This is a genomic window from Streptomyces sp. NBC_00576 (assembly GCF_036345175.1).
Classification (GTDB): Bacteria; Actinomycetota; Actinomycetes; order Streptomycetales; family Streptomycetaceae; genus Streptomyces.
In genome coordinates this window covers 8,275,656-8,333,326 of record NZ_CP107780.1, presented here as the reverse complement: position 1 = coordinate 8,333,326, position 57,671 = coordinate 8,275,656, and the positions used below count along the sequence as shown (strand labels likewise).

The 57,671-nt window shown below is 69.4% G+C and carries 47 protein-coding genes and 2 pseudogenes (1 of these 49 only partly in view); 23 read left to right on the top strand and 26 right to left on the bottom strand.

The genetic code is table 11. From position 1 onward, the window contains the following. Positions 1–135: 135 nt before the first annotated feature. From qcrB to ctaE, 4 genes are all read right to left on the bottom strand, one after another. Complete coding sequence (qcrB, locus tag OG734_RS36225; RefSeq protein WP_330291644.1) at positions 136–1,776, bottom strand: cytochrome bc1 complex cytochrome b subunit; 1,641 nt, start codon at positions 1,774–1,776, stop codon at positions 136–138. Further along, positions 1,773–2,831 carry a cytochrome bc1 complex Rieske iron-sulfur subunit gene (qcrA, locus tag OG734_RS36220; protein WP_330291643.1) on the bottom strand — a complete coding sequence of 353 codons (1,059 nt, stop codon included), beginning with the start codon at positions 2,829–2,831 and terminating at the stop codon, positions 1,773–1,775. Before qcrA ends, qcrB begins: the two co-directional genes overlap by 4 nt. Beyond that, a complete protein-coding gene (gene qcrC, locus OG734_RS36215) occupies positions 2,828–3,640 on the bottom strand; it encodes a cytochrome bc1 complex diheme cytochrome c subunit (RefSeq protein ID WP_330291642.1) in 813 nt (270 codons plus the stop codon). Before qcrC ends, qcrA begins: the two co-directional genes overlap by 4 nt. Before the next feature lie 83 nt (positions 3,641–3,723). Then, positions 3,724–4,344, bottom strand: a complete 621-nt coding sequence (gene ctaE / locus OG734_RS36210; RefSeq protein WP_330291641.1) for an aa3-type cytochrome oxidase subunit III — start codon at positions 4,342–4,344, stop codon at positions 3,724–3,726. Positions 4,345–4,567: 223 nt separating this feature from the next. Between ctaE and OG734_RS36205 the strand changes: the two genes are divergently transcribed. Continuing rightward, a complete protein-coding gene (locus OG734_RS36205; protein WP_330291640.1) occupies positions 4,568–4,969 on the top strand; it encodes a hypothetical protein in 402 nt (133 codons plus the stop codon). 103 nt (positions 4,970–5,072) lie between these two features. On the opposite strand, the gene OG734_RS36200 is transcribed toward OG734_RS36205, so the two are convergent. The 4 genes from OG734_RS36200 to ctaC form a co-directional block, all read right to left on the bottom strand. After that, on the bottom strand, positions 5,073–6,335 hold the full coding sequence (locus tag OG734_RS36200; RefSeq protein ID WP_330291639.1) for a L,D-transpeptidase: 1,263 nt from the start codon (positions 6,333–6,335) through the stop codon (positions 5,073–5,075). A 130-nt stretch (positions 6,336–6,465) separates the two neighbouring features. Beyond that, on the bottom strand, positions 6,466–6,864 hold the full coding sequence (locus tag OG734_RS36195; protein ID WP_330291638.1) for a cytochrome c oxidase subunit 4: 399 nt from the start codon (positions 6,862–6,864) through the stop codon (positions 6,466–6,468). Next, a complete protein-coding gene (gene ctaD, locus OG734_RS36190) occupies positions 6,861–8,597 on the bottom strand; it encodes an aa3-type cytochrome oxidase subunit I (protein WP_006373820.1) in 1,737 nt (578 codons plus the stop codon). Before ctaD ends, OG734_RS36195 begins: the two co-directional genes overlap by 4 nt. Further along, the gene (gene ctaC, locus OG734_RS36185; RefSeq protein WP_330291637.1) at positions 8,594–9,586 is read right to left on the bottom strand and encodes an aa3-type cytochrome oxidase subunit II; all 993 of its coding nucleotides are present in this window, start codon (positions 9,584–9,586) and stop codon (positions 8,594–8,596) included. The genes ctaD and ctaC overlap by 4 nt, the downstream gene beginning before the upstream one ends. Positions 9,587–9,915: 329 nt before the next feature. Between ctaC and OG734_RS36180 the strand changes: the two genes are divergently transcribed. Beyond that, positions 9,916–11,301 (top strand): cysteine desulfurase/sulfurtransferase TusA family protein, encoded by a 1,386-nt coding sequence (locus OG734_RS36180; protein ID WP_330291636.1) that lies wholly within the window; start codon positions 9,916–9,918, stop codon positions 11,299–11,301. A 1-nt stretch (position 11,302) separates the two neighbouring features. On the opposite strand, the gene OG734_RS36175 is transcribed toward OG734_RS36180, so the two are convergent. After that, positions 11,303–12,277: a carbohydrate kinase family protein gene (locus OG734_RS36175; protein WP_330291635.1), complete on the bottom strand. Its 975-nt coding sequence runs from the start codon at positions 12,275–12,277 to the stop codon at positions 11,303–11,305. 134 nt (positions 12,278–12,411) lie between these two features. On the opposite strand from OG734_RS36175, the gene OG734_RS36170 reads away from it, so the two are divergent. Both OG734_RS36170 and OG734_RS36165 read left to right on the top strand, forming a co-directional pair. Then, positions 12,412–12,657, top strand: a complete 246-nt coding sequence (locus tag OG734_RS36170) for a hypothetical protein (protein ID WP_330291634.1) — start codon at positions 12,412–12,414, stop codon at positions 12,655–12,657. 194 nt (positions 12,658–12,851) lie between these two features. Continuing rightward, positions 12,852–14,447, top strand: coding sequence for a hypothetical protein (locus OG734_RS36165; protein WP_330291633.1), 1,596 nt, complete (start codon positions 12,852–12,854; stop codon positions 14,445–14,447). Between the two features lie 101 nt (positions 14,448–14,548). On the opposite strand, the gene OG734_RS36160 is transcribed toward OG734_RS36165, so the two are convergent. Further along, positions 14,549–14,905, bottom strand: a complete 357-nt coding sequence (locus OG734_RS36160; protein WP_006380335.1) for an iron-sulfur cluster assembly accessory protein — start codon at positions 14,903–14,905, stop codon at positions 14,549–14,551. A 429-nt stretch (positions 14,906–15,334) separates the two neighbouring features. Between OG734_RS36160 and OG734_RS36155 the strand changes: the two are divergent. Further along, a pseudogene (locus OG734_RS36155) lies at positions 15,335–15,871 on the top strand (transposase); the annotation flags it as partial. A 76-nt stretch (positions 15,872–15,947) separates the two neighbouring features. On the opposite strand, the gene OG734_RS36150 reads toward OG734_RS36155, so the two are convergent. Further along, entirely contained in the window at positions 15,948–16,895 is a 948-nt protein-coding gene (locus OG734_RS36150) for a helix-turn-helix transcriptional regulator (RefSeq protein ID WP_330291632.1), read from the bottom strand. Between the two features lie 145 nt (positions 16,896–17,040). Between OG734_RS36150 and OG734_RS36145 the strand changes: the two genes are divergently transcribed. Beyond that, positions 17,041–17,985 carry an alpha/beta fold hydrolase gene (locus tag OG734_RS36145; protein ID WP_330291631.1) on the top strand — a complete coding sequence of 315 codons (945 nt, stop codon included), beginning with the start codon at positions 17,041–17,043 and terminating at the stop codon, positions 17,983–17,985. A gap of 781 nt (positions 17,986–18,766) precedes the next feature. Here the strand turns inward: OG734_RS36145 and OG734_RS36140 are convergent. Then, positions 18,767–19,159, bottom strand: coding sequence for an ester cyclase (locus OG734_RS36140; protein ID WP_330291630.1), 393 nt, complete (start codon positions 19,157–19,159; stop codon positions 18,767–18,769). Between the two features lie 126 nt (positions 19,160–19,285). On the opposite strand from OG734_RS36140, the gene OG734_RS36135 reads away from it, so the two are divergent. Next, positions 19,286–19,864, top strand: a complete 579-nt coding sequence (locus OG734_RS36135) for a PadR family transcriptional regulator (RefSeq protein WP_330291629.1) — start codon at positions 19,286–19,288, stop codon at positions 19,862–19,864. A 20-nt stretch (positions 19,865–19,884) separates the two neighbouring features. Further along, the gene (locus OG734_RS36130) at positions 19,885–20,868 is read left to right on the top strand and encodes an NADPH:quinone reductase (RefSeq protein ID WP_330291628.1); all 984 of its coding nucleotides are present in this window, start codon (positions 19,885–19,887) and stop codon (positions 20,866–20,868) included. Between the two features lie 32 nt (positions 20,869–20,900). Here OG734_RS36130 and OG734_RS36125 read toward each other — a convergent pair whose 3' ends face one another. Beyond that, positions 20,901–21,047: a hypothetical protein gene (locus OG734_RS36125; RefSeq protein ID WP_330291627.1), complete on the bottom strand. Its 147-nt coding sequence runs from the start codon at positions 21,045–21,047 to the stop codon at positions 20,901–20,903. 298 nt (positions 21,048–21,345) lie between these two features. Next, positions 21,346–23,349, bottom strand: a complete 2,004-nt coding sequence (locus OG734_RS36120) for a PE-PGRS family protein (RefSeq protein ID WP_330291626.1) — start codon at positions 23,347–23,349, stop codon at positions 21,346–21,348. Between the two features lie 105 nt (positions 23,350–23,454). Between OG734_RS36120 and OG734_RS36115 the strand changes: the two are divergent. Together OG734_RS36115 and nadA are read left to right on the top strand one after the other, a co-directional pair. Next, positions 23,455–23,556 (top strand): annotated as a pseudogene (locus tag OG734_RS36115) (RDD family protein); the annotation flags it as partial. 325 nt (positions 23,557–23,881) lie between these two features. After that, positions 23,882–25,066, top strand: coding sequence for a quinolinate synthase NadA (gene nadA, locus OG734_RS36110; protein ID WP_330291625.1), 1,185 nt, complete (start codon positions 23,882–23,884; stop codon positions 25,064–25,066). Between the two features lie 118 nt (positions 25,067–25,184). Here nadA and OG734_RS36105 read toward each other — a convergent pair whose 3' ends face one another. From OG734_RS36105 to OG734_RS36085, 5 genes are all read right to left on the bottom strand, one after another. Continuing rightward, entirely contained in the window at positions 25,185–28,322 is a 3,138-nt protein-coding gene (locus tag OG734_RS36105) for an efflux RND transporter permease subunit (protein WP_330291624.1), read from the bottom strand. Positions 28,323–28,502: 180 nt separating this feature from the next. Next, entirely contained in the window at positions 28,503–29,186 is a 684-nt protein-coding gene (locus tag OG734_RS36100; protein ID WP_330291623.1) for a response regulator transcription factor, read from the bottom strand. Positions 29,187–29,243: 57 nt separating this feature from the next. Further along, positions 29,244–30,494, bottom strand: a complete 1,251-nt coding sequence (locus OG734_RS36095; RefSeq protein WP_330291622.1) for a sensor histidine kinase — start codon at positions 30,492–30,494, stop codon at positions 29,244–29,246. 128 nt (positions 30,495–30,622) lie between these two features. Then, on the bottom strand, positions 30,623–30,901 hold the full coding sequence (pspAA, locus tag OG734_RS36090) for a PspA-associated protein PspAA (RefSeq protein WP_330291621.1): 279 nt from the start codon (positions 30,899–30,901) through the stop codon (positions 30,623–30,625). A gap of 42 nt (positions 30,902–30,943) precedes the next feature. Beyond that, complete coding sequence (locus tag OG734_RS36085) at positions 30,944–31,741, bottom strand: PspA/IM30 family protein (RefSeq protein ID WP_330291620.1); 798 nt, start codon at positions 31,739–31,741, stop codon at positions 30,944–30,946. A 225-nt stretch (positions 31,742–31,966) separates the two neighbouring features. Here OG734_RS36085 and OG734_RS36080 point away from each other — a divergent pair, with 225 nt between their 5' ends. Continuing rightward, complete coding sequence (locus OG734_RS36080) at positions 31,967–32,593, top strand: DUF3043 domain-containing protein (RefSeq protein WP_330291619.1); 627 nt, start codon at positions 31,967–31,969, stop codon at positions 32,591–32,593. Positions 32,594–32,676: 83 nt separating this feature from the next. Further along, complete coding sequence (locus tag OG734_RS36075; RefSeq protein ID WP_330291618.1) at positions 32,677–33,378, top strand: class I SAM-dependent methyltransferase; 702 nt, start codon at positions 32,677–32,679, stop codon at positions 33,376–33,378. Between the two features lie 138 nt (positions 33,379–33,516). On the opposite strand, the gene OG734_RS36070 is transcribed toward OG734_RS36075, so the two are convergent. After that, complete coding sequence (locus OG734_RS36070; RefSeq protein ID WP_189152012.1) at positions 33,517–33,732, bottom strand: hypothetical protein; 216 nt, start codon at positions 33,730–33,732, stop codon at positions 33,517–33,519. A gap of 115 nt (positions 33,733–33,847) precedes the next feature. Between OG734_RS36070 and OG734_RS36065 the strand changes: the two genes are divergently transcribed. Beyond that, the gene (locus OG734_RS36065) at positions 33,848–35,050 is read left to right on the top strand and encodes a bifunctional adenosylcobinamide kinase/adenosylcobinamide-phosphate guanylyltransferase (RefSeq protein WP_330291617.1); all 1,203 of its coding nucleotides are present in this window, start codon (positions 33,848–33,850) and stop codon (positions 35,048–35,050) included. A 106-nt stretch (positions 35,051–35,156) separates the two neighbouring features. Here OG734_RS36065 and OG734_RS36060 read toward each other — a convergent pair whose 3' ends face one another. Beyond that, entirely contained in the window at positions 35,157–36,128 is a 972-nt protein-coding gene (locus tag OG734_RS36060; protein WP_330291616.1) for a class I SAM-dependent methyltransferase, read from the bottom strand. A gap of 171 nt (positions 36,129–36,299) precedes the next feature. Here OG734_RS36060 and cobT point away from each other — a divergent pair, with 171 nt between their 5' ends. The 3 genes from cobT (at position 36,300) to OG734_RS36045 (ending at position 40,108) form a co-directional block, all read left to right on the top strand. Beyond that, a complete protein-coding gene (cobT, locus tag OG734_RS36055) occupies positions 36,300–37,448 on the top strand; it encodes a nicotinate-nucleotide--dimethylbenzimidazole phosphoribosyltransferase (RefSeq protein ID WP_330291615.1) in 1,149 nt (382 codons plus the stop codon). Positions 37,449–37,515: 67 nt separating this feature from the next. Further along, positions 37,516–39,285: a phosphatidylglycerol lysyltransferase domain-containing protein gene (locus tag OG734_RS36050; RefSeq protein ID WP_330291614.1), complete on the top strand. Its 1,770-nt coding sequence runs from the start codon at positions 37,516–37,518 to the stop codon at positions 39,283–39,285. A gap of 43 nt (positions 39,286–39,328) precedes the next feature. Further along, positions 39,329–40,108 (top strand): hypothetical protein, encoded by a 780-nt coding sequence (locus OG734_RS36045; RefSeq protein WP_330291613.1) that lies wholly within the window; start codon positions 39,329–39,331, stop codon positions 40,106–40,108. On the opposite strand, the gene OG734_RS36040 is transcribed toward OG734_RS36045, so the two are convergent. Next, complete coding sequence (locus OG734_RS36040) at positions 40,006–40,770, bottom strand: hypothetical protein (RefSeq protein ID WP_330291612.1); 765 nt, start codon at positions 40,768–40,770, stop codon at positions 40,006–40,008. The two genes, OG734_RS36045 and OG734_RS36040, sit on opposite strands and share 103 nt — an antisense overlap. Positions 40,771–40,860: 90 nt before the next feature. Between OG734_RS36040 and OG734_RS36035 the strand changes: the two genes are divergently transcribed. Then, entirely contained in the window at positions 40,861–41,682 is an 822-nt protein-coding gene (locus tag OG734_RS36035) for an adenosylcobinamide-GDP ribazoletransferase (protein WP_330291611.1), read from the top strand. A 7-nt stretch (positions 41,683–41,689) separates the two neighbouring features. On the opposite strand, the gene OG734_RS36030 is transcribed toward OG734_RS36035, so the two are convergent. From OG734_RS36030 to OG734_RS36015, 4 genes are all read right to left on the bottom strand, one after another. Further along, entirely contained in the window at positions 41,690–42,340 is a 651-nt protein-coding gene (locus OG734_RS36030; RefSeq protein ID WP_330291610.1) for a spherulation-specific family 4 protein, read from the bottom strand. Between the two features lie 29 nt (positions 42,341–42,369). Further along, entirely contained in the window at positions 42,370–43,860 is a 1,491-nt protein-coding gene (locus tag OG734_RS36025; RefSeq protein ID WP_330291609.1) for a hypothetical protein, read from the bottom strand. Beyond that, the gene (gene pelF, locus OG734_RS36020; protein WP_330291608.1) at positions 43,857–45,380 is read right to left on the bottom strand and encodes a GT4 family glycosyltransferase PelF; all 1,524 of its coding nucleotides are present in this window, start codon (positions 45,378–45,380) and stop codon (positions 43,857–43,859) included. Before pelF ends, OG734_RS36025 begins: the two co-directional genes overlap by 4 nt. Positions 45,381–45,511: 131 nt before the next feature. Then, positions 45,512–47,548, bottom strand: a complete 2,037-nt coding sequence (locus OG734_RS36015; RefSeq protein WP_330291607.1) for a hypothetical protein — start codon at positions 47,546–47,548, stop codon at positions 45,512–45,514. 332 nt (positions 47,549–47,880) lie between these two features. Here OG734_RS36015 and OG734_RS36010 point away from each other — a divergent pair, with 332 nt between their 5' ends. From OG734_RS36010 to OG734_RS35985, 6 genes are all read left to right on the top strand, one after another. Next, positions 47,881–49,410, top strand: a complete 1,530-nt coding sequence (locus OG734_RS36010) for a leucyl aminopeptidase (RefSeq protein ID WP_330291606.1) — start codon at positions 47,881–47,883, stop codon at positions 49,408–49,410. A gap of 383 nt (positions 49,411–49,793) precedes the next feature. After that, positions 49,794–51,182 carry a dihydrolipoyl dehydrogenase gene (gene lpdA, locus OG734_RS36005; RefSeq protein WP_330291605.1) on the top strand — a complete coding sequence of 463 codons (1,389 nt, stop codon included), beginning with the start codon at positions 49,794–49,796 and terminating at the stop codon, positions 51,180–51,182. A gap of 58 nt (positions 51,183–51,240) precedes the next feature. Continuing rightward, positions 51,241–53,055 (top strand): 2-oxoglutarate dehydrogenase, E2 component, dihydrolipoamide succinyltransferase, encoded by a 1,815-nt coding sequence (sucB, locus tag OG734_RS36000; RefSeq protein ID WP_330291604.1) that lies wholly within the window; start codon positions 51,241–51,243, stop codon positions 53,053–53,055. Positions 53,056–53,383: 328 nt separating this feature from the next. Continuing rightward, entirely contained in the window at positions 53,384–54,007 is a 624-nt protein-coding gene (locus OG734_RS35995; RefSeq protein WP_330291603.1) for a GntR family transcriptional regulator, read from the top strand. A gap of 258 nt (positions 54,008–54,265) precedes the next feature. Then, positions 54,266–56,968: a pyruvate dehydrogenase (acetyl-transferring), homodimeric type gene (aceE, locus tag OG734_RS35990; RefSeq protein WP_330291602.1), complete on the top strand. Its 2,703-nt coding sequence runs from the start codon at positions 54,266–54,268 to the stop codon at positions 56,966–56,968. Positions 56,969–57,282: 314 nt separating this feature from the next. Beyond that, a protein-coding gene (locus tag OG734_RS35985) for a helix-turn-helix transcriptional regulator (protein WP_330291601.1) crosses the window boundary here: on the top strand, positions 57,283–57,671 show its beginning. Its footprint extends 670 nt past the window's final position; 389 of the gene's 1,059 nt are visible here — the first part of the coding sequence; the start codon lies at positions 57,283–57,285; its stop codon lies beyond the right edge, outside the window.

Here is a 57,671-nt window from a genome sequence, read left to right as displayed (position 1 = left end):
CTGGGGTAAGTCCCTGCGGAACTCCGCGGGACTCCTAGTGGAATGGGAACACCCTATCCAGCCCGGCGGCACGGCGAAGGGCCCCGTCCGGTGTACGGACGGGGCCCTTCTGCCGTGTGTGGCGAAGCGGGGTGATCAGTGGTGGCCGTGGCCGCTCGTGATCTCCTTGTACTCCTCGGCGGTGGGCTTGGCGATCTGGCTGTCCTCGCCGTAGTACGACTTGCTGAGCTTGGCGCGCAGCTTCTCCGTGCCCTTCACCTTGCGCTCGACACCGTTCTCATCGACGGTCACGCCGATCGCGGCCGGCGCGTACTGCTCGTGCGCGGTGAGGGTGTGCAGGGCCTCCTGGCTGAGCGGCTCGTGCACCTCGATGAACTCACCGTGCGGCAGACGCTTGATGATGCCGGACTCGCGGCCGTGCAGCACCTTGTCCTTGTCGCGGCGCTGGAGGCCGAGGCAGATCCGCTTGGTGGCGATGAACGCGAGGACCGGGGCGACGAAGAACGCGATCCGTACGAACCAGGTGATCGCGTTGATCGACAGGTGGAAGTGCGTGGCCCAGAGGTCGTTTCCACCACCGATCAGCAGCACCATGTACCAGGTGATCCACGCGACACCGAAGCCCGTACGGGTCGGCGCGTTGCGCGGGCGGTCCAGGATGTGGTGCTCGCTCTTGTCGCCGGTGACCCAGGACTCGATGAACGGGTAGACCGCGATCGCGACCAGGACCAGCGGGAAGATGATCAGCGGGATGAACACACCCAGGACGAGCGTGTGACCCCAGAAGTTGATCTCCCAGCCCGGCATGACACGGATCAGGCCCTCGGAGAAGCCCATGTACCAGTCGGGCTGCGCACCGGTCGACACCTGGTCCGGCCGGTAGGGGCCCATGGTCCAGATCGGGTTGATCGAGGCGATGGCAGCGATGACCGCGATGACACCGAAGACCAGGAAGAAGAAGCCTCCGGCCTTGGCCATGTAGACCGGCAGCAGCGGCATGCCGACGACGTTGTTGTTCGTCTTTCCGGGGCCCGCGAACTGCGTGTGCTTGTGGTAGAAGACCAGGATCAGATGGCCGACCACCAGGCCGAGCATGATGCCCGGCAGCAGCAGTACGTGGATCGAGTAGAACCGGGACACGAAGTCGCCGCCGGGGAACTCGCCGCCGAACAGGAAGAACGACAGGTACGTGCCCACGACCGGCACGGACAGGACCGCGCCCTCCATGAAGCGCACACCGGTACCGGAGAGCAGGTCGTCAGGGAGCGAGTAGCCGGTGAACCCGGTGAACATGCCCAGGACGAACAGCAGGAACCCGAACAGCCAGTTGACCTCGCGGGGCTTGCGGAACGCACCCGTGAAGAACACGCGCATCATGTGCACGAACATGCCGGCGAGGAAGATCAGCGCCGCCCAGTGGTGGATCTGCCGGATCAGCAGACCACCGCGCACATCGAAGGAGATGTGCATGGTCGAGTTGAAGGCCTCGGACATCAGCTGGCCCTGCAGCGGGATGTAGCTGCCGTGGTACTCCACCTCGTTCATCGACGGGTGGAAGAACAGCGTCAGATACACACCCGTGAGGATGATGATGATGAAGCTGTAGAGGCAGACCTCGCCCAGCATGAACGACCAGTGGTCGGGGAAGATCTTGCGCATGTTGGCCTTGGCCAGGGAGTAGATCCCCAGCCGGCCGTCGGCCCAGTCGGCGACACGCTCACCGGCGGGTGCCTTCTCACGCGACGAACGCGCGTCTGTGTTTGCCGTAGTGCTCATCCGCGCTCCCAGAAGGCAGGACCGACGGGCTCGGAGAAGTCGCCGAGCGCCTCAAGGTAGCCCTCGTCGTTCACGCCGATGCGCAGCTGCGGCAGGGCGTGACCGGCGGGGCCGAAGATCACCCGGGCGCCGTCGGAGAGGTCGAAGGTGGACTGGTGGCAGGGGCAGAGCACGTGGTGCGTCTGCTGCTCGTACAGGGAGATCGGGCAACCGACGTGGGTGCAGATCTTCGAGTACGCCACGATGCCCTGGTAGGACCAGTCGAGCTCGCGCTTGTCCTTGATGTTGTCCGGCTGGATGCGGACGATCATCAGGGCGGCCTTGGCGATCTCGGTCTGGAACTCGTGGTCGTCCTCCTCCAGGCCCTCGGGCTTGGCGAAGGTGAGCGAACCGACCGCGATGTCCGAGGGACGCAGCGGCTCGTTCGTGTTCATGTTGACGAGCTGCTTGCCCTTGGACCACATGGTGTGGCGGAGCTTCGTGCCGGGCAGCGGGCCGAGGTCGCGCAGCAGCATGACGCCGGAGAGCGGGAACAGGGCCAGCGCACCGAACATCGTGTTGCGGACCAGCTTGCGCCGGCCGATCGCGGACTCTTTGGCGCCCTGCTTGAAGTCGGCCAGGACCTTCGCCTTGACCTCGGGCGGCGCGGAGATCGCGTGCCGCTCGTCGACGAGTTCCTCGTCGGACATCAGGGTGCGGGCCCAGTGGACCGCGCCCGCGCCGATCAGGAAGAGCGCCAGGCCGAGGGAGATCCCCAGCGCGAAGTTCAGCGCGCTGAGGTGCCCGATCGGGAAGACGTAGATCGCCTTGTCGGCCGGGATCGCCACGTATGAGGCGATGAAGGCGACGGTGGCCAGCATCGACAGCGTGAACAGGAAGGCGACCGCACGCTCGGACCGCTTGGCGGCCTGCTCGTCGATGTCCTGGACGCGGTGTTCGTGGGGCGGCAGCCCCGGGTCCGCGAACGGGTTCTTCTCGTCCGCGACGCCCACGGCGCCGTGTTCGGTTTCCTGCGCAGCGGGCAGGTTCTCTTCTGGAATGTCTTGGCTACTCATGACTTCTTGGCCTTTGCGGTCCGAGCGGCGACCCAAACGGCGACCGCGATCAGCGCACCGAGGCCGAAGATCCAGCTGAACAGGCCCTCACTGACCGGTCCGAGACCGCCCAGACCGAGGCCGCCGGGCTCAACGGTGTCCTCACTGTTGACCGCGTCGAGGTACGCGATGATGTCCTTCTTGTTCTTCTCCGACAGCGTCGTGTCGGGGAAGGACGGCATGTTCTGCGGGCCGGTCTGCATGGCCTCGTAGATGTGCTTCGGGTCGACACCCTCAAGGTCCGGGGCGAACTTGCCGTGCGTGAGCGCACCGCCCTTGCCGGTGAAGTTGTGGCACTGGGCGCAGTTGGTGCGGAAGAGCTCGCCACCCTTGGCGATGTCCGCGCCGTTGGGGCCGTACTGCTCGTCGGTCGGCACGGACGGACCGGCACCCAGCGACGCGATGTACGTCGCGAGCTGGTCGATCTGCGCCTGCGAGTAGATGTTCTTCTTCTTCGGGATCTGCGCGCCCTGCGAGGTCGCGGCCGGCATGCGGCCGGTCGCCACCTGGAAGTCGACCGCCGCGGCGCCGACACCCACGAGGCTCGGACCGTCGGAGGACCCCTTACCGCCGGTGCCGTGGCAGCTGGCGCAGCCCACGGAGTACAGCCGCTGGCCCTCGGTGATGGTGAGGGACTGGGCGGTCTCATCGGCGTTTGCCTTGCCCGCGGGTGCGAGCGTGCCGTACAGCCCCCCGATGGCCGCCAGCGCGATGAGTAGGACGACGACCGCCGCCATCGGATGGCGTCGTCGTGCGGAGAGCTTTTTCACGGATTACCCCGGTGTCAGGATCTTCAGCGTCGAGTCTTCTGGAGGTATCGGGCGGACCCGATGTGAGGATCGGGCGGGCCCGGCTACTTGATCATGTAGATCGTGGCGAAGAGCCCGATCCAGACGACGTCGACGAAGTGCCAGTAGTAGGACACGACGATCGCGGCGGTCGCCTGCTCATGAGTGAACCTTCGCGCCGCGTACGTCCTGCCGAGGACGAACAGGAAGGCGATGAGACCACCCGTCACGTGCAGCCCGTGGAAGCCGGTGGTCAGGTAGAACACCGAGCCGTACGGGTCGGAGGAGAGCGAGAGCCCGTCCTTCTTGACCAGCTCGGTGTACTCGAAGATCTGACCGCCGACGAAGATCGCACCCATCACGAAGGTGACGATGAACCACATCCGGAGCTTCTTCACATCACCGCGCTCGGCGGCGAACACGCCGAGCTGGCAGGTGAGGGAGGAGAGCACCAGGATCGTGGTGTTCGTCAAGGAGAACGGGAAGTTCAGGCTTGACGCCATCTCCTTCCAGTGATCCGGACCGGTCACCGATCGCAGGGTGAAGTACATCGCGAAGAGGGCCGCGAAGAACATCAGCTCGGAACTCAGCCAGATGATGGTTCCGACGCTGGTGAGGTTCGGCCGGTTGACCGACGGGTGCGCGTGCCCGGTTTCTACTGTCGTTGCTGTCGCCACGACCGACATTATGTCGGTCGCTTATCCCGCCCTCACCCCGGGGGGTGCCGTTCGGAGTGTCTGCGGGGTGTGTCCAGCCCGTATGGCCCATCGGACGGCCCTCGAAGCGGTGTTCCAGCCAGTGATCCAGCCGGTGTTGACGAGGTGTTCAGCCAGAGTGTTCAAGGGAGTAGCATCCGGCCCAACGGACCCGGTCCGTCTGTCCGTACGACGCTGATGTCTCGGAGGAACAATGCAGCCGACCGCCACGGTGCTGGTCTACAGCGACGACTCCAACACCCGCGAGCAGGTGCGGTTGGCGACGGGGCGGCGGCCCGCTCCCGACGTTCCCGCGGTCGAGTTCCTCGAGTGCGCGACGCCTGCGGCTGTGCTCAAGGAGTTGGACAAGGGCGGGATCGATGTCTGTGTGCTGGACGGTGAGGCCGTGCCCATGGGGGGCATGGGGATGTGCCGGCAGATCAAGGACGAGGTTTTCGAGTGTCCGCCGGTGCTGTTGCTGATCGGGCGGCCGCAGGACGCGTGGCTGGCGACGTGGAGTCGGGCCGACGCGGCGGTCACCTTGCCGGTGGATCCGGTGGAGTTCGCGTCGGCGTTGGCTTCTCTGCTGCGGTCGAAGAGGGCTTTGAGCGCCTAGTGGGGTGAGGGCGCGGTTCGGTTGGCGGGTGCGGGTGCGCTGTGGCTTGTCACACCCCGCGGCGGAGCCACGAATGTCACAGCCCCGCGCCCCTGAAAGCCCCTCATGCCGATGCCGGTCGTAGCCTTGCCGTTTGTTCTGGAGTCGTACCTGCTGCTGTGCCGCTGATGAGAGCGCTGCCGCCCTGCCACTTCTTCCAGTCCAGGTTCCAGTCGCCGAAGCCGTTGCCGAAGGTTTCCATGGTGTTGCCGTCGGAGTTGACGACCTTGACGACGTCGCCCTCGCGGACGTTGTCGAAGAACCACTCGGCATTGCCGGTGCTCATGCCCGTGCAGCCGTGGCTGACGTTGGCGGAGCCCTGGGAGCCCTCGGACCAGGGGGCGGCGTGGACGTACTCGCCGCTCCAGGTCACCCTGGTGGCGTAGTAGACGGGCAGGTCGTACGAGTCGGCGCTGCCCTCGGCTATGCCGATGCTGGTGCCGCGCATCCGTACGAAGTACTCCTTGCCGAGTACGACCTTGACGCCGTTGCGGGTGTCGAAGCCGGGCTTGCCCGTGGTGACGGGGATGGTGTTGATCACCTTGTCGTTCTTGTAGACGGTCATCTCGTGGGACGACGCGTCCGTGATCGCGACGACCCGGTCGCCGATGGTGAGCTTCAGGGGCTTGGCCTTGCCGCCCCAGAGACGGTCACCGATCTTGATGCCGGGCAGGTTGCTGTGCACCTGGACGGTTGCCCGGGCGGGCCAGTACTCCTTGGGACGGTAGTGGAGTTCCTTGTCGTCCACCCAGTGCCACGCGCCCTCTGCGCTGGGGAACGAGTCCACCTTGAGGGCGCGCTCGACTATCGCGCGCTGTGCCTTTCCCCGCACGGGTTCGCTGAGTTCGGCCGTCACCGGCTGGCCCACGCCGTACGTGCCCTTCTTCGGGCCGAAGGTGACGTTCAGGCGCTTCTTGGTGGTGGGCCTGCTGGTCTGGAAGGTACGGGTCTCGCGGCCGGGGGCGCCGTCCTCGTCCTCCGTGCTCACCCGGACCGTGTAGTGGGCGCCTGCGGCCAGGGGGGAGGTGCTGTGCCAGCGGCTGCCGTCGGCGGAGAGTTCGCCCGCCACGTAGCGTCCCGCCGCGTCGACGGCGGTGACGTCCGTGATGCGGTCGTCGGAGTCCTCGGAGGTGACCTCCAGGGGCTTGTCGGGGTCGGCCTTCTTGCCGTCGCCGACAGAGTCGCCGAAGGAGATCTGCTCAGCCGCGTCGTACGGCTTCGCCGAGAGGGGATGGCCGTCGGAGCCGCAGGCGCTGGCGGACGTGCCCAGGGCGGCCACCAGGAGGGTGCAGCTGACGACCGTACGGTTACGCGGTGAATGCCTCATGCCCTCACGCTATGAACGTGTGGCGGCCTCGGCGCGGCGGGTGATCCGTGCGAGGGAACGAGGGCGTGGCAAAAGAGGGAGCCCGGATCCTCCTGACGGAGTGTCCGGGCTCCCCTGAGCACTGTGCGTGTTACTGGGTGCGGTTCTCACCGCGGTAGTACTCGAAGACCCAGCCCCACAGACCGATCAGGAGGATCGGGGCCGCGAAGTACGCCAGCCACCAGCCGATCGCGACGCTCAGGAAGAGGAGCGCGCCACCGATGCCCAACGAGAGCGGCTGCCAGCTGTGCGGGCTGAAGAACCCGACCTCGCCGGCGTCGTCCGCGATGTCCGCTTCCTTGTTGTCCTGGGCGCCCGCGTCGACCCGCCGGGCCGTGAAGGCCAGGTAGAAGCCGACCATGATGCACAGGCCGAAGGCCAGGAAGAGCGCCGTGGTGCCCGCCGGCTCCTTCGACCACACGCCGTAGACGATCGCCATGGCGAGGACGAAGACGGCGAGCCAGATGAACATCTTGCCCTGGACCTTCACTTGCCCGCCTCCTTGCCGCCGGCGAGAGCCTTCTCGCCGTGCCCGGCGTTCTCCAGCTGGTCCAGCGCTGCGATCTCAGGGTGGTGCAGGTCGAACGCCGGGGATTCGCTGCGGATCCGCGGCAGGGTGAGGAAGTTGTGACGCGGGGGCGGGCAGGATGTCGCCCACTCCAGCGAGCGGCCGTAGCCCCACGGGTCGTCGACCTCGACCTTCTTGCCGTACTTCGCGGTCTTCCACACGTTGTAGAGGAACGGGAGCACGGACAGACCGAGCAGGAACGAACTGATCGTCGAGATCGTGTTCAGCGCGGTGAACCCGTCCGCCGCGAGATAGTCCGCGTACCGGCGCGGCATGCCCTCGGCGCCCAGCCAGTGCTGGACGAGGAAGGTGCCGTGGAAGCCGATGAACAGCGTCCAGAACGTGATCTTGCCGAGGCGCTCGTCGAGCATCTTGCCGGTCATCTTCGGCCACCAGAAGTGGAAGCCGGAGAACATCGCGAACACGACCGTCCCGAAGACGACGTAGTGGAAGTGCGCCACCACGAAGTAGGAGTCCGAGACGTGGAAGTCCATCGGCGGCGAAGCCAGGATGACACCGGTGAGACCACCGAAGGTGAAGGTGATCAGGAAGCCGGTGGCCCACAGCATCGGGGTCTCGAACGACAAGGACCCCTTCCACATGGTGCCGATCCAGTTGAAGAACTTCACGCCTGTCGGTACGGCGATGAGGAACGTCATGAAGGAGAAGAACGGCAGGAGGACTCCGCCGGTGACGTACATGTGGTGGGCCCACACCGTCACGGACAGGCCCGCGATGGCGATGGTCGCGCCGATCAGGCCCATGTAGCCGAACATCGGCTTGCGGGAGAAGACCGGGATGACCTCGCTGATGATGCCGAAGAACGGCAGCGCGATGATGTACACCTCTGGATGCCCGAAGAACCAGAACAGGTGCTGCCACAACAGGGCACCACCATTGGCGGCATCGAAGATGTGTGCGCCGAATTTCCGATCCGCCTCCAGCGCGAACAGCGCGGCGGCGAGGACGGGGAAGGCCAGCAGGACGAGGACCGCGGTCAGCAGCACGTTCCACACGAAGATCGGCATGCGGAACATGGTCATGCCCGGTGCGCGCATGCAGATGATCGTGGTGATGAAGTTGACCGCGCCGAGGATGGTGCCGAAGCCGGAGAAGGCCAGACCCATGATCCACAGGTCGGCGCCGATGCCCGGGGAGCGGACCGCGTCGGAGAGCGGGGAGTAGGCGAACCAGCCGAAGTCGGCCGCACCCGAGGGGGTGAGGAAGCCGCCGACCGCGATCGTCGAGCCGAACAGGTACAGCCAGTAGGCGAACATGTTCAGCCGCGGGAACGCGACGTCGGGGGCGCCGATCTGCAGCGGCATGATCCAGTTGGTGAAACCGGCGAACAGCGGCGTCGCGAACATCAGCAGCATGATCGTGCCGTGCATCGTGAACGCCTGGTTGAACTGCTCGTTCGACATGATCTGCAGACCCGGCCGGGCCAGCTCGGCGCGCATGAACAGCGCCATCACGCCACCGATGCAGAAGAACGCGAACGACGTCACCAGATACAGCGTGCCGATCGTCTTGTGGTCCGTGGTGGTGAGCCACTTGATGACCACGTTGCCGGGCTGCTTGCGCCGTACCGGCAGCTCGTTCTCGTACGAGTCCTCAGCTGCGGCGGCACCCTGGGGTTCGTTGGTGATGCTCACAGGTTCGTCGTCTCCCGGTTCTTCTCGTGGCTCGTCTGCGCGATGCCGGCGGGAATGTAACCGGTCTGCCCCTTCGTCGCGAGATCCTTGAGGTGCTTCTCGTAGGCCTCGGGGGAGACGACCTTCACGTTGAACAGCATCCGGGAGTGGTCGACACCGCAAAGCTCTGCGCACTTGCCCATGAAGGTGCCCTCCTTGTTGGGGGTCACCTGGAAGGCGTTGGTGTGGCCGGGGATGACGTCCTGCTTCATCAGGAACGGCACCACCCAGAAGGAGTGGATGACGTCACGTGAGGTGAGGACGAAGCGGACCGTCTTGCCCTTGGGGAGCCAGAGGGTCGGGCCGGGGTTGTGGGTGTCCGGGTTCTCCGTACCGGGCGTGCCGACGTCGTAGACACCGCCGGCGTTGGCCGGGAAGTCCTTCTTGAACCGGTCCGGAATGGCGGCCAGGTTCTCATCGGTGTCCGCGTTCCCGTTGGAACCCGGGACGTTCTCGATGTAGTTGAAGCCCCAGCTCCATTGGAAGCCCACGACGTTGACCGTGAGGTCGGGCTTCTTGGAGACATCGAGGAGCTTCGACTCGTCACGTGCCGTGAAGTAGAAGAGCACCGAGACGATGATCAGCGGAACCACGGTGTACAGCGCCTCGATGGGCATGTTGTACCGGGTCTGCGGAGGTACTTCGACCTTGGTGCGGCTGCGCCGGTGGAACATGGCGCTCCACAGGATCAGGCCCCAGACCAGCACGCCGGTGGCGAGCGCGGCTGCCCAGGATCCCTGCCACAGGGAGAGGATCCGCGGAGCCTCTTCCGTGGTCGGGGTGGGCATACCAAGGCGGGGGAAGTCCTTGTATGTGCAACCGGTCGCGGTCGCCAGGACCAGGCCCGCAGTCAATGCCTGCAGCAGCTTCCGCCGCAACGGGCGCCGCGGCGTGGGGGTACCGCCCGCGCCCCCCAGGGCGTGGGGGAGGTCGGAGCCGTTGGGACTCACGTAGCGCCTTCCCGAGAGTCTCGCCCGCGCGGGTTGGCTGCGGCCTGACTTCTCGGTGGTCGGTCGCCGCCCTGCGTCGGGCAGGGGTTTGGATGTTTATGCGGACCAAACCCTACTGGACGCTTTTTGGGGTCGCGCGGGGAGGGTCCCCAACGCGCCGTGGGTCACCCCGAAGGGGTGGGATGGGGTGTTCTGACGGGGGGTTGGGCGCCCAGTGGGTGGGAGGCATCGGCGGTACGGCGGGTGCGGGCCGTCTGTGGTGGGTCGCGCAGTTCCCCGCGCCCCTGGGGTGGGACCGCTGCCCCTTGTCGAGGACTTAGCGTTGGGGTGTGTCCTACTTTGATGCCGCCTCCTCAGCTCCCCTCCATCCCGTTGCCCGGCAGGCTCTGCTGGCCTCGCTCGATGAGGGGTGGGCGGATCCCGCACGTTTGTACAGGGAGGGGCGGCGGGCCCGGATGTTGCTGGATGCCGCTCGGGAGGCTGCCGCCGAGGCGGTCGGGTGCCGTTCCGATGAGCTGACGTTCGTGTCGTCCGGTACTCGGGCCGTGCATGTCGGTGTCGCGGGCGCTCTCGCGGGGCGGCGCCGCGTTGGACGTCACCTGATCGTGTCGGCGGTCGAACACTCGTCGGTGCTCCATTCGGCTGAGGAATGGGAGGCGGCAGGCGGTGAGGTGACGACTGTCGCCGTGGATCGCGCCGGTGCCGTGACCGCCGAGGCGTACGAGGCTGCCGTACGGCCCGACACCGCGCTGGCCTGTCTCCAGTCGGCCAACCACGAGGTGGGGACTGAGCAGCCGGTGGCCGAGGTGGCCGAGATGTGCCGGGCGGCCGGGGTGCCGTTGCTGGTGGACGCGGCGCAGTCGTTGGGGTGGGCGGCGGTCGCGGGGCCCTGGTCGCTGTTGGCCGCCAGTGCCCATAAATGGGGTGGGCCTTCCGGGGTGGGACTGCTTGCCGTGCGCAAGGGGGTGCGGTTCGCGGTTCAAGGGCCCGTGGACGAACGGGAGTCGGGTCGGGCGGCCGGGTTCGAGAACCTTCCGGCGATCGTCGCGGCGGCGGCCTCGCTCCGCGCGGTGCGGGCCGAGGCGGCCCAGGAGGCGGTGCGACTGCGGGAGCTGACGGAGCGGATCCGGGCGCGGGTGCCGCAACTGGTTCCGGACGTCGAGGTGGTCGGCGATCCGGTGCGGCGGCTGCCCGGAGTCGTCACCTTCTCCTGTCTCTATGTCGACGGGGAGACACTGCTGCATGAGCTGGACCGCGCCGGTTTCTCCGTTTCCTCCGGATCGTCCTGTACGAGCAGCACGTTGACGCCGAGCCATGTGCTGAAGGCGATGGGGGTGCTGAGTGAGGGCAATGTGAGGGTGTCGTTGCCGGTCGGGACCCCGGCCGAGGAGGTCGACCGGTTCCTGTCCGTCCTGCCGGGCGCGGTGGCGGTCGTACGGGAGAAACTGGGCGCGCCGGTTCCGGTGACGGTCGCTGTCGTCGGCGAGGGGGACTCGCTCGTTGTCGATGCCCTCGGCAGGCGCTGTCCGATCCCGGTGATCGAGCTGGCGAAGCGGATCGGCGATGTGCCGGTGGGCGGCACGGTCCGGGTCCTCTCGGACGACGAGGCGGCGCGGCTGGACATTCCGGCATGGTGCGAGATGCGGGGGCAGGAGTACGTCGGTGAGGAGCCGGCGGACCGGGGCGCGGCCTATCTGGTCCGCCGGCTCTCCTGACTCACTTCAGGTGCTGCTGGACCTCGGTCGCCGCGTCGTCGCCGTACGCCTTGCGGAAGCGGTCCATGAAGTGGCCGCGGCGGAGCTGGTACTCCTGGGTGCCGACCGTCTCGATGACCAGGGTGGCGAGCATGCAGCCGATCTGTGCGGCACGCTCCAGGGAGACGTCCCACGCCAGGCCGGACAGGAAGCCGGCGCGGAAGGCGTCGCCGACGCCCGTGGGCTCGACCTTGGCCTCCTCGTCCGGGCAGCCGACCTCGATCGGCTCCTGACCGTCGCGTTCGATGCGTACGCCCCGGGAGCCGAGGGTGGTCACCCGGGTGCCGACCTTGGCGAGGATCTCGGCGTCGGACCAGCCGGTCTTCGACTCGATGAGGCCCTTCTCGTACTCGTTCGAGAAGAGGTACGCGGCGCCCTCCAGCAGGACCTTGATGTCGTCGCCGCCCATGCGGGCGATCTGCTGGGAGAAGTCGGCGGCGAACGGGATGGACCGGGTGCGGCACTCCTCGGTGTGGCGGAGCATCGCCTCCGGGTCGTCCGCGCCGATCGAGACCAGGTCCAGGCCGCCCACGCGGTCGGCGACGGTCTTCAGCTCGATCAGCCGGGCCTCGCTCATGGCGCCGGTGTAGAAGGAGCCGATCTGGTTGTGGTCGGCGTCGGTGGTGCACACGAAACGGGCGGTGTGCAGCGTCTCGGAGATACGCACCGAGTCGGTGTCCACGCCGTGGCGGTCCAGCCAGGCGCGGTACTCGTCGAAGTCGGCGCCGGCGGCCCCGACCAGGATCGGCCTGGTGCCGAGCTGGCCCATGCCGAAGGCGATGTTCGCGCCCACGCCACCCCGGCGTACGTCGAGGTTGTCGACCAGGAACGAGAGCGAGACCGTGTGCAGCTGATCCGCTACGAGCTGGTCGGCGAAACGGCCGGGGAAGGTCATGAGGTGGTCGGTGGCGATGGAGCCGGTGACTGCGATACGCACGGCGAGGACACTCTCCTGCGAGGGGAGGCGGGTTGACAGTTCACGCTACCCGGTCCGCCCGTGCTCGCTGTAGCGGCAAAACTACCCGATAGTAGATCTTTCTCGGCCGGGTATCCGGTGCATACGGTTCCGGTATGACGAACTTCAAGGTCCACCAGGCCCTTCAGGTCCAGCAGCTGCGCTCAGGACCGGGCGCCGCCCCGCACGACCTCGAAGGGGATCTGGCCTCCCTGCGCGGCGACTGCGCTCGGATGGCGCCGCACTGGGCGGCCCCGGACAGGATCACCGCCCTGCCCGTCTCCCCGTCCCGTATCCACGGGGTGACCGTCCCGCTCGCCTCGGCCCGGCTGGTGGACGCGATGCCCTATTACGGCGACTGACGGGTACGGCGAGGCGGCAGCAGCACCCCGACCAGCACTCGACCAGCGCTCGACGGGAACCGTGCGCTCCCCCGCTGCGTCCCATCGCTGTCCCCCGTAAAGAGGACGCGGTGTACGACCCCTCGGTGCCTGTCGGTGACAGGGCCGGGCCGGTCGGGACAGCCGGGACAGCTGGGAGCCGAAGGAGCGATGCGGTGAACACCGAGCGACCCGATCACGACGACGCCGACGAGAAGGCCGGCAAGGCCGAAGCGGACGGCACCACCGAGGCCGCGCCGGAGGAGAACGGCGCCGAGCGCCCGTCCCGGCGCCGGTCCCCGGTGCTCGTCGCCTCGGTCGCCGCCGCGGTCCTGCTCGTCGGGGGCGGCGGGGCGTACCTCGCCACCAGCCTGACCGGCGGCTCGGGCGACGACGACCGTACGGACACGTCCGCGCCCGGCGGCGACGGCACCACTCCCCCGCCGCTGGCCCTCGACGGCTACACCGACGGTGGTACGGGTGACACGGGCGGTACGAACGGCATCGCGCCTGGTGAGCCCGACCCGAACGGCGTGACCTACCGGGCGGACGGCGCGCTGCCCGCCGGGCCCGCTTCGGCGCCGGTGTACACAACGGCGAAGAGCTCCGAGGAAACGATCACGGCCGCCGACGTGACCCGGCTGGCCAAGGCGCTCGGCGTCGAGGGGAAGCCGGTGACGGAGGCCGACGGCTGGCTGGTCGGCACGGCGAAGGACGGCACGGGTCCGATCCTGCGGGTGAGCAAGCTGGCGCCGGGGACCTGGTCCTTCAGCCGGTATCTGGCTGGGGGCTCCGACAACTGCAAGGGCACGACCGTGTGCGTGCAGGGCTCAGGCGCCGCCGCCGGGAAGACCGTGGATCCGGTGAGCGAGGCGGCAGCCAAGAAGGCCGCGGCGCCGATCCTGAAGGCGGTCGGCCAGGACGACGCGAAGCTGGACGCGAGCCAGCTCATGGGCACCCAGCGGGTGGTGAACGCAGACCCGGTGGTCGGCGGACTGCCCACGTACGGCTGGACGACCGGCATCCAGGTCAGCGCGCAGGGCGAAGTGGTGGGCGGCAGCGGCCAGTTGGCGACACCGGTGAAGAGCGACACGTATCCGGTGCTCGGCGCCAAGGCGACGCTGGCCCTGCTCAACGAGCCGGGGGCCGGGGCGACTCCCGAGCACCGCATGGGCATCGGCGGCTGCGCCAGTCCCGTACCGCTGAAGGACCGCCTGGAGGCGCCGTGCGGTACGACGACGCGGCAGAAGGAGTCGCTCACCGTCGACAAGGCGGTGTTCGGGCTGGCCTCGCACTCCGTGGCCGGGCAGCCGGCGCTGGTGCCGTCGTGGCTGTTCGAGGTACGGGCCCAGGGTGCCGCCGAGGGCTTCACAGTGACGTATCCGGCGATCGACCCCCGGTATCTGGCCGGGGCCGGTTCCGGGACGAGCGCGGAGCCGTCCCCGACGGCAACGCCGACCGCGCCGGGCGACGAGCCGACGTCCGGGACGACGACGCGTGACATGAAGCTTGAGGGCTACACGGTCTCCGGCGACGGCAAGGAGCTGACCGTGGGCTTCTGGGGCGGGGTGTGCAGCAAGTACTCGGCGTCGGCGAAGGAGGACGGCGAGGTGACGGTGACCGTGACCTCGACGACCGAGAAGGGCAAGGTCTGCATCATGCTTGCCAAGGCGACGTACGAGACCGTGCAGCTGGACGAGCCGCTGGGTGATCGGAAGGTCGTGGGGGCGGACGGGCAGGCGATCCCCGAGGGCGATTTCGCCAAGAAGTAGTCCGGGAGTAGTCCGCAGGCCTTACCCCGTACGCGTGAAGGCGGCGCCCCCGTCAAAGGGGGCGCCGCCTTCACGCGAATGACGTGCGTACGACTCTGGGCCTAGCTGAAGGAGTCGCCGCAGGCGCAGGAGCCCGTCGCGTTCGGGTTGTCGATCGTGAAGCCCTGCTTCTCGATCGTGTCGACGAAGTCGATCGAGGCGCCGCCGAGGTAGGGAGCGCTCATACGGTCGGTGACGACCTTCACACCGTCGAAGTCCTTGAGGACATCACCGTCGAGGGAACGCTCGTCGAAGAACAGCTGGTAGCGCAGACCCGAGCAACCGCCGGGCTGGACCGCGACACGCAGGGCGAGGTCCTCGCGGCCTTCCTGGTCGAGCAGGGCCTTGACCTTCGCCGCAGCGGCGTCGGACAGGATGATGCCGTCGGTGACGGTGCTGGTCTCGTCCGATACGGACATCTACATCTCTCCCGGGTTGTACGGAGACTGCTTGCCGACGAGTGCAACCGGCGGGGCCGCGGATTCATTCCGGGCCGAGAGTCTGTCTTTCCGTTCTCCCCTCCATGCTCGCACACCCGCCAGAACGCGAACAGCGACCTGTGGACAACCTCGGACGACGGCTACCTCGACACTCTGGCAACGCCCGGATCGCGTACTCCCTGCTCACCAAGATCCAGCCCGGGGAGTTGCTCCACGTCTCCGGGATCCTCACCCGGTCCGGCAACCCGGCGGAGCCCGCCCGGCTCACCGTCGACGCCCTGGACGGTCCTCGCCCCCGCACCGGTGCGAGCACTGCAGGAGACGGTCCTCGACCGGCATGGCGGAGAGCCCCGACGCCATCGGCACGCTGATCGAGATCCACGAGCGTGTGAACGGCGGTGACGAGTGATGGACACGGACACTGTGCAGTCCCGCAGCGTCCTGGAGCGGTTCCCCGCCGGAGTCCCCCGCGGGCCGGCGGAAGAGTTCGCCGCCGCCCAGCGCGCCCAGGGCAGGGACGTCCAAGTCGTGATGGACCTCGGCAGCGACCGGTTCCTCGTGGTCAGGACGGCTCCCCCGCCCCGCCCGCCGCCGACCGGATCGAGGACGAACGAGATCACGTGCTTCGCCACCCTGTTGGACCCCTATGAACTGCAAGGAGTCACGGTGACCGGGGACTCATTGCGCACTCAGCACGACGCCTTCACGGTGAAACGGAACCAGAAGAACCTCTTCGAACAGATGCGGACCCTGCCCTGGGGCGAGGTGACGGCGAAGTTCTACGCCGCCCAGGTCGTCAAGGTCGTACGCCACCGCACCGACACCAAGACCGGCAAGCAGAGCCGCGAGACCGTCTACGTGATCACCGATCTGACCAGTCGGCATCGGCAGGCGTCCCCGGAACGCATCGCGACGATCTCGAGGGCGCGCTGGGTGATCGAAAACAGGCTCCACTTCGTCCGGGACACCGCTTTCCGCGAGGACGCCTCCACGATCCGCACTTCGACACGGTGGGACGGTCTCAGCCGTATCGCTCAACGAGCGCGTTGCCGATCGAGGCCATGTGGTCTCGCACACCCCGAGGGCCAGTCACCTCGATCCATTCGACCAGCCCGGCAAGCTCGCCGGCGAGCATGTACTCGTTGTGGCCGCGGATCACGACCTCGATGCGGCCGTCGGTCATGGAACCTCCCACCTCGAGCCGACCGCCGAGCGCCATCCGGAGCAGGCCTATCCCGTGGGGCGCGCATACCGCCTGGATTTCGAGGGGCGTTCGCTTGCGGTCGACCTCGTCGGCGATCTCGTGCCAGCTCTCGGCAAGGTCGAAGTCCTCGGGGCGGTGCACGGGATCGTCGGTCGGGTCGGCGGACGACACGCGGTCGATCCGGAAGGTCCGCCGGCCTGCCTCGGTGTTGGAGACGAGGTACCACGACGGGCCTTTGGCGACGATGCCCAGGGGGTGGACGGTTCTCTCGGTTTCGGTGCCTTTGCGGTCGATGTAGCCGAGCCGTACCTGGACGCCGCGGATCACCGCGTCCTGGAGTTCGTCGAGGAAGCGGGGCGGTCGGTGCTCGATCCGGCTCGACCCCCATCGTTGCGGGTCCATGACCAGCGACGACGCTGCTGCCTCGGCCTGGACCCGGAAGGGTTCCGGCAGGGCATGGACGAGCTTGCGCAGTGCTGCTTTCACGGCCGGTGTCGCGGCCGAGGCCGGGCCGGCGACCAGGAACAGGGCGCGGGCCTCGCTGGCGGTCAGCCCGGACAGGTCGGTGCGGGCGCCGCCCACGAGGCGCCAGCCGCCGCTTCGGCCCTGCAGGGAGTACACGGGCACCCCCGCCATGGCCAGGGCGTCGAGGTCGCGGCGGGCGGTGCGCTCGGAGACCTCCAGCTCTCGGGCGACCTCTGCTGCTGTCACCTGCTCGCGCCGTTGCAGCAGGAGGAGGACGGCCACCAGCCGGTCGGTTCGCATGCCGACGACACTTCCACAAAAACCGGTCATGGGATGACCGGTTTCAGTCGGCAGGATGGCGACATGGCCTCACCGGCGGGTCCCACTGCCCACGGCCGTATCGGCCCCCGGCCCGTCGGGGGTGCGAAAAGAGAGAGGAAATGCAATGTTCGATCCAGCCGATTTCCCCAAGCCCACCCTTATTTCGGTCAACGGTGTGGAGCTTGAAGTCTTTGAAGCAGGCCGGCAGAATGCCGGAAAGCCCATTGTGCTCTGTCATGGCTGGCCGGAGCACGCCTTTTCCTGGCGCCATCAGATGCCCGCCCTCGCCGCAGCGGGCTACCATGTCATCGTCCCGAACCAGCGGGGTTATGGGAACTCATCCCGTCCGACCGAAGTGACGGACTACGACATTGAACACCTGTCGGGTGATCTCGTCGCACTTCTCGATCACTACGGATACGAAGATGCCACCTTTGTCGGTCATGACTGGGGTGCAATGGTCGTCTGGGGACTGACCCTGCTGCATCCGAACCGTGTAAACAAAGTGATCAACCTGAGCTTGCCTTACCAGGAGCGCGGAGAAAAGCCCTGGATCGAGTTCATGGAAGATGTGCTTGGCAGCGACTTCTATTTCGTCCACTTCAATCGGCAGCCAGGCGTCGCGGACGCCGTGTTCGAGGAGAACACCTTCCAGTTCCTTCGCAACATGTACCGGAAGAACGAGCCCCCCAGGGAGCCTCAGCCGGGTATGGCGCTGATCGATCTCGCCAGAGCGGAAACGCCACTCGGTGATCCCGTCATGAGCGACAGCGAACTGGCCGTTTTCGTCTCCGCCTTCGAATCGACAGGGTTCACGGGGAGTGTGAATTGGTACAGGAACCTTGACCGCAACTGGCGCTTGCTGGCGGACGTGGACCCGATCATCCAGCAGCCCACACTCATGATCTACGGCGACCGGGATGCGGTCCAGAGATCTGAAAAGCTGGCAGAGTTCGTCCCCCATGTGGAAGTGGTCAATCTGGATTGCGGTCATTGGATCCAGCAAGAGAAGCCGGAAGAAACGAACCAGGCGATTACGAAATGGCTGGAACAGCAGGATGCCATTTAGTGGCTCGTGATCCGGTTCGTGTCGCCTGAAGCTCTTCGAGCCGTCAGGCAGTGTGTGAATCTCTCTTCGGCCGAGGCCCGAGCAGCAGCCGCCACCGTCCGATCAGCCACGGCCACCGGCCGTCCGGCAAGCCGGGGGCAGGCTCACGGGGGAACAGCGGCACAGCGAGGCAGCGGCCGGGCCTCACCTCCCCCGGTGCCCCGCCTGAGCATCTGACAGCGGTACGGAAAACCCGAACGGGCCGGAGGGAAAACCCTCCGGCCCGTTCGGCGCATGTACAAGCTGAAAACGTGGCTACGACGGCTCCGGAATCGAATTGACCTGCGGGACCGGCAACACCACATGGGATCGCTGCCACTCGGCGAGGGAGGCAGCTGTGATCGAGGCCAGCTCAGGCCCTACGAGTTCGACCTGCCGCCTCACCCAGTAACCGGTCCATGATGACGCTGCTGGCTGCTGCCATGACGGTCTCGCCGAAGGGGGATCAGTTTGGGCCAGGTCGGTGTTGAGGCGGTCGGCGTCGTGGCCGCCAGCGCCGCCGCAGCGTTCGCGGTGCTGCTACAGGACCAACTTCGCCTACTGGGACCAGACCATGCGGACACCCCCTCGCCACCGGTCAGAACCTCGCCCGCCCCCGGGTCCGCTCGATCACGCGGGGGGAGTCGAAGCCCTCCCGCACGATGCTGGATGCCGCCGGTGTTGAGGGTGTCGAGCAGGCCGTGGGAGCGGGCTGCCCTGATGTCGTGGGCCGCGGCAGAAGGCTCACCCGGCGCTACGAGGTTCACGGCGCCGGTACGGCACCGATCTGCTGCATCACCCCGAGGAGATCGGGCTGGCCCCGTTCGCCGACGATCCGGCCGTCGGCCAGGTAGTAGAAGTTCATGGCCTGCACCGAGATCTTGTTGCCGCTCGCCGGGATCCCGAAGAATTCACCGTCGTGGGTTCCCCGCATGGTGAACCGCGCGGCCACAGTGTCGCCTTCGGTGACTGTCTCCTCCAGTGTCCACTGGACGTCGGGGAAGGCGCTGCGCATCATCCCGATGACTTCCAGGTACCCATCGGGCCCCCGCAGTGGTTCCGGGTGGCTTGGCGCGTGGAACACCGCGTCTGGAGAAATGACCTCGCGGGCGAGATCCTCGTTGCCCGCGTTGATGAACTCGACGAAACGGTTCATCACTGACTCGGTGGACTGCGATGGCATCTTGCTGTGCCTCTCCAGAGACGTTTGGGCTGGTACCTGCGAGCGTAACATCGAATCGATGTTTGCATCGATTCGATGTTCGCGTGCGAAGATGGACTCATGCTGGAACTCGCGATACTCGGCTTCCTCGCCGAGGGACCCCTGCCTGGACACGAGCTGCGCCGCCGCGTCTCACAGCTGACCGGCTATACGCGGCCGGTCAGTGACGGCAGCCTGTATCCGGCGATCAATCGCCTGACCAGGGCGGGCTTGATCGAGCGGCGCGCCGACCCAGCCGCGGGGGCGGCCCGATACGTGCTCAGCCTGACCGCGGCCGGACGGGCCGAAATGCTTCAGCGGCTGCGCAAGCCCGCCGACCACGAGATCACCGACTTCACCCGGTTCTACATCGTCCTGGCCTTCCTCTCCCACCTGCCCGACGCGGCCGAACAGCACGCGGTGCTGCGCAGACGGCTGGAGTTCCTGGAAGAACCGGCGAGCTTCTTCTACGACAACGAGCGGCCCCTGCGTGCCGAGGAGATCGCCGACCCCTACCGGCGGGGCATGCTGCTCACCGCCCGCGCCACCAGCCGCGCCGAACGGACCTGGCTGCGCGAGACCCTCGGGGAGAAGCCGCCCGCATTCGACACCGCATGCACCGACAGCGATCCACATGCGCCCGCCGCTCCCGCGAGCTGACCGCCCACGGAGGTACCCCCATGCTTGCTTCCTGGTACGACGACCAGGGCCCCGCCGCCGATGTCCTGCACGTCGGTGAACTCCCTGATCCCGTCCCCGGCCCCGGCGAGGTCCGCGTCCGCGTCACCGTCTCGGGCGTCAACCCCGGCGACACCAAGAAACGGCGCGGCTGGCTCGGCTCGTCCATGCCCTACCCGCGAGTGATCCCGCACAGCGACGCCGCCGGAGTCATCGACGCCGTGGGCGCCCAGGTCGACGCCCGCCGCATCGGACAACGGGTCTGGGTATACGGCGCCCAGTCCTACCGCCCCTTCGGCACCGCCGCCCAGTACACCGTCGTACCCGACCACCAGGCCGCACCCCTGCCCGACCACCTCAGTGACGAGCTGGGCGCGAGCCTCGGCATCCCCGGCATCACCGCCCACCGCACCGTCTTCGCCGACGGCCCGGTCGACGGCCAACTGGTCCTGGTCCACGGAGTTCTCGGCGGCGTCGGTTCCCTGGCCACCCAGCTCGCCCACTGGGCCGGCGCCACTGTGATCGCCACCGTCCGCCGAACCGCGGACCTCGACCGCGTCGACCCGGCCGTCGTCTCCCACGCCGTCGCCCTGGACACCGGCGACCCCGCCGCGGCCATCCGCTCGTACGCGCCACGGGGCGTCGACCGGATCATCGAGGTCGCGCTGTCCGACAACGCCGATCTCGACAACGCCGTCGCCGCCAACAACGCCGTCATCGCCGCCTACGCCACCCGCTCGGACCGCACCGAAATCCCTTTCTGGCCTCTGCTGTTCAACAACGTCACCCTGCGGCTGCTCGGCAGCGACGACTTCCCCGCCGAGGCCAAGCGCCAGGCCGCCCGCGACCTCACCTCCGCAGCCGCCGTCGGCGCCCTCACCGTCGCCGTCGGTGACCGTCACCCGTTGGACGACATCGCCAAGGCCCACGACCACGTCGACGCCGGCGGTGGCCACGGCCGAATCCTGCTCACCGTCCCCCAATAGCGCAGACTCGGAACACTGCCCTGCTCAACTGCCTAGCCCCACGGGTCGGCCCGTCGCGCTGCCAAGTAATCGGACCAGTTCCCGCCGGCGAGGGTGGCCCAGCGTTCGGCTGTCTTGGGGTGGATGCCGAGCAGGTCGGCGATGACCATGGACGGCAGGTCTACGAGGGCGTCCATCATGGCGGTTTTCCGTGCAGCGCGGGCAGGCAGACCGTGATGTCTCAAGGTGTCGGCGAGGCCGAGGGGTTGCGCGGGCGTCCAGGGCTGTGACCGGGCAAGAGGTATCTGCATCCGGCCGCGTTGCTGTGCCAGACCCGCAGGGGTCGCCACCGGGCTGAGAGTCCTCTGTGTTCGTCGGGAGTTCCGCTGTCCTGGGGCACTCTGATTGTGGTGTAGCCGTCGGGGCGCTTCTCCGGCTTGGCCGCATAGGGGTTGAGTGGCCCGTCCACGTCGAGGAACAGCAGTGGCCGGACTCGGTTCATGGCCTCGGGGCGGCGCCGGCGGTTGGCTGGAGTCGCTGGAGCAGTAGTTCCATGACGGGGACAGGCAGCGCTGGATGCCGGGCGGCTGCCTCTGCGGTGTCGGTGTCCCGCAGCAGCCGGGTCAGTACCCATGCGGGTAGCCGGAGGTGCGTGGCAGCCGCGTGGCGTACCCGCTCGTACGGGTCGTCGAGCAGTCGCACCGCCGATGAGGGCGTCAGCCGTGGGTCGGCTGCGGCACGGTGCCGTACTTCTTCGCTGCTGTCCCGGCTGAATCGCTCCACCAGTTCGACCGTCGACTCCGGGTCGTCCAAAGCCAGTTGACGCATGCGCGGGTTCGGGTCGTCGGCGTAACGGAGCAGGTCGCGACGGGGGAAGTTCGGGTGTCCGTGAGGGCGATCGGGGGCACTGAGACTGCCGGTCCACCACTGCCACACCCGCAGCAGCATGTCAGCGGGCGCGTCGTCGCAGGATTCCGCGAGGAAGAGCTGAACGACACGGTCTTCGTCGTGGGCGAGCAGTTCGATGACGTCCGGCGGGAGACGGCGGGCCCGTGCGACGCTTCGCCGCACGAGGGGATGGGCGGAGGCGGCGAGCCGACGCATGGCGTCGGGATCCTCGTGCAGCGCCGTGACCCAGCCGAGCGGGTTGTAGTGGACGCGCGGGTCGAAAGTGGTGCGGATGTCCGCCCGCTGTTCCTCAGTGAGGTCGGGACGTGTCGCCACCACGGAACGAACGCTTTCGTCGAGGTCCTGGGCCAGCAGGATGATCAGGTCCGGGTCCAGGCGGGGGTTGCCCGCGAGAGAACAGCGCAGAGCTGCATCGCTGTGACGGGCCAAGTGCTCGGCGAGGTCGCGTTCCAGGCGGCAGGCCACCACCGCACGGTCCTTGAGGTCTGCGGTGTCGAAAACCGATCGGGGCATCGGATGTTCTCGGTGGCGCTGGAGCAGTGCTTCAGCACGAACCTTTCCGGAAGGGTCGTCAAGAAGCTTCTGCCGGGCCCGAGTTCCCAGCTGAGGCCAGGCAATGCGGCAGGCCAAGGCCCGTACGGACGGATCAGTGTCGGCGACCAGGGCAGTCAGTATCCGTAGGGGCAGCCCGGGAAGACGAGCGGCCTCTTTGCGGACCTGAGGAGAAGGGTCGGCGGCGAGCTTTTCACACATGGCGTCGGTGAGCTCGGCGCGCCGGTCCGCCGCGATCATGACGAGGATCCAGCGGCGCCGAGGGTCCTGCTCGCCCAGGATCAGGCGAGCCCACTGCTCAGCCGTGATGTCCGGCTGAGCCTCGGCCAGCAACTGCCGCACCTTCCACTCCGGGTGGACGATGGCCGCCTCAACGACCGCTGTCGGCAGGCGGCGCCACAGGAGGAAATGCGACAGGCCCAGAAGCCGGGCGAGCAAGTCATCGGGCGTGGCCGGATTGCGCGCCAGCCCGTGGGCCCACATCTCACGCAGCCTCTGTGTAGGCCCCGGCCCCTGAAACAGGGATACCCAAGCGGCTGCCCGCTCCTGCGGGCTCTCCAGGGCCGCGGCCTGGGCAGCTGTCTCCTGCCGCTCGCGGATGCGGTCCACAGCGATGAGCCAGACCTCGTCCTCCTCGGCTGTCGCCCCCACCAACGTCTCCCCGTCCACCGAGAGGGTGACGAACTCCGGCTGGCCAGGCCGCTCGCCCAGCACGCCGGCGAGGTCCCAGTCGCTGGTGAGCCGCACCCGCGTCCAGAACCTGGGCGCGCCCCCTGTCCAGTTGCCGGCGACGTCGATGAGGAAGACGCCGTCGTCCCCGAGGATCCCGTTCTCATCCGCGAGCCGGTGCCACTGCGCATTCAGCTCGGCGACCAGAGCAGGATGGTCTCCCCGCACGCTTACGGTTGGCGTGGCGTCACCCGCGACGATCGGACGCCAGGCGACCCGGGGCGGCACCACATCCTCGGTCCGCCACTCCCCCACGATCTCCAGCCCGGCACGCTGCAGCAGCCCCAAGAGCTCGTCTCTCCCACATGTCACGAGAGCTCATCCTGCCCGAGTGCTTTCCCCGAACGTGGCGCCATCGCGATGATGACGTGCCTGTTCGGCAGACGGGCTGCGGAGCGGGCGCCGACTCAGCTCACGCTGAATCTGCTCACCATCGGAGTGATTGGTCTACTTTGGTGCATTCCGGACAGGCCGTGGAGGCAGTGCTGGCATGACAAGGCGGCCGGGACGTTCGTGTCCGACGACAAGAGGCGCCGACTCGCACACGCACCGTTCGGGGTGGGCGACCGATCGCGTCAGGACAGCGGGTCTCCCCAGGCCGCCGGACCGCGAACCCGCTGAACTTTCCACCGGGGCGACGAACCGGGCGAACGCACACCGGTACCGCCCGTTCACCGAGAGCGTGAGCCTGGCGGTGAGGACAATCCGGCTCAGGGAACCGACCCTGGAACCGGTCCGGGATTCATGTCACATCGACGCTATGAACCTCGTCAAAGTGACGTGAAGGGGTTACGATAGATAACGTCAATTCGACGAAAAGGCTTGAACAGAAAGGGTGCGTGTCGTGACCACCGCCCAGACCCAGGACCTCGACGTACAGCCGACGCCCCTCGCCCTGCTGCTTCTCGGCCGTGAGGCCGACCCGCGGAGCGAGCGTGGCGTGGAGTGCCCCGGCGACCTGCCCTCCCCCTCCGATCCGGACCTGGTGGCACGTGCCCGTGCGGCCAAGGAGAAGCTCGGCGACAAGGTCTTCGTCCTCGGCCACCACTACCAGCGCGACGAGGTCATCCAGTTCGCGGACGTCACGGGTGACTCCTTCAAGCTGGCCCGGGACGCGGCGGCGCGTCCGGAGGCGGAGTACATCGTGTTCTGCGGTGTGCACTTCATGGCGGAGTCGGCGGACATCCTGACCGGCGACGACCAGAAGGTGGTCCTGCCCGACCTGGCCGCCGGCTGCTCGATGGCGGACATGGCGACGGCCGAGCAGGTCGCCGAGTGCTGGGACGTCCTGACGGAGGCCGGGGTGGCCGACCAGGTCGTCCCCGTCTCCTACATGAACTCCTCGGCCGACATCAAGGCGTTCACAGGCAAGCACGGCGGCACGATCTGTACGTCGTCGAATGCCGAACGCGCCCTTGAGTGGGCCTTCGAGCAGGGCGAGAAGGTCCTGTTCCTGCCGGACCAGCACCTGGGCCGCAACACGGCGGTACGGGACATGGGGCTGTCGCTCGACGACTGCGTCCTCTACAACCCGCACAAGCCGAACGGCGGCCTGACCACGGAGCAGCTGCGCGCCGCGAAGATGATCCTCTGGCGGGGCCACTGCTCGGTGCACGGACGCTTCAGCGTCGACTCGGTGAACGACGTCCGGGAACGGATTCCGGGCGTGAACGTCCTGGTCCACCCGGAGTGCAAGCACGAGGTGGTGGAGGCGGCGGACTACGTCGGCTCGACCGAGTACATCATCAAGGCGCTGGAGGCGGCCCCGGCCGGCTCCAAGTGGGCCATCGGGACGGAACTCAACCTGGTACGCCGCCTGGCGAACCGTTTCGCACCCGAGGGCAAGGAGGTCGTCTTCCTCGACAAGACGGTCTGCTTCTGCTCGACGATGAACCGCATCGACCTGCCGCACCTGGTCTGGACCCTGGAGTCCCTGGCCGAGGGCAAGCTGGTCAACCAGATACGGGTGGACCGGGAGACAGAGGCGTTCGCAAAGCTCGCGCTGGAGCGGATGCTGGCGCTGCCGTAGGGCAGGCCGATATTCAGCCCCTCCGGCGTTTGAGGAGCGGAGGTTCGGGGGCGGAGCCCCCGAGGTTGGGACGGGTAGGGGCGGCGGGGGCGAAGAACTCCGCTCCCGCCGCTACCGGCTAGACCCCTGCGGGTTCCGGCGCGTCCGAGTCGGCCGGCGCCGACCCCTCGGCATCCCCGCTCCGCTTCTCCCGCTTCGCCGCCTTCTTCTTCGCGCGCCGTTCCTTTCGCAGCTCCACCACCGCGTACAGCGTCGGAACGAGCAGCAGGGTCAAGGCAGTTGACGTGATCAGGCCGCCGATGACGACCACTGCCAGCGGCTGGGCGATGAAGCCGCCCTCGCCCGTCACGCCCAGCGCCATCGGGAGGAGGGCGAAGATCGTCGCCAGGGCTGTCATCAGGATCGGGCGGAGGCGGTGGCGGCCGCCCTCCACCACCGCTTCCACGACTCCGTAGCCCTGGCCGCGATACTGGTTGATCAGGTCGATCAGGACGATCGCGTTCGTCACCACGATGCCGATCAGCATCAGCATGCCGATCATCGCCGGGACGCCCATCGGGGTGCCCGTGGCGACCAGCAGGCCGATCGCGCCCGTTGCCGCGAACGGGATCGACACCAGGAGGATCAGTGGCTGGACCAGGGAACGGAACGTCGCCACCAGCAGCATGAAGACGATCGCGATCGCCGCCAGCATCGCCAGCGCCAGGTTCTTGAACGCGTCGTCCTGGTCCGACGACACCCCGCCGATCTCGGCCGTCGCGCCCGCGGGGAGCTTGAGGGCGTCCAGCTTCGAGGTGAGGTCCGCGCTGACCGCGCCCGTGTTGTCGCCGGTCGGGCGAGCAGTGATCGTCGCGGCCCGCTGGCCGTCGATCCGGGTCATCGACACCGGGCCGTCCACCAGCTTCACGTCCGCGATGTCGCCCAGCTTGACCGGGCCCAACGCCAAAGCCTTCAGCTCGTCCAGCGTCTTCGCCGGCTTCGCCGACTTGATGACGATGTCGCGCTCGGTGTCGTCGAGGGTCGCCTTGGCGGCCGTCGTGCCCTTCACCGCCTCGGCCACCGCCGCGCCCAGCGTCTGCTGGTTGTAGCCGGCCGCCGCCGCCTGGGAGTTGGCCCGCACCGAGATGCGCGGCACGCTCTGCGCCAGGTTGCTGGTGACGTCGGTGACGTCGTCCAGGCCCGCCACCGTGTCGCGGACCTCGTCCGCCGCCTTGCGCAGGACGTCCCCGTCGGCCGCCTTCACGACCACGCTCAGGTCCTGGCTGCCGAAGCCGTCACCGGCCGCGATCGTGGTCGTACCGATGCCGGAGAGCTTGGCCAGGCCCTCCTCGATCCTGTCCTGGACGTCGTCCGCCGACGCCGAGTCCTCCAGCATGACCTGGTAGGAGGCCTGGTTGGTGTCCGTGCCGCCGCCGAAGGCCGCCAGGAAGCCGGACGAGCCGATCGTCACCTGGTAGTCCTTGACGCCCTTCACGTCGGCGAGCAGTTGCTCGACCTTCTTGGTCTGGGCGTCCGTCGCCGCCAGGCTCGTGCCCGGCTTCAACTGCTGCTTGACGGTGAGGACTTCCTGTTCGCCCTGGTCGAAGAAGTTCGTCTTCAGGAGCGGTGCCATACCGAAGGTGCCGATCAGGACCACCGCCGCGATCGCCACGCTCGTCAGACGGCGCCGGGTCGCGAAGCGCAGGACAGGGACGTACACCCGCTGGAGCCTGCTCTTCGCCTCCTTCTCCTCCGCCAGCCTGCGGGCCTCGTCCGCGTCCTCCGGGGTGCCCTTCGGGGCGCGCAGGAACCAGTAGGAGAGGACCGGTACGACCGTCAGGGAGACCAGGAGCGACGCCAGCAGGGCCGCCGTCACCGTCAGGCTGAACGCGCCGAACAGCTGGCCGACCATGCCGCCGACGAGACCGATCGGCAGGAAGACGGCGACGGTGGTGAGCGTGGACGAGGTGACCGCGCCCGCTACTTCCCTGACCGCCTTGAGGATCGCCTCCTGGCGCTCCTCGCCGTAGCCGAGATGGCGCTTGATGTTCTCCAGGACCACGATCGAGTCGTCGACGACCCGGCCGATCGCGATCGTCAGCGCGCCCAGCGTCAGCATGTTCAGGGACAGGTCCCTGGTCCACAGGACGATCAGGGCCAGGACCACCGACAGCGGGATCGAGACCGCCGTGACGAGGGTCGAGCGGATCGACGCCAGGAAGACCAGGATGACGATCACCGCGAAGAGCAGGCCGAGGCCGCCCTCCGTCGTCAGGCCCTTGATGGACTTCGCCACCGCCGGACCCTGGTCACTGACCACCGTGATCGTCGCACCGGTGCCCAAGTCCCCCCGCATGTCGGCGAGTTTGCCCTCGACCGCGTCCGAGATAGATACCGCGCTGCCGTCGTTGTCCATCGTGACGGTGACGGCGAGGCTCGGCTTGCCGTCCGTTCGCGTGATCGAGTCGGCCTTCGCCGACTCCTGCTTGACGGCCGCCACGTCGGCCAGGCGCGCCGGCTTGGTCCGAGAGCCGGGCGCACCCGTGACCATCAGGTCCGCGATCTGCTCCACCGAGGTGAAGCCGCCGCCGACCTGGACCGTGCGGTTGCTGCCGGCCTCGTCGAACGAGCCCGCCGGGACGGTCGCGCCGCCCGCCTGCAGTGCCTGGGCGAGGGCGGCCGAGTCGAGGCCCGCCGCCGTCAGCTTCTTGTCGTCGGGCGTGACGGTGACCTGGACGTCCCGGACACCGTCCACCGTGACCTGGCCGACGCCGTCGATGGCCCGCAGGTCGGGGACCACCGTGCGGTCGAGCTGGTCGGCGAGCGCCTGCTGGTCCTGGTCGGACGTGACGGCCAGGACGACCGTCGGGATGTCGTCCGTCGAACCGGCGACGACCTGCGGGTCCACGTCGTCCGGGAGCAGCACGCGGGCCCGGTTGACGGCCTGCTGGACGTCGGCGACGAGCTGCTTGGTGTCGTTGCCGAAGTCGAAGGACGCCGTGATCAGGGCGTTGCCCTCACTGGCCGTGGAGGTGACGCCGGTGATGCCGTCGACGCCTTCGAGGTTGTCCTCGATGGGCTCGACGACCTGCTTCTCGACCACATCGGGGGACGCACCCTGGTACGGCGCCAGGACGGACACCACCGGGAGTTCGATGGTGGGCAGCAGCTGTTGCTTGAGCTGCGGTATCGCTATCGCTCCGAAGACGATCGCGACGATCGACATCAGCCCGATGAGGGCCCGTTGCGCGAGGCTGAACCTGGACAGCCAGGACATGGGTGAGCGTCTCTCTTCTGTGGCCTGAGCGGAGGAAGGGCGCACGGGTGACACACCTGTGTGTGGCACATATGAGCGCCCGCCCCTACACCCTGAGCCATGGAACACCCCTCTTCCCTAGCCCCCAGGTCCCGTTTCCTTACCCGGTCCCTACTCCGGCCGCAGTACGCCGCCCGAAGCTCACTCCACCCTTGGACGTACCAGTCCCGACTCGTAGGCGATGACGACGAGTTGGGCCCGGTCCCGGGCGCCCAGCTTGGCCATGGCCCGGTTGACGTGCGTTTTCACCGTCAGCGGGCTGACTTCCAGCCGCTCCGCTATCTCGTCGTTCGAGTGCCCGCCCGCTACCTGCACCAGCACCTCGCGCTCCCGCCCGGTCAGCGCGTCCAGCCGCTCGGCGCGGGCGGGGTCGCGGCTGTCGTCCAGTACGTCGCCCTGCGCGAGGAACTGCGCGATGAGCCCTTTGGTCGCGGCCGGCGACAGCAGCGCCTCGCCCCCGGCGGCGACCCTGATGGCGTTGAGCAGCTCATCGGGCTCGGAACCCTTGCCCAGAAATCCGGAGGCTCCGGCCCGCAACGACTGCACGACGTACTCATCCACCTCGAACGTCGTCAGCATCACGACACGGACGTGCGCCAGCCCCGGATCCGCGCTGATCAGCCGGGTCGCGGCCAGTCCGTCGGTGCCCGGCATCCGGATGTCCATCAGCACGACGTCGGCGCGCTGCTCCCGCGCCAGCCGCACCGCCTCCGCCCCGTCGGACGCCTCCCCGACCACCTCCATGTCGGACTCCGAGTCCACGAGCACGCGGAAGGCGCTGCGCAGCAGTGCCTGGTCGTCGGCGAGCAGGACACGGATCGTCATACACGGTCCTCACGTATGCGTACGGGTGTGCGTATGGGTGTGGGTGTGGGCATGCGGTCATACGGTTCTCGATACGGGGCTGCCCGTGCCCTTCGCGGCGCGCGGGCTGCTCTGCACCGGCAGGATCGCATGCACCCGGAAGCCGCCTCCGTATCGGGGACCCGCGGTGCAGCCGCCGCCGACCGCGGTGACCCGCTCCCGCATCCCGAGCAGCCCGTGCCCGCCGCCCTCGTCGGGCCCGTCCGCGCCCGCTCCCCGCCCCGGCCCGTTGTCGAGCACGGTGATCTCGATGTTCGGCCCCACCCGTACGACGCTGACCTCGGCCTTCGCGTCCGCCCCCGCATGCTTCTGTACGTTCGTCAGGGCCTCCTGGATCACCCGGTAGGCGGCCAGGTCGATGGCCGCGGGGAGGGTGGTGTCCTGGTCGGCGCGGGCGACCTCGACCTGGAGTCCGGCGTTGTGAAAGGTGCCGACGAGCTCGTCGAGCCGGTGCAGACCGGGCGCGGGCTCGGTGGGCGCCGCCGGGTCCCCGGACTGGCGCAGCAGCCCGACGGTCGCGCGCAGTTCGTTCAGCGCCGAGCGGCTGGCCTCCCGTACGTGGGCGAGGGCCTCCTTGGCCTGGTCGGGGCGCTTGTCCATGACGTGCGCGGCGACTCCGGCCTGGACGTTGACGAGGGCGATGTGGTGGGCGACGACGTCGTGCAGATCACGGGCGATGCGCAGCCGCTCCTCGGCCACGCGTCGGCGGGCCTCCTCCTCGCGGGTGCGTTCCGCTCGCTCGGCGCGCTCTCTTATGGCGTCGATGAAGGCACGGCGGCTGCGTACGGCGTCCCCGGCGGTCGCGGCCATGCCGGTCCAGGCGAAGATGCCGAGGTTTTCCTGCGCGTACCAGGGCAGAGGGCCGACCAGCATCGCGGAACCGGTCAGGACGGTCATCGTGAGGAGGCCGACGCGCCAGGTGGTGGGGCGGTCGGTGGTCGACGCGACGGTGTAGAGGGCGATCACCGCGGACATCGCGACGGGGGCACGGGGGTCGGCGGTGACCGACTCGACGAGGGAGGCGACGCCGGTGAACGCGAGCACCTTCATGGGGTCGCGTCGGCGCAGGACGAGCGCCGCGGCGCCGAGCACCATGAGGACCAGGCTGAGGGGGTCGGGGGTGCGGGCGGTCCAGCCGCCGTGGTCCTGCCCGTGGGGGTCGACGAACGAGGCGCCCAGCATGCAGAGGAGGACGGCTGCGGAGAGGGCGACGTCCAGCGCGAGGGGGTGCGCTTTGAGGTGGCGTCGGGCTCGCTGGAGGACAGTCACGTTTGTCAAGGTAGGCCACCTGGGCGTTGCTGGGGGTTGCACCCCCCAGACCCCTGCTACGGCCCTGAACGGGCCTTGTCCTCAGTCTCCCCCAGAGGGGGACCCCCAACGGGCTGAGAGGCGGAACCTCACCCAGGGATCAACCCGTCGTCACCCAACAGCTCCCGGACCTCCTCCAGCGTCGCGTCCGGCGACGGGAGGATCAGTTCCGAGGGTTCCAGGGAGTCGTCCGGCAAGGGGTCGCCCAGTTCGCGGACCTTGGCCAGGAGGGACTGGAGGGTGCGGCGGAAGCCGGGGCCGTCGCCGGTCTCCATTTCCGCCAGGAGCACGTCGTCCAGCTTGTTCAGTTCGGTGAGGTGGCTGTCCGCCAGCCTCACCTGGCCCTCCCCCATGATCCGTACGATCATGTCGCCCTCCTCAGGCGTGGCCTACTGCTGTCTGCTGCTTGTCTACTGCTTGTCGAAGCGCGGAGTGTCCTTCGGCTGCTGCTGGGACTGCTGCTGGCCGCTGCCGCCCTCGATGGCCTGCTGCCCCGACGACGACCCTCCGGCCAGTTCCGCCTTCATGCGCTGCAGTTCCAGCTCTACATCAGTACCACCGGAGAGCCGGTCCAGCTCGGCCTGGATATCGTCCTTCGCCATGCCCGTGGGGTCGTCGAGGGCGCCCGAGGCGAGCAGCTCGTCGATCGCGCCGGCGCGCGCCTGGAGCTGTGCCGTCTTGTCCTCGGCCCGCTGGATCGCCAGGCCCACGTCGCCCATCTCCTCGGAGATGCCGGTGAACGCCTCGCCGATCCGGGTCTGGGCCTGGGCGGCGGTGTACGTCGCCTTGATCGTCTCCTTCTTGGTGCGGAAGGCGTCGACCTTGGCCTGGAGGCGCTGCGCCGCGAGGGTGAGCTTCTCCTCCTCGCCCTGGAGGGTCTGGTGCTGCGTCTGCAGGTCCGTCACCTGCTGCTGGAGGGCGGCGCGACGCGAGAGCGCCTCGCGGGCCAGGTCCTCGCGGCCCAGCGCGAGCGCCTTGCGGCCCTGGTCCTCCAGCGTGGAGGACTGCTTGTTCAGCTGGGCGAGCTGCAGCTCCAGGCGCTTGCGGCTGGTCGCCACGTCGGCGACACCACGGCGCACCTTCTGGAGCAGCTCCAGCTGCTTCTGGTACGAGTAATCGAGGGTTTCGCGCGGGTCCTCGGCCCGGTCAAGGGCCTTGTTCGCCTTCGCGCGGAAGATCATCCCCATACGCTTCATGACACCGCTCATGGGCTTCGCGCGCCCCCTTCTGACGGACTCCAGCTCGAGCACCTGCAACAGGACCAACAGTACGGGCCCTGTCTCCATTACCGCACTGTTCCGGGCCCGATGCGCTCATCCCCAAGGACGACCTGCGATCTGTCCCACTCCGGCGTAGGGAGTAGGTGACCCCCTACTGTCTGTCTCTTAAAGACGACCGGTGTTGCCGGATCGTTCCCCACTCGGCTGGGGTCCATGCCCCGATACCCCTTACCCTTGGGTTTTGTGTTCCGTAGCCGTGCCAAGGAAGAGAAGGCCCCCGCCGACAAGGCGCAGGTGACCGACTCCAAGCAGACCCGTGACCCGCAGGCCCCGAAGGGCAGGCCCACTCCCAAGCGGAGTGAGGCCCAGTCCCAGCGGCGCAGCGTGGCCAGTACGCCGAAGACGCGCAAGGAGGGGGCCAAGCGGCAGCGCGACGAGCGCCGTGCCGCGATGGATCGTCAGCGCCAGGCGCTCGCCAGCGGGGACGAGCGTTATCTCCCCGCCCGCGACAAGGGCCCGGTGCGCCGTTTCGCGCGCGATTTCGTGGACTCGCGATTCTGTGTCGCCGAGTTCTTCCTGCCGATGGCAGTGATCATCCTCGTACTGAGCATGGTGCGGGTGGGCGCGCTGCAGAGCATCGCGCTGCTGCTGTGGCTCTTCGTGATCGTGCTGATCATCGTCGACTCGGTCTTTATCGCGCTCCGGCTCAAGAAGCAGCTGGCCGCGCGCCATCCGAACGAGCGGACGAAGGGCGCGGTCGCCTACGCGCTGATGCGTTCCCTCCAGATGCGTCGCCTCCGGCTGCCGAAGCCGCAGGTCAAGCGCGGAGAGCGGCCCTGAGCACTACGTCGTTCTCCGGGGGCGCGGCGGATGCCTGGCTGCACAAGCTGGGCGGACTGCGGAATGTCGTACGGCAGGAACTGGTGGCCCGGCAGCTCGACGAGCAGATAGCCGGGCGGTTCCCGGTCGGGCAGCGGCTGCGGGTGCTCGACGTCGGTATGGGCCAGGGCACGCAGGCGCTGCGGCTGGCCCGGGCCGGCCATCAGGTCACCGGTGTCGAGAAGGACCCGAGGATGCTCGGCGCGGCCCGTGAGGCGCTGGCCGCCGAGCCGGAGGGCATCCGTGCTCGCGTCCGCCTCTTCGAGAGCGATGGCCGTGACACCGGGGTGCACTTCCTGCCGGGCAGCTTCGATGTGGTGCTCTGTCATGGCGTACTGATGTACGTCGAACTGCCGGATGCCCTGCTGGCGGGGCTGGCGCGGATGCTCGCTCCGGGCGGGCTGCTGTCGCTGCTGGTGCGCAATGGCGACGCGCTGGCCATGCGGTCGGGGCTTGCCGGGGACTGGGCGGGAGCGATGGGCTCCTTCGACAGTGGCTCCTACACGAACCGGCTCGGCCTCGACGTACGCGCCGACCGGCTGTCCGCCCTCACCGGCACGCTCGCCGGTATCGGGGCGCCGCTGCACGCGTGGTACGGGGTGCGGGTGTTCACGGACACGGCGGACGACGACGCGGAGATTCCTTCTGACCTCGATGCGCTGCTGGCCGTGGAGGAGCGGGCTGGGCGGACGGATCCCTATCGGCAGGTGGCCGCGTTGTTGCACCTGTGCGGAGTTCGGGGCTGACTGGACAGGCAGTTCGTCGGCTGCGGGTCGGCGGGGGCTTGTCGCGCCCCGTGGCGGAGCCACAAATCAAATACAGCCCCGCGCCCCTAAAAAGGCTTCCCGCGCCCCTTCGGGGGCGCGGGAAGCCTTTTTGTCCGGCTACGCCTCCTGGGCGTCCTTCAGGCTCATCGGGCCGTAGATCTGTGTCGTGTCCTCGAACAGTCGTACCTGGTCCGCGCCGCCTGCGAGAAGGTCCTTCCAGTACTCACCGATCCAGGACTCGGCGTCCCCCTGCGTCGTGAACTCCTCGGGCTCCACCGCGGGCTGGACCTCCGCCCCGTCGGTCTTCTCGAACCGCCACGTCCATGCCGCCATGTACGCCTCCAAGATATGAACCGCTGCAGACCAGGAGCCGGATCTTGATCCGGCTCCAGCCCCCCGAGCCTAGCCGGACGCGCAAGACCTGCGGGGACACGCGAAAATCAGGTTTGTGGAACTCACTCTGCTCGGCACCGGTGCCCCCGCGGGTCTGCCCCGCCCCGACTGTGCGTGCGCGGCCTGTACCGGCGCGCTCGGTGTGCACGCGCGGGCGGCCACCGCGCTGCTCGTGGACGGCACGCTGCTGCTCGACCTCACCCCCGGCGCCGTACTCGCGGCGGCCCGCGCCGGGCACTCGCTGGGCGGCGTACGGCAGGTACTGCTGTCGCATCCGCACGACGGGCCCGCCGTCGAGGTGCCGGCGGGGCTCCCGCAGCCCGGACGGGTGCCGGACGGACGGGAGTTGGCGCTGCTGACCGGGCACCGGGTGCGCGCGGTCCCGATGGACGCGCCGGGTACGGGGTACGCGGTGACCGGTCCGGACGGGCAGCGGCTGCTGTATCTGCCGCCCGGCGCGGCGCCGGCCGGGCTCGGCGAGAACGGTCCCTCGTACGACATGGTCCTCGCGGACGTCGTCGGGCGCCCGGACGCCCTGGCCCGGCTGCGGGCGGTGGGCGCGCTCGGGCCGGCCACGGACGTCGTCGCCGTCCATCTGGACCATGACGTGCCACCGGGTGCCGAGCTGCGGCGCCGGCTGTCGGCGGCGGGCGCGCGGGCGGTGGCGGACGGTACGACGTTGACGGTGGGCGTGTATGAGGACGTACCGGATGTGCCTCGGCGGACGCTGGTGCTGGGCGGGGCGCGGTCCGGGAAGTCGGTGGAGGCGGAGCGGCGGTTGGAGGCGTTCCCGGACGTCCTGTACGTGGCCACGGGTGGGACGCGGAACGGGGACGGGGAGTGGGCGGCGCGGGTGCACGCGCATCGGGAACGGCGGCCGGGGTCGTGGCGTACCGCCGAGACCTGTGACCTCGTACCGCTGCTGAAGGAGGAGGACGGGGCGCCGCTGCTCATCGACTGTCTGTCGCTGTGGCTGACGGATGCCATGGATCAGGTGGGGGCCTGGGACGACGCGGAGTGGGCGGGGGGCGGCGAGAAGGAGTTGCGGCGCCGGGTGCGGGAGTTGACGGCGGCCGTTCGGGCGACGCGGCGCACTGTGGTCGCCGTGTCGAACGAGGTGGGGTCCGGGATCGTGCCGGCCACTGCTTCGGGGCGGCGGTATCGGGACGAGCTGGGGCGGCTGAACTCGGTGTTCGGGGCCGAGTGTGAGCATGTGCTGTTGGTGGTGGCCGGGCAGGCTGTGGTGCTGCGGGGGTGAAGGGACAGCGGGGGGGGTGTGCCGCGGGTGGGTCGCGCAGCCCGGCGCTTACGGGGCGCCGCCCTCGGTGGGACGGGCGCCGCCCCGGCGGCACGACTGCCCGCAGCTATGCGGGAGCGCCCCTCCTCGCGATGATCCGGTACGTGTTCGCGAAGCGGGTTCTGCGGAGTAGGGGGGCCAGGGCGTGGTCCAGGACTGTGGCCGTTGCCAGGAAAGGGATCGCCGCCCGGAGCAGGGGGGTTCGGCGGGCCGGGAGGGTCCGGGTCAGGGCCAGGGAGAGGGCACCTGTCAGGTCGTACGGGATGTGGGGTGTGCGGCGGTCCGTCGCGACGATCGTGCAGTGCTGGGACTCCAGTTCCGCCACCAGGTTGGCCAGCGGCATGAGGTGGAGGTGGCGGGGCTGGGCGTACCAGGGCCACCACTTGCCCAGCAGGGTGCCGAACGCGCAGTGCGGGTCCGGGACTTCGATCAGGAGGTGGCCGCCGGGGCGCAGGGCCGTCAGGGCGGCGCGGAGTTCCTCGCGGGGGTCCGGGGTGTGTTCCAGGTGGTGGAACATGCTGACGACGTCGTAGCGGGCGTGCACACGGTTGACGATCTCCCGGTCGGTGAGGCGGCCTCGGTGGGCCTCCTCGATATGGCCGGAGGCGCGGGCCTTCTGGACCCGGCGAGTGGTGTCCAGGCCGTCGAAGGCCGTGTAGGGGAAGTAGCGCTTCGCCGCTGCCGGGAAGGCCCCTTCCCCTGTCCCCACGTCCAGCCAGCTCTCCGGCTCCGGGAACGGGAGCATCGCCCGGGCCGCCGCGCGGTGGCGGCGGGGCGGGACCGGGTAGGGGGCCTGGGGCAGATCCTGGTGGTAGAAGGCGAGGCCCTCCGCGGCGAGGCGCGGGTTCTGGAAGGCGTGGGCGCAGTCGCGGCACTCGTCGACGACGAACGTGCCAGGGCCGCGTTTCCGCAGGTCCGGCGTACGCAGGCGGGTGCGCAGCCGTTTGGAACCGCACCAGGGGCAGTCCTCGCGCCGCGGTTCGTGGAACCCGTCGGTCCCGGTCTCCTGTGGGGCGGTCGCCTTGGGGGCGGGAGGCATGGGCGGCTCCTGCTGAAGCGGTGTACCGAAGCGGTGCACCGGTGCGGTGCGCTGAAGCGCCGTACGACATTACGCATCAAAACGTTACGTAGGGGATCGCGATCGTGGGCGCAATGACATGGCTCCAACGTGACGGCACCGTGTTCGATCGCTGCCGGTACTGTTCGGCGAATGAGCTCGCTTAATCTCGACGACTTCACCGATCTGATCGAGCGCCCCGACGGCGGCGTCCGCCGCGACGCGGAGGCGCGCCGGGAGCGCCAGATCGTGCCGCCCGGGTCGCTCGGGCGCCTCGACGACCTGGGTGAGTGGCTGGCGGCGGCACAGTCCTCCGTGCCGGTACGGCCGGTCGAGCGGCCGCGTGTCGTGCTGTTCGCGGGGGATCACGGGATCGCCGCGCTGGGTGTGTCGGCGCGCCCCGCCGGCAGCGCCGCGCAGTCCGTGCGGGCCGTCCTGGACGGCTCCAGCCCCGTCGCCGTGCTCGCCCGGCGGCTCGGTGTGCCCGTCCGTGTCGTCGACGTGGCGCTGGACTGCGAGCCGGACGCGCTGCCCGGCGAGGTCGCGGGGCACCGGGTGCGGCGCGGCAGCGGACGGATCGACGTCGAGGACGCGCTGACCACGGAGGAGGCGGAGGCCGCCTTCCTGGCGGGGGTCGCCGTCGCCGACGAGGAGGCCGACTCCGGTACGGATCTGGTGGTGCTCGGCGATGTGAGCGTGGGCGGGACCACGGCCGCGTCGGTGCTGGTGGCCGCGCTGTGCGGGACGGACGCGTCCGTGGTCACCGGGCGGGGCGGGCTGCCGATCGACGACCTGGCGTGGATGCGCAAGTGCGCCGCGATCCGTGACGCGCTGCGGCGCGCCCGGCCGGTGCTCGGGGACCAGTTGCAGCTGCTGGCGACGGTGGGTGGCGCCGACCTCGCCGCGATGACCGGGTTCCTGCTGCAGAGCGCGGTGCGCAAGATGCCGGTGATCCTGGACGGTGTGGTGTCGGCCGCCTGTGCGTTGGTCGGGCAGCGGGTCGCCTTCCGGGCGCCGGACTGGTGGCTGGCCGGGCACAGCAGCGGGGAGCCCGCCCAGGCGAAGGCGCTCGACCGGATGGCGCTGGAGCCGCTGCTCGACCACGGGGTGACCGTTGGCGAGGGGGCCGGGGCGTTGCTGGCCCTGCCGCTGGTCCAGGCCGCGGCGGCACTGGCGGCGGAGCTGCCGGAGGTGTCCAAGGCGGAGGAAGCGGTGGAGACGGTGGAGGCGGACGAGACGACTCCTGTGGTCGAGGAGGAGACCCCCTCAGCAGAGGCGGCCGGAGAGACAGAGGCCCCCTGACCGGAGGGATACATCCCGAGAGGCATTTGGGGCATGCCGCACAACATGCCCCATATGATCGCTCTCCATGGGAGATGCCCGGCTCACGCCGAACGCTCAGCGACGTGCCAGTACCACCGCCTCGCGGCGCGCGGCCGCTTTCGCCGTCTGGTATCTGCGGGTCGTCACCTTCGTCAATCTCCTCAGCGCGGTGTGGGTCTCCTTCGGGAACGACGTGCGGCGGCACAACGAGGAGAACTTCTTCACGCCGTATCTGCTGACCGCCGGCTTCGCCTCCGGTGTGTTCACGATGTTCCTCGCGATCACCATGCGGCGCCGTAAACGGGCAGCCTGGATCCTGAACATCGTGATCAGCACGCTGTTCCTGCTGCTGTTCGGGTTCGCCATGTTCTTCGCGGAGATCCGGGAGCACGCGCAGAACTGGATCTCGCTGGTCCTCACCGCCGCCTTCGTCGCCGCTCTCGTCGTGGGGCGGCGCGAGTTCTACGCCAAGGGCGACCGGTCCAACCCGCGGCTCGCCGCCGCCGTCGCGGTCGGCGGTCTGCTCGTCTGCTCGCTCCTCGCCGCGCTCCTCGTCACCGTCGCCAACCAGGCGCAGGACAGCCACCGTTCGACGCTCCTGGAGCGCTGGAGCTACGGCACGATGCGGCTGATCTCCGTCGCCGCCGACGACTCGGGCTTCGCGGGGATCTCCACGCCCAACTGGGTCGACGTCACCATCAACGTCATGAGTACGGTGCTGATCCTCGCCGTCCTCTACGCCGCCTTCCGCTCCCGTCGTGCCGTCGACCCGCTCACCGAGGACGACGAGGCCCGGCTGCGCGCGCTCCTCGACCGCAACGGCGACCGTGACTCCCTCGGCTACTTCGCCCTGCGCCGTGAGAAGAGCGTCGTCTGGTCCCCCACCGGCAAGGCCGCCGTCGCCTACCGCGTCGTGGGCGGGGTCTCCCTGGCCGCCGGTGATCCGATCGGCGACCCGGAGGCGTGGCCCGGCGCCATCGAACCGTGGCTCGCCGAGGCCCGCGCCCACGGCTGGATCCCGGCCGTGATGGGGGCGGGCGAGGAGGCCGGGACGGTGTACGCGCGGCACGGCCTCGACGCCCTGGAACTCGGCGACGAGGCCCTGGTCGAGACCGCCGACTTCACGTTGGAGGGGCGGGCCATGCGGACCGTCCGGCAGGCCTACAACCGGGTCAAGCGGGCCGGGTACACCGTGCGCGTCCGACGCCACGCGGACATCCCGGCCGCCGAGATGACGTACCTCCTCCAGCGTGCCGACGACTGGCGGGACGGCGCCACCGAGCGCGGGTTCAGCATGGCGCTCGGGCGGCTCGGCGACCCGGGCGACGGGCAGTGCGTGATGCTGGAATGTGCTGACGGGAAAGGGGAGTTGAGGGCTGTGCTCTCCTTCGTGCCGTGGGGGCCGCACGGGCTGTCGCTCGATCTCATGCGGCGCGACCGCGACTCCGACAACGGGCTGATGGAGTTCATGGTGATCGAACTTCTCCAGCGTGCCCACGAGATCGGGATCACTCAGGTCTCACTCAACTTCGCGATGTTCCGTTCCGTCTTCGAACGTGGCGGGCGCATCGGCGCAGGGCCGGTACTGAGGCTGTGGCGCTCGCTGCTCAGTTTCTTCTCCCGCTGGTGGCAGATCGAGTCGCTGTACCGCGCCAACGCGAAGTACCGGCCCATCTGGGAACCCCGGTTCCTGCTCTTCGAGAAGAGCGCGGACCTGCCGCGCATCGGCATCGCCGCGGCGCGGGCGGAGGGCTTCCTGGAGGCGCCGGGACTGCCGAAGTGGCTGCACCGCAAGCACCTGGAGTCGAAGAGATGAGCACGCAGATATCGGGCACCGTCTGATGGGCACGGTCGATCTGATGGCTACGGCCGGTCCGACAAGTACGGTCGCCCGCCGGGCCCGCGCCGAATGGGGGCCGCTGTACGTCGCCGTACGGGAGCCCCTGCTCCGGCGGCGTTGGCGGGCGCTGTCCATGACGCTCGGTGTCGTGTGTCTGACCGCTCTCGTCCAGTTCACGCAGCACCAGTCCTGGGGCTACGGGTTCATCCAGGACATCGGTGCCGTCCGCGCCGAGGACCCCCTCTGGCTTGCCCTCCTGCGCACCCCGCTCTCCCTCTTCGTGCCCGCCCCCGACCTGCCGGTGTGGGGCGCCCTGGCGCAGCTCCTGATCGTCTTCGGCCTCGCCGAGATCTGCCTCGGCTGGTGGCGCACCCTCACCATCGCGTACGTCGCCACCCTCGCCGGCACGCTCTACGCGCGCGTGGGCATCGCCGTGGGCCCGGCGGGCTTCCTCGGACTGCCCGGCACGGACGCGCACGTCGTGGACACCGGCCCGTCGGCAGCCGTGGTGGGCCTCGCCGTGTTCCTGGGGTGGCGCTACCGGGCGTACGTGACCGCCGGTACGGTGATCGTCGCGATGGTGGTGGAGGTGGTCCTCAAGGACAACCTCGCGGGCAAGGAGCATCTGGCCGCCATCGTGGCCGTATTCGTCCTGTGCGGGGTCTCCGCGATGCGTCAACGGCTCATGGCGATGCGTCACCGGCTCACGGGGGTGCGGGTCGGCTCGGGGTCGGGCTTGCCGCCGATCAGATCCTGGATACGGCGCCGGGGGCCGGCCCAGCGGCGGTCGTGGCGGTAGGCGCGCAGGATGGAGCGGGAACGGGTGCGCGGACGGCGGCCGTAGAAGCGCTTCGCCCAGGATGAGCCGGGTCGGGCCAGACGGACTGCGCCGAGGATCGCGACGAAGGGGATGATCACGCCGAAGATCGCCGTACGGGCCTTGCCCTTGCTCAGGGCGAGGAGGGAGAAGCAGAAGTTGACGCCGACGCTGAGCATGAGTCCGCCCCGGTTTTGGACGTCCTCGTCGCTGAGGTCGTTCACCCCGAACGGCAGGAAGCCCAGCAGGACCAGGCCGACCAGCGCCGCCGTCAGCACCACCACCTCGACGCTCTGCCGGCCGGCCTCGGTCCAGTAGACGTCGTCCAGATGCAGGATCAGCGCGAACTCGTCCAGCACCAGGCCGGCGCCCATCCCGAACAGCACCGCGCACAGGCCCGCGCCGAACCCGTGCTGTCCGCTGGCCACGGCCCCGAAGCCGCCCACGACGGTCAGCACGACCCCGGGGACGACGTGATGGATGTGCATACCGCCCGCCTTGACGTTGCCGAACGGCCCCTTGCCCGCACGGATCATCCGGGTGACGACCCGGGTGATGAGAAACGTCAGTACGAACGCGGCGAGCGCCAGGAGCAGCGGCAGCTTGCCCGGCTCGATGATGTTCCGCTCCAGCCAATGACCCATGTGGGCACTTTATCCAGTTATCGGACGTTGAGGGCTGCTTGTTCGGTCCTCGCCATGGGCAGCCCGCACCCCGCCGGGTACTCTGCGCCGGTGTCCACGCCCCCGCCTACACCCACGCCCTCCGACCCCCAGGCCCCCCACACCCCCCTCGACGGGGTGCGGTTCGCCTTCGGCACGCTGACCGTCCTGCCGGTGAGGGTGACCCGCTGGGACCGGGACGCGGCGCGTGGCGGCATGCTGTGCGCGCCGGTGGCCGGTCTGGTCGTCGGTGGGTGTGCCGCCGGGGTCGGTCTGCTGCTGCTGTTCCTGGGCGCGGGTGCGCTGCTCGCAGCCGTCGCCTCGGCCGCCGTGCCCGCCGTCCTCACCCGGGGGCTGCATCTCGACGGTCTCGCCGACACCGCCGACGGGCTGGGCAGCGGCAAGCCCGCCGAGGACGCGCTGCGGATCATGAAGCAGTCGGACATCGGCCCGTTCGGGGTGATCACCCTTCTGTTCGTCCTGCTGGCCCAGGTGGCCGCGCTCGCACAGGCGTACGGCGACTCATGGGCCAGGGGCGCGCTCGCCGCCGTCGTCTCGGCGACCGCCGCCCGGCTGGCCCTCACTCTGGCCGCCCGCACCGGCGTACCGCCCGCCCGGCCCGAGGGGCTGGGGGCAGCGGTCGCGGGAACGGTGCCCGTGCGCTCGGCGCTGCTGACGGCGGCCCTGGTCACGGCCCTGGCGGCCGGTTTCGGCGCGTTCCTCGGCGCGGACGACATCGTCCGCACCGCCCTCGCGGTCGTCCTGTCCTGCGTCGCCGCGGAGCTCCTCCTGCGGCACTGCACGCGCCGCTTCGGCGGGGTCACCGGCGATGTCTTCGGCGCCCTCGCGGAGACGGCGGCGACGGCGGCACTGGTCGTGCTGTCGCTCGGCTGAGGGGCAGTCAGCCCACGGGCACGGCGTGGGGCAGGGTGCCCCACGGATGGTCTCCGGTGCCGGGGACCGCGCAGTGCAGGGCGGCGCCCCGGGTTCTGGCCTCCGTTTCGGGGTCGGCGTCCGGCGGGACCCCGTAGACGAGGTGGCACAGGCGGGTTCCCGGGGTGCGCCAGGGGTGGGGGCGCTCGGTGCGGTACGTGTCCCAGGTGCCCTCGAAGGTCACCAGGACGTCGGCGATCCTGGCGTACGAGGGGTGCGGCGGGACGCCGTGGTTCAGGGCGAGGGTGCGGATGCCGGCGCCCCAGGCCGCCGACGCCAGCCGGCGGTAGTGGTCGAACCGGTCCGGTCCTGAGGTGACCTGGTCGAGGAAGGCGCCGTCCGCGCCGTACCAGTCGTGGTGGCGGACCAGGTCGCGGATGACGGCGGCGACCGGTCGCCGGGCGTAGTCGGTGTCGGCGTACCCGAGCACCCGTACGTCCTGCGCGCGCAGTCGGGCGGCGATCTCGACGAACGCCGGGTCGGGGCGGTCGCCGGGGCCGCTGGCCGGGTTCAGAACCACCCCGTACAGGCGGGGCGCGGCGGCGAGGATCGCCTCCCATTCGGCGGGGCGGACGGACGGGTGCTCGTAGTACGGGACCAGGAGACTGCTGGTGCTCATGTGGGGGTCTTCATCCGTTCAACTGGGGGTCAGCGGTGGGCGGTTGCTCTGCCCAGCAGGCCGCTGACCAGGGCGGCCTGGACGCCGGCCGCCGCCCCGTACACGGTCAGGCCCACCCAGTGCGGGCTGCCCGCGTGGGTCGCCAGGGCCAGGGTCTGGGCGAGGGCGGCGACGCAGCAGATCACGGCCGCGCTGAGGACGGCGCCGAAGGACTGGAGCAGCAGGCCCGTCCACAGGACCACGCCCAGGAGGAGCAGGCCGGCCAGCCGGACGCCTGCCACGCCCGGGGCGTGCGGCCACAGGGCGGCGGTGGCGAGGCTGAGGGCGAGCAGGGTGGCGAGGTAAGCGGCGAGGCACCCGACAAGGGTGCGGGCCGTCGTGCGCCAGAAGTCCTTCGACGTGCTGCTGGAGCGGAGGCCGGCGAGGCCGCCGCTGCGGAAGCGGTGCAGTAGCCATTCGGCGGGGCCCATGCTGAGGGTGAGTGCGACGGCGGCGGGGGCGTCGCCCAGGGCCGCGTAGAGGACGAGGATGCCGCTGCCGAGGCCGAACAGGGCGTATGGGAGGGAGCCTGTGAGTCTGGGGGTCGTTGTTGTCGGTCGTCTGCGGCTGCGTCGTGGCTGGTCGCGCCCACGCGGCGGTAGCCGCAAATCAAGTACAGCCCCGCGCCCCTTTGGGGCGCTTCCAGTGGGCGCCATTTCGCGGAACCCCAGGACGACCACCGCAGTTAGGGAACCCAGCAGCAGGACGACTCTCGCCTCGTCGGGCACCGGGCGGATCATGGCCAGGACCGCTCCCGCTGCCATCGGCAACAGGGCGAACAGCAGGGCTCGTTCGCGGCCCAGGACGAGTAGTGCGGTGGCGGCGGCCAGGTAGCAGGACTGGCCTGCGGCGAAGGCGACCGCGCCGGTGCCGGCGGTGCCGATGGCGCAGAGGGCGACCAGGGAGCCGAGGAGTGCCCCGGCGGGGGCGCCGATCAGGAGGGAGCGACGGGCGGACGAGCGGTCACCCAACCCGAGCCAGGAGTACGCCCGGTGAGCGAGCCCCTGGTTCCAGGTCCAGCCGCACAGAGCGCCGACCAGGAGCGGGATCGTGCCGGCCGGGAGGCCCAGGTCGTCCTTCGGGCCGGCGAGGAGCGGGGCCCCGAGGACGTAGCCGAGGCCGGGGAGGGCGAAGACGATGCCTCTCAGGAGACAGCCCAACAGGCCTGTCCGCCAGGGGTCGTGAGCCGGGCCCTCCGGTTCGGGATAGCGGCGCTCGACCCGGTCGTACAGTTCCTCGGCGAGTGCGAAGGAGTTCTTGAGGCCGTACCGCTCACGTATCTGGTCGTCCGACAGGCCGTCGGACTCCAGGAGGGCCGCTATCTCGTCCGGGTGGACGGCGGCGGCTATGAAATCGTCCAGTCTGCCCGCGAGTTGGTCGAGGGGGTCGGGCTCCGCCCAGCTGGGGGCGGTGCGCTGCCGGGGAATGGCGGGGAGTGTGCCGGGCCCCGCTCCGGGCGGCATCCAGATGCTTCCGCTCACCAGCCTGCCCCTTCCGTTGCGACGGCCTGGTACCAGGGGTCGCGCAGTTCGAGGGTCCAGTCGACCACAGTCTCCAGGGTGGGCTCGTACACCTCGGGCCGGCCCGCGAGCTCCTGGTAGATCGTCCGGAAGGCGTCCACGGAACGGCGGAGCGTGAAGCGGTCGATCACGCGCTGGCGAGCCAACTCGCCGAGTTTCAGGCGCCGTTCGTCGTCCCGGAGGAGGGTCAGCGCGGCTGCCGCCATCTTCTCCGGCTCGCGCGGCGGGACCACTAGACCGGTGTCGCCGACGGCCTCGCTGACTCCGCCGACGTCCGTCGAGACCGTCGTACGGCCGCAGGACATCGCCTCGATGATGGAGAAGGGGAAGCCTTCGGAGATGGACGACAGCATGACGACGTGACCGGCCGCGTAGGCGCGCCAGACCTCGGTGATGCGGCCCTCGAAGGTCAGTCCGTCGGTGACACCGAGTTCGGCGGCGAGCTTCTCCAGCCGGGTCTGGTAGGCCTCGCCGCCCGCCGGTACCGGGCCGAACAACCGCAGCCTGGTTTCCGGGAGTTCGGCGCGGACCATGGCGTAGGCGTGGAGGAGTGTCTCCAGGTCCTTGATGGGGTCGACGCGTCCGCACCAGGTGAGGGTGGGGACCTCGGGCTCGGGACCGGCGTGCGGGAAGGCGTGCGGGTCGACGCCGTTGTAGACCGTGCGGATCTTGTCGCTGTCGGCGCCGCCGCGCTCCTCCCAGCGGCGGTTGTACTGGTTGCAGGGGGTGATGAGGTCCGCCTCGCGGTAGCCGAGGGAGTTCAGCTCGCGGTAGAAGCCGAGCATGAACGCCTTGACGGGCCAGCGCTGTTCACCGCTGCGGTAGCCGAGGTAGCGCTCGCGCAGATAGATGCCGTGCTCGGTGAGGAGGAACGGCACCCCGTCCAGCTTGTGCGCGGCGAGGGCGGGCAGGGTGGCGAGGCCGCTGCTGACCGCGTGGGCGACGGAGTCCTCGGGAATGCGGGTTCCCAGTGGCCGAAGTGCGTGCTCCAGCAGGTCCGTTGCCGTCAGAGCATCGTGAACTGTCGGGCGTGCCTCGGCGGTCGCCAGATGCGGCATCGTCCATATCCACATCAGCGAGCGCAGCGCCGACTCGGTGCGCAGGGCCGCCGACAGACGTCCGTCGCGGGCGAGTTCGGCGAGTTCGTAGAGGGCCTCGCCGAAGTCACAGGGCGCCGTCGGGTCCAGGAAGGACAGCAGGAAGCGCTCGTAGGAGTCGACGAAACGGCGACGGGACCGGCCCAGCGGCGCTCGTGCGCGGCCGGGTCGCGGTCCCCAGGTCGGCACGGAGGTGTGCCGGTAGACGTTCGGCGGCAGCTCCCAGGTGACAGGTTCGCAGCCGCTGCCGGTGAGCGAGACTATGTGGAAGTCGACCTCCGGCATGCCCTTGACGAGTTGGTCGCACCAGGTGCTTACCCCGCCGTGGACGTGCGGGTAGGTGCCTTCGGTGAGCATCGTGACGTGACGTCCGGTGCGCAGCACTACGCTGCTCCCCTTCTGGGATGCGGATGATGTGGGGGGAAACTGCGGACCGGTCCCGGCTGCGGGTTCGTTGTGGCTGGTCGCGCAGTTCCCCGCGCCCCTTCGGCGCTGCCCCTTCGGGGCAGCTGCCTCTACGGCAGGTTGAGCGTCAGCGCGGACTGGAGAAGGTCCGGTGCGGTCCACGCCGAGAGGCGGCCGGCGTAGGGCGTGCCGAACGCCGCCGTGCCCAGCAGGAGTTGCCTGGTGGTTCCGGTCGGTGCGGTGACCGGGATGCGGGTGCCGGGCGGTGCGGTGACCGTGATGGTCTTGCCGATGCGGTACGCCGTGACGGTGCCGTTCGCGACGGCGGTCTGCCAGGCGGCGCGGCGCTGGAGTTCGGTGCCGATGGCACTCTGCCGGGGGTTCTCCAGCGGGGTGTTGTCGGCGAACAGCGCCCGGTAGTCGGCGAGGACCGTGTCCAGGACCGGGTACAGCGTGCGGTCCTCGGCCAGGTTGGACTGGTGCGCGTAGTGCGGACGCGGATCGCCCGAAATGGCGTGCCCGAGTGCGGTGCGGGCCTCCTGCGGCACGATGTACGACAGATAGCCGGTGGCGGTGTCCAGCGGCTCGGCCAGACAGGTGGACGTCGGGTTGTTCTCGCAGATGCCGCTGCCGCCGTCGGCCGCCGAAGCGTAGATCCAGTTGTACTCGTCGGCCATCTCGGCCTTCGTACCCGTGTTGTAGTACACGTTCATCGGGTAGCGCGGCACGGTCAGTGTGCCGCTGCCCGCCGAACGCTGCTGCGGCTCACGGGAGTTGTCGGAGGCGGTCCACTGGATGCCGTTGTCGGCGAGGGCGCCCGCGAGGTTCGGGTTGTCGTCGGGCTGCTGCGGCAGCGTCTTCAGACCCGAGTGCTCACCGGTCACCAGCTCACCGCGCTCGGTCGAAAGACCGTGCGTCACGCCCCAGTTGTAGTTGTTGGCGATCTCCGCCGAGATGTCGGCGCGGCTCATGTACCGCGTCGAGCCGTCCGCGTTCCTGGCGCAGCTCCAGGGCACGGTGGAGGTGTCCTGCACACAGCCGAGGTACTGGTGGGTGTACGTGTGGTTCATCCAGCGGTACTTGGCCTTGTCCGCGAGGAGTTGGTCGGCGAGGGCGTCCGTGCCGCCGTTCTCGCTCTTCCACTCCTCTCCCGAACCGGCGTTGTAGACCATGTCGAGCGTGAAGCCGCTGCTCTGCTGCCACTGGGCCGCGTGGACCGCGTCGGCCGCCGTCATCCGGATGGGGGTCGTGCCCTCGCCGTCGCCGCCCACACAGTCGAAGTCGCCGGGCGTGCAGTTGCGTTCGGTGTCCCAGCGGCTGTCGGGCGCGAAGACGTCGTCGACATGCACGGAGAAGTAGTTCCGGCTCTGCCCCAGGTGCACTCCCTGGGTCAGCCATTCCACGATGCCCCGGGCCAGCACCCGGAACTGCTGCTGATACTCGTTGTACGCGAAGGTCACAACGAGTTCGCGGCGCCCGTCGTGCGCGTACTCGCCGACCAGGCTGCCGCGACCGGTCCCACCGGGCACCGCCGTGTCGACGTAGCTGGTGAAGCCCGTACGGGGCGTGGCGACGAAGCCGTAACTCTCCTGTACGGACGCCGAGTTGTCCTCGAACGCAAGCGGGCCGTCCAGATAGCCGAAGTACCCGGTCCGGCCCGCGTCGGTAACGGCGGCGGCCTGCCCGTCCAGCGTGCCGGAGTAGGAGCTGTAGTCGAGGCCGACCCCCGGGTGCGCCCATGTGTAGGCGTCGACCTGCGGAATGCCGTACGTAGTCTCGTAGGCCTCCAGGGCCGTCTGCTCGGCCGAACCGGACCCGAACGGTGCCTCGTTGGGCAGCACCACGCCCTGGAACCTGGCCCGGGGTACGCCGTTCACCGTGTCGCTCAGGAATGCGGCGTCGACCGTCGGGCGGTTCGCGTCGTTCAGGTCGACGGTCGTGTACGGGATGCCCGTGTCCGCCAGTTCCGCCGTGATCGCCTCGACCGGGCTGTCGCCGTTGTCCACGACCAGCACTTTCAGGTCGATGCGCGGCTCCGCGGCGGCCGCCGCGCCGGGCACTCCCAGCCCCAGGGCCAGTAGCCCGGCGGCCGTCGCGACAACGGCCGCGTCCCGGGAAAATCTTGATCTGCGCGCTATCTGCGCCATGTTCGCCCTCCCCCAACCAGTCCCCCTCGGCGGTCAATTCCGAGTGGGATCCGTGGAAATCATGCATAAGCGGTGACCAACCCACTCACTACAACTGCACGAGTGTGACTCAGGTCACCGGAAGTGAAGGGTGGGAAATGACCATGACGCCACCGCCAGGTGAACACCCGCAGGAATGAGCGAAACCAGCCACCGAGCGTAGGCTCGTGCCGAGGGTGCCAACCCTGGTGCTGACAGCCCCTGAGGCCGGATTTAGGGTCGCTTGTCGGGCCTGGTCGACCCATCCCACTCGGCCACAGAAACTTTTCAGACGGAAGCGAGAATTCACCACCGTGACTGCTCTCACTCTCAGCACCGCTGCGGCGCCCGGCCTCCGGGCCGACGCGATCGTCGTCGGTGTCGCCAAGGGCGCCAAGGGCCCGGTCGTCGCACCGGGCGCCGAGGCCGTGGACAAGGCGTACGACGGCAAGCTCGCCGACGTCCTGGGGACCCTCGGTGCCTCCGGTGCCGAGGGCGAGGTGACCAAGCTGCCCGCCCCGGCCGGCTTCAAGGCACCCATCGTCGTGGCCGTGGGCCTGGGCGCGCTGCCCGAGAAGGACGAGACCTTCGGCGCCGAGTCGCTGCGCCGGGCCGCCGGTGTGGCCGCCCGCACCCTCGCCGGCGCCAAGAAGGCCGCCTTCGCCCTGCCGATCGAGGACGCCGCCGACGCCGGCGCGATCGGCGAGGGCGCGCTGCTCGGGGCGTACGCCTTCGACGCGTACAAGGAGACCGGCAGGAACGGCAAGGACGCGAAGAACGGCAAGGGGCCGCTCGCCGAGGTCACCCTGCTCGGCGGCAAGCCGCGCGACGCCGCGTACAAGGCGGCCGTCGCCCGCGCCACCGCCGTGTCCGAGGAGCTCAACCGCGCCCGCGACCTGATCAACACCCCGCCGAACGACCTCGACCCGGAGGCCTTCGCCGCCGTCGCGCAGGCCGCGGCCGAGGAGCACGGCATCCAGGTCCAGGTGCTCGACGTGCAGGCGCTCGAGGAGGGCGGCTACGGCGGCATCCTCGGCGTCGGCGCCGGCTCCGCCGCCGGGCCCCGGCTGGTGAAGCTGACGTACACGCACGAGGCGGCGAGCAAGCACCTCGCCTACGTCGGCAAGGGCATCACCTACGACTCGGGCGGCATCTCGCTCAAGCCCGCCGGGCACAACGAGACGATGAAGTGCGACATGAGCGGTGCGGCGGCGGTCTTCGCCGCGGTCGTCGCAGCCGCGCGACTCGGCCTGCAGGTCAACGTCACCGGCTGGCTGGCGCTCGCCGAGAACATGCCGTCCGGTTCCGCCACCCGCCCCGGTGACGTGCTGCGCATGTACAGCGGCAAGACGGTCGAGGTCCTCAACACCGACGCCGAGGGCCGCCTCGTCCTCGCCGACGCCCTGTGGGCCGCCTCGGCGGAGAAGCCGGACGCGATCGTCGACGTGGCGACGCTGACCGGCGCGATGATGCTGGCGCTGGGCAACCGGACGTACGGGATCATGGCGAACGACGACGCGTTCCGCTCCGCGGTGCACGAGGCGGCGGAGGAGGTCGGGGAGCCGGCGTGGCCGATGCCGCTGCCGGACCACCTGAAGAAGGGGATGGAGTCTCCTACGGCCGACATCGCGAACATGGGTGAGCGGTACGGGGGCGGGCTGGTCGCGGGGCTGTTCCTGCGGGAGTTCGTGGGTGAGGGGATCACCTGGGCGCACCTGGACATCGCGGGGCCCGCGTTCAACGAGGGGGGTCCCTTCGGGTACACGCCCAAGGGCGGGACCGGGACGGCCGTGCGGACGCTGGTGCGGCTGGCGGAGCTGACTGCCGTCGGCGACTTGGGCTGAGGGTACTTTAAGGGGCTTTGAGCGGCGGGACCCCGTGGGCGGGTAGTCCGGGGTCCCGTTGCGCCTCATAGCTCGATACCTGGTGTGCATTGGCGGGTGCGGGTCGTGTGTGGCTTGTCGCGCCCACGCGGCGGAGCCGCAGATCGAAACAGCCCCGCGCCCCTAGGTAGGTCACCGCGCCCCTCGCTGACAAGGGTGGGGTGTCCGTCACACAGGCCCGGCGTCTCTTCTGTGGCTGACAAGTGCGAAGATGGCCTCGGCAGGATGGGGCCCCCACCACAGGGCCGAAGAAAGAGCGGCCGGACACCAGCCGACCGACCGGTCATCCCCCGGCAAGGGGACAAAGTAGCCCGGCGTACGGCGCAATGCATGGAGGACGTGACGTGGCGAACGACGCCAGCACCGTTTTCGACCTAGTGATCCTCGGCGGTGGCAGTGGCGGTTACGCCGCGGCGCTGCGCGGGGCCCAGCTGGGCCTGGACGTCGCACTGATCGAGAAGGACAAGGTCGGCGGCACCTGCCTGCACCGGGGATGCATCCCCACCAAGGCCCTGCTCCACGCGGGCGAGATCGCCGACCAGGCCCGCGAGAGCGAGCAGTTCGGTGTGAAGGCCACCTTCGAGGGCATCGACGTCCCCGCGGTCCACAAGTACAAGGACGAGGTCATCTCGGGCCTGTACAAGGGACTCCAGGGCCTCGTCGCCTCTCGCAAGGTCCACTACATCGAGGGTGAGGGCCGGCTCTCCTCCGCCACCTCCGTCGATGTGAACGGGCAGCGGATCCAGGGCCGCCACGTCCTGCTGGCGACCGGCTCCGTGCCGAAGTCGCTGCCGGGTCTGGAGATCGACGGCAACCGGATCATCTCCTCGGACCACGCCCTCGTCCTGGACCGGGTGCCGGAGTCGGCCATCGTCCTCGGCGGCGGTGTCATCGGCGTCGAGTTCGCGTCCGCGTGGAAGTCCTTCGGTACGGACGTCACGATCATCGAGGGCCTGAAGCACCTGGCCCCCCTTGAGGACGAGAACTCTTCCAAGCTTCTTGAGCGCGCGTTCCGCAAGCGCGGCATCAAGTTCAACCTGGGCACCTTCTTCTCGAAGGCCGAGTACACCGCGAACGGTGTCAAGGTCACTCTTGCCGACGGCAAGGAGTTCGAGGCCGAGGTGCTGCTCGTCGCCGTCGGTCGCGGCCCGGTCTCGGCCGGCCTCGGCTACGAGGAGCAGGGCGTCGCCATGGACCGCGGCTACGTCCTGGTCGACGAGTACATGCGGACGAACGTGCCGACTGTCTCCGCCGTCGGTGACCTGGTCCCGACACTCCAGCTCGCGCACGTCGGCTTCGCCGAGGGCATCCTGGTGGCGGAGCGTCTGGCCGGCCTGAAGGCAGTTCCGATCGACTACGACGGCGTGCCCCGGGTGACGTACTGCCACCCCGAGGTCGCCTCCGTGGGCATCACCGAGGCCAAGGCCAAGGAGATCTACGGTGCGGACAAGGTCGTCGCTCTGAAGTACAACCTCGCGGGCAACGGCAAGAGCAAGATCCTCAAGACCGCCGGCGAGATCAAGCTCGTCCAGGTCAAGGACGGTGCCGTGGTCGGCGTCCACATGGTCGGCGACCGCATGGGCGAGCAGGTCGGCGAAGCCCAGCTGATCTACAACTGGGAGGCGCTGCCCGCCGAGGTCGCGCAGCTCATCCACGCCCACCCGACGCAGAGCGAGGCGCTCGGCGAGGCCCACCTGGCCCTGGCCGGCAAGCCGCTGCACTCCCACGACTGACCCTCGGTCGACGGACGACGACACAGACTTCCGCAATTCGTAAGGAGCAACCGAAACCATGGCGGTTTCCGTAACCCTTCCGGCGCTCGGTGAGAGCGTCACCGAGGGCACTGTCACCCGCTGGCTGAAGGCCGAGGGCGAGCGCGTCGAGGCCGACGAGCCGCTGCTGGAGGTGTCGACCGACAAGGTCGACACCGAGATCCCCTCGCCCGTCTCCGGCGTTCTGGCGTCCATCAAGGTCGCCGAGGACGAGACCGTTGAGGTCGGCGCCGAGCTGGCCCTCATCGACGACGGCAGCGGCGCGCCCGCTGCCGCCCCTGCCCCCGCGGCCGAGCCCGTGGCGGCGCCGGCAGCCCCGGCTGCCCCGGCCCCCGTGGCCGAGGCGCCTGCCGCTCCGGCTCCGGCCCCCGCCGCGGCTCCGGCCGCCGCTCCCGCTGCCGGCGCTGCCACCGGCACCGACGTCACCCTTCCTGCGCTCGGCGAGAGCGTCACCGAGGGCACCGTCACCCGCTGGCTGAAGTCGGTCGGCGACAGCGTCGAGGAAGACGAGCCGCTGCTCGAGGTCTCCACGGACAAGGTCGACACCGAGATCCCGGCGCCCACCTCCGGTGTGCTCCTGGAGATCGTGGTCGGCGAGGACGAGACCGCCGAGGTCGGCGCCAAGCTGGCCGTGATCGGCGCCCCGGGTGCCGCTCCGGCGGCTGCTCCGGCTCCGGCCGCCCCGGCTCCGGCGCCCGCCGCCGCTGCCCCGGCGCCCGCTCCGGCTCCGGCTCCGGTCCAGGCCGCGGCTCCCGTCGCGCCCCCGGCCCCCGCGGCTCCGGCCGCTCCGGCCCCCGCGCCGGCTCCGGTCCAGGCCGCGGCTCCGGTCGCTCCCCCGGCGCCCGCGCCGGTCGCGCCCGCCCCGGTCACCCCGGCTCCGGCTCCCGCCGCCGCGCAGGCCACCGACGAGGGTGCGTACGTGACCCCGCTGGTGCGCAAGCTCGCCGCCGAGAACGGCGTCGACCTGGGCTCCGTCAAGGGCACCGGCGTCGGCGGCCGCATCCGCAAGCAGGATGTCCTCGCCGCCGCCGAGGCCGCGAAGGCCGCCGCCGCCGCTCCGGCTCCGGCCGCCGCCCCGGCCGCCAAGAAGGCTCCGACCCTGGAGGCCTCTCCCCTCCGCGGCCAGACCATCAAGATGCCTCGCATCCGCAAGGTCATCGGCGACAACATGGTGAAGGCCCTGCACGAGCAGGCTCAGCTGTCCTCGGTCGTCGAGGTCGACATCACCCGCCTGATGAGGCTCCGCGCGCAGGCGAAGGACTCCTTCGCTGCCCGTGAGGGCGTCAAGCTCTCCCCCATGCCGTTCTTCGTGAAGGCGGCGGCCCAGGCGCTGAAGGCCCACCCGGCCGTCAACGCCCGGATCAACGTGGACGAGGGCACGATCACCTACTTCGACACCGAGAGCGTCGGTATCGCGGTGGACTCCGAGAAGGGCCTGATGACCCCGGTCATCAAGCACGCGGGCGACCTCAACATCGCCGGTATCGCCAAGGCCACGGCCGAGCTCGCGGGCAAGGTCCGGGCCAACAAGATCACCCCGGACGAGCTGTCCGGCGCGACCTTCACCATCTCCAACACCGGCTCACGCGGTGCGCTCTTCGACACGATCATCGTGCCGCCGAACCAGGTCGCGATCCTGGGCATCGGCGCGACGGTCAAGCGCCCGGCGGTCATCGAGACGGAGGAGGGCACGGTCATCGGCGTACGCGACATGACGTACCTGACCCTGTCCTACGACCACCGTCTGGTCGACGGCGCCGACGCGGCCCGTTACCTGACGGCCGTCAAGGCGATCCTGGAGGCGGGCGAGTTCGAGGTCGAGCTCGGCCTGTAACCAGCAGCCTGGGTTGTACGTGTACGACGGTGCCCCGTCCGGATTCCTCCGGGCGGGGCACCGTCGTACTGTGCGGGCCCTCCGTCGTGCGTGGCGTCCAGGCAGTCCCCGGGAGGGGCGAGCTCGCACGACTTTCCGGCCCCTACGGGGCAGGGATTCCGGGGCGAAACAGCGGTTGGGTGTGCTGTGGCGTGTGCCCTGTCCGGTCTGTAACGCTCGTCTCACGTTCCGCCGCACTCTCGTCCGGAAGGCCTCTGGGCAGGGACTCGGCCGTATTGTCTATAGGTCAACGCCCCTGGGGCCGAAGCCCCTCCCTCAAGGAGCCGTCATGAGCGCCCCCGTCGTCCACTCGCTGCGCGAGCAGATCCGCGAGCACATCGTGGAGGGGATCGTCAGCGGGCGCTGGAAGCCGGGCGAGCGGATCGTCGAGCGGCGGATCGCGACCGAGCTGGAGGTCAGCCAGACCCCCGTACGGGAGGCGCTGCGCGAGCTGGAGTCGCTGCGGCTGATCGAGTCGGCCCCCAACAAGGGCGTACGCGTACGGAATCTGACCGCCGCCGACCTGGAGGAGAGCTACCCCGTCCGGGCCGGTCTGGAGGCCATCGCGGCGGAGCTGGCGGCCGGGAAGCTGGCGGACGACTGCTCGGCCCTCGAACCGCATGTCGCCGCCCTGTACGAGGCCGACCGCGCGTCGGACGGCACCGGCCAGGTCCGGCACACGGTGGGGTTCCACCGCGAGATGGTGCGCGCGGCCGGGAACTCGGTGCTGCTGCACACCTGGGAAGGGCTGGGCATCGAGGTGTTCACGGCGCTGTCGATCCGCTGGCTGGGAACGGTCCAGCAGTCGTACGCGGAGGAGCACGAGGAGCTGGTCGCCGCGTTCCGGCGCCGGGATCCACGGATCGCCGAGCTGGTGAAGGCCCATGTCCTGGGGTGCGCGCCGCGGGCCTGACGCAACCGAGCCTGTAGCCGCTCACCTGCGGAAACGGCGAAAATTGCGGCACCCCGTGCCCGCCCACAAGGCACCGCGTGCCTACTTTCTCGTGATCAAGAGGTTTTGCCTCTCAACCCTTTGATCGATCATCGATCAGCGAGTTAGAGTCGCCGACGGACCCCTACAAGGGTCCGCAGCCCTGTCCTGCCAAAGACCAAGGGCACCCCCGAACCCTTACCGACGAGGGAACCCCCTTCGACTGAGGAAGGCGGCGACATGACCGACCCCCAGGCCATCCAGCCGAGCGAGCTCGACCAGCTCCCTGACCGCGACCCCGAAGAGACCGCCGAATGGCAGGCCTCCCTGGACGCGGTCACCAAGGCGGCCGGGCCGCACCGTGCCGCATATCTGATGCGCCGCACACTGGAGCGCGCCGAGGGCAACGGCATCGCGCTGCCCAAGCTCCTGGAGACGGACTACGTCAACAGCATCCCGACCGCCGCCGAGCCCGTAGTGGACGGCGACGAGGCGATGGAGCACCGGATCGCCGCCTGGAACCGCTGGAACGCGGCGGCCATGGTGACCCGGGGCAGCAAACACGGCGTGGGCGGCCACATCGCCACCTTCGCCTCGGCCGCCTGGCTGTACGAGACCGGCTTCAACCACTTCTTCAGAGGCAAGGAGGGCGACGGCTCCGGCGACCAGCTGTACATCCAGGGCCACGCCTCCCCCGGCATCTACGCTCGCGCCTTCCTCGACGGCCGGCTGACCGAGGACCACCTCGACAAGTTCCGGCAGGAGGCGGGCGGCAACGGCCTCCCGTCCTATCCGCACCCGCGCCGGCTGCCCTGGCTGTGGGAGTTCCCGACGGTGTCGATGGGCCTCGGCCCGCTGTCGGCGATCTACCAGGCACGCTTCAACCGTTACCTCACCAACCGCAGCATCAAGGACGTCTCCGCGTCGCACGTCTGGGCGTTCCTCGGTGACGGCGAGATGGACGAGCCGGAGTCGACGGCCGCCCTCGCGCTCGCCTCCCGCGAGGGCCTGGACAACCTCACCTTCGTCATCAACTGCAACCTGCAGCGCCTCGACGGCCCGGTCCGCGCGAACTTCAAGATCGTGCAGGAGCTGGAGGCACAGTTCCGCGGCGCGGGCTGGAACGTCGTCAAGACCCTCTGGGGCACGGCGTGGGACGAGCTGTTCCAGCTCGACACGACAGGCGCACTGGTACGGAGGCTCCGCGAGGTACCGGACGCCCAGGTGCAGACGTACCAGACACGCGACGCCGCCTACATCCGCGCCGACTTCTTCGGCAAGGACCCCGCGCTCGCCGAGATGGCGAAGCTGCTGAGCGACGACAAGATCCTGGACTGCTTCCACCGCTCGCGCGGTGGCCACGAGTCTCGCAAGGTGTACGCGGCCTACAAGGCGGCGCTCGCCCACAAGGGCGCGCCGACGGTCATCCTGGCCCAGACGGTCAAGGGCTTCACCCTGGGCGAGGGCTTCGCGTCGAAGAACGCCAACCACCAGATGAAGAAGCTGACGGTGGACGAGTTCAAGCAGATGCGTGACCTGCTCGAACTCCCCATCTCCGACGCGCAGTTCGTGGACGGAGTGGTCCCCTACGGCCACCCGGGCGCCGACTCCCCCGAGGTCCGCTACCTCCAGGAGCGCCGCGCGGCCCTCGGCGGCCCGGCCCCCGCCCGCCGTACGCACGCACTCGCCCCCCTCCCCGCCCCCGCGGAGAAGACGTTCACGTCGTTCGACAAGGGCTCCGGCTCACAGAACGTCGCCACGACGATGGCCTTCGTACGGCTGGTCAAGGATCTGGTCCGCGACAAGGAGACGGGCCGGCGCTGGGTACCGATCGTGCCCGACGAGGCACGCACCTTCGGCATGGAGTCGCTGTTCCCGTCCCTCGGGATCTACTCCCCCAAGGGCCAGACGTACGAGCCGGTCGACCGCGACCAGCTGATGTACTACAAGGAGGCCAAGGACGGCCAGATCCTCAACGAGGGGATCACCGAGGCCGGTTCCATGGCGGACTTCATCGCCGCGTCGACGTCGTACTCGACGCACGGCGAGCCGATGATCCCCTTCTACATCTTCTACTCGATGTTCGGCTGGCAGCGCACCGCCGACCAGATGTGGCAGCTCGGCGACCAGCTCGGCCGCGGCTTCCTGATCGGCGCGACGGCCGGCCGTACGACGCTGACGGGCGAGGGCCTCCAGCACGCGGACGGCCACTCTCCGGTGATCGCCGCGACGAACCCGGCCGCGCTGACGTACGACCCGGCGTTCGCGTACGAGGTGGCGGTGATCGTCAAGGACGGCCTCCGCCGGATGTACGGCGAGGCGGCCCCGGGCGAGGACCAGAACGTCTTCTACTACCTGACGGTCTACAACGAGCCGATCCCACAGCCGGCGAAGCCGTTGAGTGCGGGCCTCGACGAGGGCATCGTGAAGGGCCTGTACCGCTTCAACACGGCGGAGTCGGCGGGTCTTTCACCGGTCGCCAACGCACCGCGCATCCAGCTGCTCGGCTCCGGTACGGCGATCCACTGGGCCCTGGAGGCGCAGCGGCTGCTCGCCGAGGAGTGGGGCGTGGCGGCGGACGTGTGGTCGGCGACGTCCTGGACCGAGCTGCGACGGGACGCGCTGGACGCCGACGCGGCGCTGCTGCGGGGCGAGGAGCGGATGCCGTACGTCCGTCAGGCGCTGCAGGGGGCCGAGGGGCCGGTGCTGGCGGTGTCGGACTACATGCGCCAAGTCCCCGACCAGATCGCGCAGTGGGTCGAGCAGGACTACTCGTCGCTGGGCGCGGACGGATTCGGGCTGTCGGACACGCGTGCTGCTGCGCGGCGGCACTTCGGGGTCGACGCGGAGTCGATCGTCGTCGCGGCGTTGGCTCAGTTGGCGCGGCGCGGGGAAGTGAAGGCTGCGGCGGTGAAGGAGGCGCGGGAGCGGTACGGGTTGTAGGGGGCGCGTTCGCCCACCCACCCGCCCGTTGCCAGTCCGTTCGCCGGGCGCCGTCGAACTACTCGACGGCGCCCGGCGACCGAACGGCAGGCCTGTCCGGCCGAGGCCGTTTCTCCCACCCACCAGCCCCCACCGCATCTCCGGCCCGCACCATTCAGCCCGTCTGGGGGTCCCCCCTCTGGGGGAGTTTGAGGACAAGGCCCGTTCAGGGCCGTAGCGGGGGTCTGGGGGCGCAGCCCCCAGGAACGGGATGGGACGGGCAGGGGCGGCGGGGGCGATACAAACCCCACCGCACCCCCAGGCATCATGAACCCATGCGTGCTGCCCGCCTCATCAAGATGGTGCTGCTGCTCCAGTCCCGCCCCTCCATGACCGCCGCCGAGTTGGCCGGCGAGCTGGAGGTGTCCGAGCGCACCGTCACCCGGGACGCGCAGGCCCTGTCCGAGGCGGGCGTGCCCGTGTACGCCGACCGGGGGCGGGCCGGCGGATACCGGCTGATCGGCGGGTACCGGACCCGCCTCACCGGACTGGCCCGCAGCGAGGCCGAGGCCCTGTTCCTCAGCGGAGTACCGGGCGCCCTGCGCGAGATGGGGCTGGAGGACACCGCCTCGGCGGCCCGCCTCAAGGTGTCCGCCGCCCTGCTGCCCTCCTTCCGCGACGCCCCCCGAACAGCCGCCCAACGCTTCCATCTGGACGCTCCCGC

Coding starts and splice junctions, on each gene's coding strand:
- OG734_RS35995 (WP_330291603.1), top strand. CDS start 53,384: ATGAGCGCCCCCGTCGTCCACTCGCTGCGCGAGCAGATCCGCGAGCAC.
- OG734_RS36170 (WP_330291634.1), top strand. CDS start 12,412: ATGACGAACTTCAAGGTCCACCAGGCCCTTCAGGTCCAGCAGCTGCGC.
- OG734_RS36030 (WP_330291610.1), bottom strand. CDS start 42,340: ATGAGCACCAGCAGTCTCCTGGTCCCGTACTACGAGCACCCGTCCGTC.
- OG734_RS36160 (WP_006380335.1), bottom strand. CDS start 14,905: ATGTCCGTATCGGACGAGACCAGCACCGTCACCGACGGCATCATCCTG.
- OG734_RS36040 (WP_330291612.1), bottom strand. CDS start 40,770: ATGGGTCATTGGCTGGAGCGGAACATCATCGAGCCGGGCAAGCTGCCG.
- OG734_RS36205 (WP_330291640.1), top strand. CDS start 4,568: ATGCAGCCGACCGCCACGGTGCTGGTCTACAGCGACGACTCCAACACC.
- cobT (WP_330291615.1), top strand. CDS start 36,300: ATGAGCTCGCTTAATCTCGACGACTTCACCGATCTGATCGAGCGCCCC.
- OG734_RS36145 (WP_330291631.1), top strand. CDS start 17,041: ATGTTCGATCCAGCCGATTTCCCCAAGCCCACCCTTATTTCGGTCAAC.
- OG734_RS36085 (WP_330291620.1), bottom strand. CDS start 31,741: ATGAGCGGTGTCATGAAGCGTATGGGGATGATCTTCCGCGCGAAGGCG.
- OG734_RS36015 (WP_330291607.1), bottom strand. CDS start 47,548: ATGGCGCAGATAGCGCGCAGATCAAGATTTTCCCGGGACGCGGCCGTT.
- qcrA (WP_330291643.1), bottom strand. CDS start 2,831: ATGAGTAGCCAAGACATTCCAGAAGAGAACCTGCCCGCTGCGCAGGAA.
- OG734_RS36105 (WP_330291624.1), bottom strand. CDS start 28,322: ATGTCCTGGCTGTCCAGGTTCAGCCTCGCGCAACGGGCCCTCATCGGG.
- OG734_RS36080 (WP_330291619.1), top strand. CDS start 31,967: ATGCCCCGATACCCCTTACCCTTGGGTTTTGTGTTCCGTAGCCGTGCC.
- OG734_RS36050 (WP_330291614.1), top strand. CDS start 37,516: ATGGGAGATGCCCGGCTCACGCCGAACGCTCAGCGACGTGCCAGTACC.
- OG734_RS36100 (WP_330291623.1), bottom strand. CDS start 29,186: ATGACGATCCGTGTCCTGCTCGCCGACGACCAGGCACTGCTGCGCAGC.
- OG734_RS36135 (WP_330291629.1), top strand. CDS start 19,286: ATGCTGGAACTCGCGATACTCGGCTTCCTCGCCGAGGGACCCCTGCCT.
- sucB (WP_330291604.1), top strand. CDS start 51,241: ATGGCGGTTTCCGTAACCCTTCCGGCGCTCGGTGAGAGCGTCACCGAG.
- OG734_RS36060 (WP_330291616.1), bottom strand. CDS start 36,128: ATGCCTCCCGCCCCCAAGGCGACCGCCCCACAGGAGACCGGGACCGAC.
- aceE (WP_330291602.1), top strand. CDS start 54,266: ATGACCGACCCCCAGGCCATCCAGCCGAGCGAGCTCGACCAGCTCCCT.
- ctaE (WP_330291641.1), bottom strand. CDS start 4,344: ATGTCGGTCGTGGCGACAGCAACGACAGTAGAAACCGGGCACGCGCAC.
- OG734_RS36130 (WP_330291628.1), top strand. CDS start 19,885: ATGCTTGCTTCCTGGTACGACGACCAGGGCCCCGCCGCCGATGTCCTG.
- OG734_RS36140 (WP_330291630.1), bottom strand. CDS start 19,159: ATGAACCGTTTCGTCGAGTTCATCAACGCGGGCAACGAGGATCTCGCC.
- OG734_RS36150 (WP_330291632.1), bottom strand. CDS start 16,895: ATGCGAACCGACCGGCTGGTGGCCGTCCTCCTCCTGCTGCAACGGCGC.
- pspAA (WP_330291621.1), bottom strand. CDS start 30,901: ATGATCGTACGGATCATGGGGGAGGGCCAGGTGAGGCTGGCGGACAGC.
- qcrB (WP_330291644.1), bottom strand. CDS start 1,776: ATGAGCACTACGGCAAACACAGACGCGCGTTCGTCGCGTGAGAAGGCA.
- OG734_RS36125 (WP_330291627.1), bottom strand. CDS start 21,047: ATGATGGACGCCCTCGTAGACCTGCCGTCCATGGTCATCGCCGACCTG.
- OG734_RS36070 (WP_189152012.1), bottom strand. CDS start 33,732: ATGGCGGCATGGACGTGGCGGTTCGAGAAGACCGACGGGGCGGAGGTC.
- OG734_RS36200 (WP_330291639.1), bottom strand. CDS start 6,335: ATGAGGCATTCACCGCGTAACCGTACGGTCGTCAGCTGCACCCTCCTG.
- OG734_RS36045 (WP_330291613.1), top strand. CDS start 39,329: ATGGCTACGGCCGGTCCGACAAGTACGGTCGCCCGCCGGGCCCGCGCC.